General features: G+C 60.3%; 43 protein-coding genes and 5 pseudogenes. 24 read left to right on the plus strand and 24 right to left on the minus strand.

The annotated features are described in order from the left end of the window. Nucleotides 1–392: pseudogene (locus AC1DD5_RS22620) on the minus strand (hypothetical protein); the annotation flags it as partial. 599 nt (nucleotides 393–991) lie between these two features. On the opposite strand from AC1DD5_RS22620, the gene AC1DD5_RS22625 reads away from it, so the two are divergent. Continuing rightward, nucleotides 992–2,437: an APC family permease gene (locus tag AC1DD5_RS22625; RefSeq protein WP_477516035.1), complete on the plus strand. Its 1,446-nt coding sequence runs from the start codon at nucleotides 992–994 to the stop codon at nucleotides 2,435–2,437. 910 nt (nucleotides 2,438–3,347) lie between these two features. Here AC1DD5_RS22625 and AC1DD5_RS22630 read toward each other — a convergent pair. From AC1DD5_RS22630 to AC1DD5_RS22650, 5 genes are all read right to left on the minus strand, one after another. Further along, the gene (locus tag AC1DD5_RS22630; RefSeq protein ID WP_477516036.1) at nucleotides 3,348–4,139 is read right to left on the minus strand and encodes an SDR family NAD(P)-dependent oxidoreductase; all 792 of its coding nucleotides are present in this window, start codon (nucleotides 4,137–4,139) and stop codon (nucleotides 3,348–3,350) included. 107 nt (nucleotides 4,140–4,246) lie between these two features. Beyond that, nucleotides 4,247–5,059: a sugar phosphate isomerase/epimerase family protein gene (locus tag AC1DD5_RS22635; protein ID WP_477516116.1), complete on the minus strand. Its 813-nt coding sequence runs from the start codon at nucleotides 5,057–5,059 to the stop codon at nucleotides 4,247–4,249. A 114-nt stretch (nucleotides 5,060–5,173) separates the two neighbouring features. Further along, entirely contained in the window at nucleotides 5,174–6,592 is a 1,419-nt protein-coding gene (locus tag AC1DD5_RS22640; protein WP_477516037.1) for an MFS transporter, read from the minus strand. Between the two features lie 312 nt (nucleotides 6,593–6,904). Continuing rightward, nucleotides 6,905–7,447, minus strand: a complete 543-nt coding sequence (locus tag AC1DD5_RS22645) for a P-loop nucleotide/nucleoside kinase family protein (protein ID WP_477516038.1) — start codon at nucleotides 7,445–7,447, stop codon at nucleotides 6,905–6,907. After that, nucleotides 7,447–8,094 carry a bifunctional 4-hydroxy-2-oxoglutarate aldolase/2-dehydro-3-deoxy-phosphogluconate aldolase gene (locus AC1DD5_RS22650; protein ID WP_477516039.1) on the minus strand — a complete coding sequence of 216 codons (648 nt, stop codon included), beginning with the start codon at nucleotides 8,092–8,094 and terminating at the stop codon, nucleotides 7,447–7,449. Before AC1DD5_RS22650 ends, AC1DD5_RS22645 begins: the two co-directional genes overlap by 1 nt. Nucleotides 8,095–8,234: 140 nt before the next feature. Here AC1DD5_RS22650 and AC1DD5_RS22655 point away from each other — a divergent pair, with 140 nt between their 5' ends. The 9 genes from AC1DD5_RS22655 to AC1DD5_RS22695 all read left to right on the plus strand — a co-directional run bounded on the left by AC1DD5_RS22655 (nucleotide 8,235) and on the right by AC1DD5_RS22695 (nucleotide 16,589). Further along, nucleotides 8,235–9,221, plus strand: a complete 987-nt coding sequence (locus AC1DD5_RS22655) for a Gfo/Idh/MocA family protein (protein WP_477516040.1) — start codon at nucleotides 8,235–8,237, stop codon at nucleotides 9,219–9,221. After that, the gene (locus AC1DD5_RS22660) at nucleotides 9,214–10,209 is read left to right on the plus strand and encodes a LacI family DNA-binding transcriptional regulator (protein WP_477516041.1); all 996 of its coding nucleotides are present in this window, start codon (nucleotides 9,214–9,216) and stop codon (nucleotides 10,207–10,209) included. The genes AC1DD5_RS22655 and AC1DD5_RS22660 overlap by 8 nt, the downstream gene beginning before the upstream one ends. Beyond that, complete coding sequence (locus tag AC1DD5_RS22665) at nucleotides 10,206–10,835, plus strand: VOC family protein (protein WP_477516042.1); 630 nt, start codon at nucleotides 10,206–10,208, stop codon at nucleotides 10,833–10,835. The genes AC1DD5_RS22660 and AC1DD5_RS22665 overlap by 4 nt, the downstream gene beginning before the upstream one ends. Continuing rightward, a complete protein-coding gene (locus AC1DD5_RS22670) occupies nucleotides 10,777–11,676 on the plus strand; it encodes a sugar phosphate isomerase/epimerase family protein (RefSeq protein ID WP_477516043.1) in 900 nt (299 codons plus the stop codon). The genes AC1DD5_RS22665 and AC1DD5_RS22670 overlap by 59 nt, the downstream gene beginning before the upstream one ends. Beyond that, nucleotides 11,676–12,668, plus strand: a complete 993-nt coding sequence (locus tag AC1DD5_RS22675) for a Gfo/Idh/MocA family protein (protein WP_477516044.1) — start codon at nucleotides 11,676–11,678, stop codon at nucleotides 12,666–12,668. Before AC1DD5_RS22670 ends, AC1DD5_RS22675 begins: the two co-directional genes overlap by 1 nt. 28 nt (nucleotides 12,669–12,696) lie before the next feature. Beyond that, nucleotides 12,697–13,983, plus strand: a complete 1,287-nt coding sequence (locus AC1DD5_RS22680) for an MFS transporter (RefSeq protein ID WP_477516045.1) — start codon at nucleotides 12,697–12,699, stop codon at nucleotides 13,981–13,983. Nucleotides 13,984–14,118: 135 nt separating this feature from the next. After that, nucleotides 14,119–15,105 carry a Gfo/Idh/MocA family protein gene (locus tag AC1DD5_RS22685; protein WP_477522816.1) on the plus strand — a complete coding sequence of 329 codons (987 nt, stop codon included), beginning with the start codon at nucleotides 14,119–14,121 and terminating at the stop codon, nucleotides 15,103–15,105. 136 nt (nucleotides 15,106–15,241) lie between these two features. Further along, on the plus strand, nucleotides 15,242–15,991 hold the full coding sequence (locus AC1DD5_RS22690) for an SDR family NAD(P)-dependent oxidoreductase (RefSeq protein WP_477516047.1): 750 nt from the start codon (nucleotides 15,242–15,244) through the stop codon (nucleotides 15,989–15,991). Nucleotides 15,992–16,136: 145 nt separating this feature from the next. After that, nucleotides 16,137–16,589: a VOC family protein gene (locus AC1DD5_RS22695; RefSeq protein ID WP_477516048.1), complete on the plus strand. Its 453-nt coding sequence runs from the start codon at nucleotides 16,137–16,139 to the stop codon at nucleotides 16,587–16,589. 836 nt (nucleotides 16,590–17,425) lie between these two features. Here AC1DD5_RS22695 and AC1DD5_RS22700 read toward each other — a convergent pair. The 6 genes from AC1DD5_RS22700 to AC1DD5_RS22725 form a co-directional block, all read right to left on the minus strand. Beyond that, entirely contained in the window at nucleotides 17,426–18,286 is an 861-nt protein-coding gene (locus AC1DD5_RS22700) for a carbohydrate ABC transporter permease (protein WP_477516049.1), read from the minus strand. Beyond that, nucleotides 18,283–19,125: a carbohydrate ABC transporter permease gene (locus AC1DD5_RS22705; protein WP_477516050.1), complete on the minus strand. Its 843-nt coding sequence runs from the start codon at nucleotides 19,123–19,125 to the stop codon at nucleotides 18,283–18,285. Before AC1DD5_RS22705 ends, AC1DD5_RS22700 begins: the two co-directional genes overlap by 4 nt. Before the next feature lie 145 nt (nucleotides 19,126–19,270). After that, nucleotides 19,271–20,527, minus strand: a complete 1,257-nt coding sequence (locus AC1DD5_RS22710) for an ABC transporter substrate-binding protein (RefSeq protein WP_477516051.1) — start codon at nucleotides 20,525–20,527, stop codon at nucleotides 19,271–19,273. 434 nt (nucleotides 20,528–20,961) lie between these two features. Next, nucleotides 20,962–21,993: a DUF4192 domain-containing protein gene (locus AC1DD5_RS22715; protein ID WP_477516052.1), complete on the minus strand. Its 1,032-nt coding sequence runs from the start codon at nucleotides 21,991–21,993 to the stop codon at nucleotides 20,962–20,964. 1,038 nt (nucleotides 21,994–23,031) lie between these two features. Further along, entirely contained in the window at nucleotides 23,032–23,631 is a 600-nt protein-coding gene (locus AC1DD5_RS22720; RefSeq protein WP_477516053.1) for a recombinase family protein, read from the minus strand. 106 nt (nucleotides 23,632–23,737) lie between these two features. Continuing rightward, entirely contained in the window at nucleotides 23,738–24,736 is a 999-nt protein-coding gene (locus tag AC1DD5_RS22725; RefSeq protein ID WP_477516054.1) for a helix-turn-helix transcriptional regulator, read from the minus strand. 688 nt (nucleotides 24,737–25,424) lie between these two features. On the opposite strand from AC1DD5_RS22725, the gene AC1DD5_RS22730 reads away from it, so the two are divergent. From AC1DD5_RS22730 to AC1DD5_RS22750, 5 genes are all read left to right on the plus strand, one after another. After that, nucleotides 25,425–26,234, plus strand: coding sequence for a N,N-dimethylformamidase beta subunit family domain-containing protein (locus AC1DD5_RS22730; RefSeq protein ID WP_477516055.1), 810 nt, complete (start codon nucleotides 25,425–25,427; stop codon nucleotides 26,232–26,234). Nucleotides 26,235–26,359: 125 nt separating this feature from the next. Continuing rightward, nucleotides 26,360–27,766 carry an APC family permease gene (locus tag AC1DD5_RS22735; RefSeq protein WP_477516056.1) on the plus strand — a complete coding sequence of 469 codons (1,407 nt, stop codon included), beginning with the start codon at nucleotides 26,360–26,362 and terminating at the stop codon, nucleotides 27,764–27,766. Between the two features lie 282 nt (nucleotides 27,767–28,048). After that, nucleotides 28,049–28,477 carry a N,N-dimethylformamidase alpha subunit family protein gene (locus AC1DD5_RS22740; RefSeq protein ID WP_477516057.1) on the plus strand — a complete coding sequence of 143 codons (429 nt, stop codon included), beginning with the start codon at nucleotides 28,049–28,051 and terminating at the stop codon, nucleotides 28,475–28,477. 3 nt (nucleotides 28,478–28,480) lie between these two features. Further along, nucleotides 28,481–30,841 carry a N,N-dimethylformamidase beta subunit family domain-containing protein gene (locus tag AC1DD5_RS22745; RefSeq protein WP_477516058.1) on the plus strand — a complete coding sequence of 787 codons (2,361 nt, stop codon included), beginning with the start codon at nucleotides 28,481–28,483 and terminating at the stop codon, nucleotides 30,839–30,841. Between the two features lie 205 nt (nucleotides 30,842–31,046). Next, the gene (locus tag AC1DD5_RS22750; RefSeq protein WP_477516059.1) at nucleotides 31,047–31,301 is read left to right on the plus strand and encodes a hypothetical protein; all 255 of its coding nucleotides are present in this window, start codon (nucleotides 31,047–31,049) and stop codon (nucleotides 31,299–31,301) included. Between the two features lie 239 nt (nucleotides 31,302–31,540). Here AC1DD5_RS22750 and AC1DD5_RS22755 read toward each other — a convergent pair whose 3' ends face one another. Beyond that, complete coding sequence (locus AC1DD5_RS22755; RefSeq protein ID WP_416416320.1) at nucleotides 31,541–31,828, minus strand: hypothetical protein; 288 nt, start codon at nucleotides 31,826–31,828, stop codon at nucleotides 31,541–31,543. Here AC1DD5_RS22755 and AC1DD5_RS22760 point away from each other — a divergent pair. Then, the gene (locus tag AC1DD5_RS22760; protein WP_477516060.1) at nucleotides 31,818–31,973 is read left to right on the plus strand and encodes a hypothetical protein; all 156 of its coding nucleotides are present in this window, start codon (nucleotides 31,818–31,820) and stop codon (nucleotides 31,971–31,973) included. The two genes, AC1DD5_RS22755 and AC1DD5_RS22760, sit on opposite strands and share 11 nt — an antisense overlap. 195 nt (nucleotides 31,974–32,168) lie before the next feature. Continuing rightward, nucleotides 32,169–32,381: pseudogene (locus AC1DD5_RS22765) on the plus strand (integrase core domain-containing protein); the annotation flags it as partial. On the opposite strand, the gene AC1DD5_RS22770 reads toward AC1DD5_RS22765, so the two are convergent. The 5 genes from AC1DD5_RS22770 to AC1DD5_RS22790 form a co-directional block, all read right to left on the minus strand. Next, entirely contained in the window at nucleotides 32,368–32,646 is a 279-nt protein-coding gene (locus AC1DD5_RS22770; RefSeq protein WP_477516061.1) for a LacI family DNA-binding transcriptional regulator, read from the minus strand. The pseudogene AC1DD5_RS22765 and the gene AC1DD5_RS22770 sit on opposite strands and share 14 nt — an antisense overlap. A gap of 120 nt (nucleotides 32,647–32,766) precedes the next feature. Beyond that, a complete protein-coding gene (locus AC1DD5_RS22775) occupies nucleotides 32,767–34,203 on the minus strand; it encodes an ABC transporter substrate-binding protein (RefSeq protein WP_477516062.1) in 1,437 nt (478 codons plus the stop codon). Nucleotides 34,204–34,320: 117 nt separating this feature from the next. Next, nucleotides 34,321–35,190, minus strand: coding sequence for a carbohydrate ABC transporter permease (locus AC1DD5_RS22780; RefSeq protein ID WP_477516063.1), 870 nt, complete (start codon nucleotides 35,188–35,190; stop codon nucleotides 34,321–34,323). Further along, the gene (locus tag AC1DD5_RS22785) at nucleotides 35,187–36,158 is read right to left on the minus strand and encodes a carbohydrate ABC transporter permease (RefSeq protein WP_477516064.1); all 972 of its coding nucleotides are present in this window, start codon (nucleotides 36,156–36,158) and stop codon (nucleotides 35,187–35,189) included. The genes AC1DD5_RS22780 and AC1DD5_RS22785 overlap by 4 nt, the downstream gene beginning before the upstream one ends. A 412-nt stretch (nucleotides 36,159–36,570) precedes the next feature. Next, complete coding sequence (locus tag AC1DD5_RS22790) at nucleotides 36,571–37,821, minus strand: alpha-L-fucosidase (protein ID WP_477516065.1); 1,251 nt, start codon at nucleotides 37,819–37,821, stop codon at nucleotides 36,571–36,573. Between the two features lie 361 nt (nucleotides 37,822–38,182). On the opposite strand from AC1DD5_RS22790, the gene AC1DD5_RS22795 reads away from it, so the two are divergent. The 4 genes from AC1DD5_RS22795 to AC1DD5_RS22810 all read left to right on the plus strand — a co-directional run bounded on the left by AC1DD5_RS22795 (nucleotide 38,183) and on the right by AC1DD5_RS22810 (nucleotide 44,087). Then, nucleotides 38,183–39,025: a LacI family DNA-binding transcriptional regulator gene (locus AC1DD5_RS22795; RefSeq protein WP_477516066.1), complete on the plus strand. Its 843-nt coding sequence runs from the start codon at nucleotides 38,183–38,185 to the stop codon at nucleotides 39,023–39,025. Nucleotides 39,026–40,114: 1,089 nt separating this feature from the next. Further along, a complete protein-coding gene (locus AC1DD5_RS22800; protein ID WP_477516067.1) occupies nucleotides 40,115–42,688 on the plus strand; it encodes a BNR repeat-containing protein in 2,574 nt (857 codons plus the stop codon). Between the two features lie 92 nt (nucleotides 42,689–42,780). Beyond that, the gene (locus AC1DD5_RS22805) at nucleotides 42,781–42,903 is read left to right on the plus strand and encodes a hypothetical protein (protein ID WP_416416312.1); all 123 of its coding nucleotides are present in this window, start codon (nucleotides 42,781–42,783) and stop codon (nucleotides 42,901–42,903) included. Further along, on the plus strand, nucleotides 42,900–44,087 hold the full coding sequence (locus AC1DD5_RS22810; protein ID WP_416416311.1) for a serine hydrolase domain-containing protein: 1,188 nt from the start codon (nucleotides 42,900–42,902) through the stop codon (nucleotides 44,085–44,087). Before AC1DD5_RS22805 ends, AC1DD5_RS22810 begins: the two co-directional genes overlap by 4 nt. A 1,749-nt stretch (nucleotides 44,088–45,836) precedes the next feature. On the opposite strand, the pseudogene AC1DD5_RS22815 reads toward AC1DD5_RS22810, so the two are convergent. After that, nucleotides 45,837–46,145 (minus strand): annotated as a pseudogene (locus tag AC1DD5_RS22815) (2-oxo acid dehydrogenase subunit E2); the annotation flags it as partial. On the opposite strand from AC1DD5_RS22815, the pseudogene AC1DD5_RS22820 reads away from it, so the two are divergent. Beyond that, a pseudogene (locus AC1DD5_RS22820) lies at nucleotides 46,137–46,429 on the plus strand (VOC family protein); the annotation flags it as partial. The pseudogenes AC1DD5_RS22815 and AC1DD5_RS22820 sit on opposite strands and share 9 nt — an antisense overlap. Nucleotides 46,430–46,645: 216 nt before the next feature. On the opposite strand, the gene AC1DD5_RS22825 reads toward AC1DD5_RS22820, so the two are convergent. Beyond that, nucleotides 46,646–46,945 carry a winged helix-turn-helix transcriptional regulator gene (locus tag AC1DD5_RS22825; RefSeq protein WP_477522817.1) on the minus strand — a complete coding sequence of 100 codons (300 nt, stop codon included), beginning with the start codon at nucleotides 46,943–46,945 and terminating at the stop codon, nucleotides 46,646–46,648. 426 nt (nucleotides 46,946–47,371) lie between these two features. Here AC1DD5_RS22825 and AC1DD5_RS22830 point away from each other — a divergent pair, with 426 nt between their 5' ends. Next, nucleotides 47,372–49,522, plus strand: coding sequence for an amylo-alpha-1,6-glucosidase (locus AC1DD5_RS22830; RefSeq protein ID WP_477522818.1), 2,151 nt, complete (start codon nucleotides 47,372–47,374; stop codon nucleotides 49,520–49,522). Nucleotides 49,523–49,681: 159 nt separating this feature from the next. Here the strand turns inward: AC1DD5_RS22830 and AC1DD5_RS22835 are convergent. The 4 genes and pseudogenes from AC1DD5_RS22835 to AC1DD5_RS22850 form a co-directional block, all read right to left on the minus strand. Beyond that, nucleotides 49,682–49,762, minus strand: a pseudogene (locus tag AC1DD5_RS22835) (aspartate 1-decarboxylase); the annotation flags it as partial. A gap of 159 nt (nucleotides 49,763–49,921) precedes the next feature. Continuing rightward, entirely contained in the window at nucleotides 49,922–51,058 is a 1,137-nt protein-coding gene (locus AC1DD5_RS22840; protein ID WP_477522819.1) for a bifunctional 2-methylcitrate synthase/citrate synthase, read from the minus strand. Between the two features lie 505 nt (nucleotides 51,059–51,563). Beyond that, complete coding sequence (gene pntB / locus AC1DD5_RS22845) at nucleotides 51,564–53,039, minus strand: Re/Si-specific NAD(P)(+) transhydrogenase subunit beta (RefSeq protein ID WP_477522820.1); 1,476 nt, start codon at nucleotides 53,037–53,039, stop codon at nucleotides 51,564–51,566. Then, nucleotides 53,036–54,589, minus strand: coding sequence for a Re/Si-specific NAD(P)(+) transhydrogenase subunit alpha (locus AC1DD5_RS22850; protein WP_477522821.1), 1,554 nt, complete (start codon nucleotides 54,587–54,589; stop codon nucleotides 53,036–53,038). Before AC1DD5_RS22850 ends, pntB begins: the two co-directional genes overlap by 4 nt. Nucleotides 54,590–54,850: 261 nt before the next feature. Between AC1DD5_RS22850 and AC1DD5_RS22855 the strand changes: the two genes are divergently transcribed. After that, nucleotides 54,851–55,059: hypothetical protein (locus tag AC1DD5_RS22855; RefSeq protein WP_477522822.1), on the plus strand; the 209-nt coding region annotated here is incomplete at its 3' end.

Consider the following 55,059-nt stretch of genomic DNA (forward strand, 5'->3'; position numbering starts at 1 on the left):
TCGCCCGTGTGCACGAGGTTGTCCAGGACTGTGGTGGCACGAACCTTCTCTCCGGTGTACTCCAGGCCGTCCAGGCAGATCATCAGGTTGACCGATTCGGCTTCCTCGGCGCCGTGGGGCAGGTACAGGTAGACACTGCTGGTGACGCCCGGGTAGACGGTGTGGCTGGTCCACCTGAAGTGGTAGTACTTCCCGGCAGGAACGCCCTCCTGCGGCACCGACCCGGATGTCAGACGGTACTCCGACACCGTGTCGTTTTCTGATGACTCGACGGTGGCAAGGTCCTTGCCCGGGATCCGACCCTCATCAAGGAGGTTTGCTTCAGACCACATACCCAAATGATCAAGCTCGACGAGCTCGAACTCGGTCGTGGCTGTTCGCGATTGGTTCAAGGTGAAACACCCTTCCTTCTTCTCAAGGTGGTCAAGACGTTGTCTTGAGGTCGTGTCGACACTAAGGGACCGCTCTTTAGTTGGGGAGCCTGCCGTCTCCACCGTGTGAAACCCAGCACCTTCACGACAGTCGTAGGAATTGACTTTTTCCCACGTGAAACGCTTCGGATAGTGGTGTTATAACAAATCGACCTAGCAGGAGTTGGGGGTATTCCAGCGCCTGCATCGGCGGCGGCGACGGCAAAGCCTTCAACCGGCGGTACCGACAATCGCAGCACCATCGACAACGTCGCCATCAATGAGCATGCCAAGTCATGCACCTGATCAGCGTGATATCGGGGGTGGGTATTGGTGATTGGGAGGAAGCCAAAGTCCTGACGGCTCGTTGGTAAAACAACTAGTGACGAGCAGATGACCAAGCAGCGAACATCATATTCAGACCATCGGCGTGTGATGCATGTCCCAACAACTGAACAGGCCTTGGTGACTTTCGCGATGCGCCGAAGGAGCAGCCGCTCATGTTGGACCGCGCTGAAGACGCGGCCCTGTCTCGGGGAAGACTAATATTTCCAGGAAGGTACTGATCGAATATGGACGTAATGAGTTCAGTGGATGTTAAGGCGCCGCCACAGAGCCAGCCACACCTCAAGGGCAACATGGGGTTCCTCTCGCTGTTCTTCAGCGTGGTGGCGTACAACGCCCCCCTGGTGGTCGTCGTCGGCGCCATCCCCATCATGGTGAGCAGCGGGGCAGGCCTGGGCACGCCAGTGTCGTTCATCATTGCAGGGGCCATCCTGGGCGCCTTTGCCGTCGGCTTCACGCGAATGTCCAAAATCATGCCGAAGCCCGGCGGTTTCTACTCGATGATCACCGCCGGACTCGGTCGGGAAGTCGGCCTTGGCTCTGGTCTAGTAGCACTTCTGGGTTACTTCTGCGCCTATGCCGGAAGCGTCGTGTTCGGAGGTGTCGTCATGGGAGAGTTGGTCCATGGCACGCTCAACGGGCCCAACCTTCCCTGGTACGTCTGGGCTAGCATCTTCTGGGCTGCCAGCTCAATCCTCGGCTATTTCAAGGTCGAACTGTCAGCAAAGGTGCTGACTATATTCCTGTTCCTTGAGGTCGTCATCGTGGTCGCTTACGACGTCCTGGTCTTCGTCAATGGGGGAGCAAGCCATGAGGGCATCTCCATTGCACCGCTGAGCCCGATGCACTGGTTCGATGGGTCCTTCCCTCTGGGTTTGCTCTTCGCTCTCGGGATGTTTGCAGGTTTCGAGGTGACCGTTCTGTTCCGTGAGGAGGTCCGGGATCCCAGCCGAACGATTCCTCGCGTCACCTATGCCGTAATCGCCTTGGGGACGGTCGTCTACGGACTTTCCGCACTGTTGTTCCTCAACTCGATCGGTCTCGACCAGGTAGTTGAAGCCGCCACCGAGGACCCAACCGGTTCAATGACTCACAGCCTCCAGGCTTTCGGCGGGAAAGTCCTCGCGGACGCCGCGACCGTCCTCGTCAATACGAGTACCTTTGCGGTGATCCTCGCAGCGCATAATATTTCGGCCAGATATTCCTTCAATTTGAGTGCCGACGGCATCCTTCCGCGGAAATTGAGTATGGTGCACCCCCGCCACGGCTCTCCGCACATCTCGTCCATGGCCATTAGCGGTGCAGGCCTGGTTGTAAGCCTTGTAGTGATCTTCACGGGTATCGGGGCCATTGACTTCTATACGGCTCTGCTCGGCATCACCAGTTTCGTGATCCTCGGCGTGATCTTCGTGACAGGCGTCGCAGTTCCGGTCTACCTGCGTCTCCATGGCCGGCAGCATTCTGTGTGGAGCAGGGTCGTCTTACCGGCCGTGTCACTTATCGGTCTGGGAGCCGGACTGATCCTCGCGGGGGTCAATTTTCCCCTCCTGGTCGGCGGCTCCTTCGTCCTGGCAACCATTCTGATGGCATTGATCCTCGGCCTATTCGTGCTCGGCATCGCTCTCGCGGTGGTTTACCGGCGGACCAAGCCGGCCACCTATGCCCACATCGGGCGTCAATAAGGTCGGACTTCAGTCGGATAAGAGAAAGGTGACTGCTTCCCGTGGACTGGACCAAACTCAGTCAAGTTCGCGGGGAGCAGTTAGTGCCAGGTCAGCGGTTTGCTTGTCACGTCGGAGGCAAAACCCGACGTGGAACCGAGGGCTGCTGTGTTAAACGGGACGTCCCAGCGGAACGAGGGGTTTGAGGCCCCGTCCGACGAAAAGGTTTGTCGGTTGCCCTGGCCAGCTGCCGGGAAGAAATAGGCCGAACGCGTAATCACGGCCTAGCGGTCCCTTGCCAGCGGGAACGGCGGAACCGGGTCGCGTCGGTTAAGGCATGATCTGCAGTTCCACTCGGTGCTGTCGCGTTCGCGCTGTGAATCGATGAGGCGCGAAAGAGCCCCACGTCCCTTTGACGTGGGGCTTGCCTTCCGCCAAGAGCAGAGCCAGTACATGTGTTGTTCGAGCAGTCGCGGGTCAGGCTCCGGCGACGGGCGCTCCTGAATCCCTAACTATGGTGCCCTGGTGCCGCCAGGTATTGGAAGGCGCTCCAGGACGACGCAACCAACCGGCAGCCCCGCTCGTGGCGGGCAGCGAACGACGGGCGAGCTTTTGCCCTGCTCGAAATACTGCGGGGCCGTCACAGGACAAGCATGTCAGCTCCTGCCGGGCCGCTCTCCGCTTTTCGGGTTGGAGGTTCGCAAACTCTTTGGCCGTCCATTCTGATCCGTCCAAACCGCTCTTTGCCATATACAAGGCGCCTCCTCGTGTTCTGATTTGCGGAGATGAGTGGCCTCCGTTCTGTTCTTGCGATTGCCATCGGTAGCCTTGGCCGCCGACAACGCCATCGTCACGCCCGGCGGCCCTCATTCCTAAATGCCTAGGAGGCGGCTGGAGTCGCGTTGGTGGGGGCGCCGTCGTTACAGGCAGGTCAGGATTTGGAGCTGGGGCGACCAGGAATGTGGCTCAGTATGGACTTTGAGAAGCCACCATCAACGCAGATGTCTTGACCGGTGACATAGCCCGATAGAGGGCTAACTAGAAATTCGATCACGTTGGCGATGTCCATCGGATCTCCAATTCTCCCCAAGGGGATAATGTCCTCCCGCGCCTTCTTGATTTTGGGATCTTCATACATTTTTTCAGTCATCCGGGTGTGGGTCATGCCTGGGGAGACCACATTTACGCGGATGCCCTCGGGTGCCCATTCCAAAGCGAGTGTCTGGGCCAACATTGTCAAAGCAGCTTTGCTGGGGCTGTAGGCGCCCGATCCCGCGTGTGGTTGTTGGCCGGACATGGAGGAGGTGAAACAGGCAGCCCCATGGCTGTCCTTCAGGTGCGGGTAGCTCGCCTTGGCAAGAAGCCATGAGCCCCGGAGGTTGACGGAGAACATTCCGTCCCAGTCCTCGATGGACAGGTCACATATGGTTCCGGGGTTGGCGATTCCGGCGTTGGCTATCAGCGCGTCCAGGCCACCGAATTCTGCTACAGCAGCTTTGACCAGCTGGCTTGGCACATCGGGATCCCCGAGATCACCTGCCAAGGCGATGGCGGTGCCTCCAATTGCCTGGATTGAACGAACAACCTCATCTTGGCTGGTGTTCGATTCGTGTCCACATACGGCAATCATCGGGTGCACCCCACGTTCCAGAGCCGCCTCCGCGAGTCTTAGGGATGTCGCTGCGCCGATTCCGCTGCTTCCGCCACTGACCAAAGCCCTCATTACGCAAACTCCTCTTTAAGGTTGATACGCATTGAAAAGTGTCTCTCAACAATGCAAGTTTCTGTGGTTGGAAAATTCTTCGTGGAGCCGGATTTCCGGCGTGGGAGTTAACCCTCCAGCTCCCATCCGCGGTTCTTGAGGTCCTGCATGGCCTTCGCAAATTCATTGACCGGGTTCTGCTCACGGATGATCTCCAGAACGACGTTCTTGACGCCGCACGTGTCCTTGACGGCTTCGCCCAACCCATTCCAGTCGATGACTCCCGTGCCGATGGGGTCGTGCCCCCAGCTGTCCACGCCGGTATCGGAAATGTGCACGAGTCCGATGGACTTGTGATGCTCACGCAGACTTGCTACGGGATCCTCACCGATGTAGGCAGCGTTGGCGACGTCGTAAACGATCTTGACTGAATCGTCGTTGATCGTGCTGACGACACCTGCCAAGTCCCGGATCGTGGGAGTGAAGCAGTAGGGGGTGTTTTCGAAGAGCAGTCGTGTGCCAGCCCCCTTGGCCAGCGGGATGAGATTTTCTAGACTTTCATACATCCATCCGTGGACGCTTTCGAGTGAGGGTGAGATCATAGGACGTCGCGTGCCGGGGGAGATCACAACCTCGGGTACGTCCCAGGCGGCAGCCAGGTCAATCACTGACTTGATATGGTCAATGCTTTTGCGGCGCATGTTGGCGCCGGGGCTGGCAAGGTTGATGTCATATCCGCCAGCGTTCAACGACCGTATCTTGGCACCATACTGGCTGAGCCTGGCTTGGAGGGCCGTGCGTTCGGAGCCCGACAGCTCATCCGGCCAGCAGTGCGGAGAGCTGACTGGCACTTCGAACGTTTTGTAGCCGTTGTCGACAAGTTCGGCTATGGCATCGATCGCCGTCGCTGACCATAGATATGAAAACGTGTTGATAATCATGCTGTTCACGTAGGAGGAGTCCTCTCAGTTCCGCGCCATTAGAAGAAGGCTTCTTTCATAGCGCACATTGAATTTTGAGCTGCAGCCGAGCCAGGACAGCTCGGTGCCGAGCGTCTATTTGGAGTGCCTGGATACGTCGACCATCGACGTCGTGCCCGAAATCAACTGTTCGCCTTCGAGTACCTCAGGGTCAGCGAGTGCCACGGTGGAACGGCCCCCACGGTTGCCGGTCTCGGGAAGCGTGAAGTACACCACGAGGCAGAGGGCGACGACGACGATCATGTAGACGGCGACGAGCATCGGCTGCCCGGCCCCGACGAAAGCGGCAGCAACCAGCGGTGCGGTACCACCGAAGACGGCAATCACGATCTGATGCGCGAAGCCGATGCCTGATACCCGGACGGATGCCGGGAAGAGTTCGGCCTGGATGGTCGGATAGACCGACTGCCAGATACCGAGAACAACCCACCCGGAGGCCGATACCAGGACGTATACCCAGAAGCCAGGCTGGTTCAGGAGCAGGAGCAGGGGGTAGAAGAGAACGATCATGCCGATGGCGCCGACGATAGGGAAGATTTTGCGCCGGCCGAGTCGATCAGAGAGTGCGCCGCAGGTCGGCACGATAATCACCAGCAGGGCCAGCCCGATGACGCTTCCGGCCAGTGTGGACGCGAGGTCCCGGCCGGTGGTCAGTTTGGCGTAGGTGGGAAGGAATGTGGCCCAAGTGTAGTAGGCCACGGCCGGCGCGGAAAGCGCAGCTGCCTGCAGCAGCGCCTTCGGATGTTCGCGAAGCAGGTCCATCAGGCGGGCTGCGGCAGACTTCTGGTCCACAAGGGCTTCTGCCTCGAACTCGGGGGTTTCTTCAGCCCGGGCCCTTAGGATTAGGCCGACGATGCCGAGGAAGCCTCCCACAACGAAGGGGATGCGCCAGCCCCATGCGGCGAGGTCGGCGGTGGAGAACGATGACGTCACCATTGCGGCTGCGCCCGTAGCTGCCAGGGTTGCAAGGCCACTTGCCATATTGGTGAAGGAACCGAACAGGCCTCGCCTGTTCGTTGGAGCATGTTCGACCATGAATGCAATCGCACTCTGTCCCTCACTGCCCGCTGAGATGCCCTGGAGGATGCGCGCAACCAGAAAGAGAACCGGCGCTGCGTAGCCGATGGTCCCAAATGATGGCGTAAGGCCGATGATGAGCGAGCCGAGGGCCATCCCGGAAATGGACAGGGTGAGAATGACTCGCCGGCCGAAACGATCGGCCAGCGGCGAAATGATGATGCCACTAAGCGGCCGTACAACAAACCCAACGGCATAGGTGAGCAATGCGGCGATCAGGGATGCGAACGCGGAGTCGCTGGGGAATATCTGCGACGAGAATACCGCCGCAAGCAGTCCATAAATATACCAGTCGTACCACTCAACGAAGTGGCCGATCGTGCCTGCAACCATGTTCAGGGTGCGGCGCGGATGCTTGGACGTTTCGGGACGCCCCGAAGTGTCGGAACTGCCGACGGCTTCTTTTGAGGTCTTCATTGAACTCTCCATGTTTTCACGTTTAGCGCTGTCGTTACAGTGCTGGGTCTGGGTACCTGGTGTGCCGGGCCGGGCCGCCTGTAAATGCGTCCGACCGGACAACGAATGCCAGGGGCGGCGGTCGGTGCGGGGCAGGCGGCGCTGCTTGCGCTTATGCGAAGAAAGCTTTCACAATCCTCCAGGTCTCCGAATGAGATCGGTTGCTGAGATCGGTTGCATTCAACGATACGGATGGGATGTGATCTTTGTCAATGTGCCGTAGGGCCGCTTCGTCCCGAGCCGGCGCCACTGATAGCCCACCGCGAGGCTGCATCAATCGACGGAAAGCGGAGCCTCGTTGTTGAAGTCCAGAAACCGCACACCGGACCAGGCGCATTCCAGGCTGCCATAGATGGCCCAGTAGTCGTCCCAGTGAGCTAGTTTCCACTGGTCGCGGTCCAAGGCACGGCGGGTGAGCCGCGAACGCAGAACGTCTTGAGGCACCCGAACCCGTATCACAGTGATCTCGGGGGAGGGCCAGTGGAAGTCATTGGCCGCCCGGGTCAGGTAGTCCGGATCGCCAAAATAGGCTCCGAAAGGGGCGTCGAGAACTACGGAGCGGCCCAGGCGCAGGTTTACGCCTGCCACATCCATGAGAGTCTCGTACTCAAGGGGCAGCAGATTGGCCCGGTAGTAATCATTGGACTCGCGGTCGGTCGGGTCATGCCCAGTGGCAGTTAGCGCGAATTCCACGAAGCGGCCGCTCACCCGGTCCTTGTCCAGATATGCCGCTTGCTGCTTCTCAGCCGTTTGTTGGGCAACGGTTGTCTTCCCTGAGCCTGCCGGTCCAATGACGATGAAGACTTGGGGGGACATTATCGGCGGGCCTCTGCTACTGCGGCGAGGAAGGACCGGGCCGCTTCGGTAACGCGGGCGAAGTCGCCGTCAGGCTGCCATGCCTTGGTCACGTAGCTGCCCACGCCGACGCCTGCCACACCTGCGGCGAACCATTCGCCCACATTTTCCAGGGTTACGCCACCTGCAGGCATGATCGGCAGGTGTGCCAGAGGTGCCAGCACTGCCTTCGCATAGGCCACCCCGCCGGCCTCGGTGGGGAAGAGCTTGAGGATGTCAGCGCCTGCCTCTGCGGACTCAACGAATTCCGTCGGTGTGTAGGCTCCGCTGATGGTTGGCACCTGATACCTGTTTGCTGTACGGATCATCGCGGGGTTCAACTGGGGGCTGACCAGGAACTCGGCGCCGGCGCGAATGCACTCGTACGCGGAGTGCTCATCGAGCACAGTCCCCGCCCCGACGGCCACGCCGCTGGGTCCGTACTTTGCTGCCAGGCGCCGGATGACGTCTACGGCACCGGGAATCGAAAGGGTGATCTCCAGTGCCCGGAAGCCTCCATCGATGGCGGCCTCCGCGACCTTCTCGGCGACTTTTGCGCTCTCAAGCCGCACGATGAGGACAGCCCCGGACTCGTCGATGGTCTGCAGGGTGCGAAGTTTTTTTAACATGGTGGCCTCTCTCTGGCGGGCTGGCATCGTTGTATCGAGCCACCCGGCTCTATTGATGTTTCGTTGACAAACTCTCCCACCATCCATAGTGTTATTGCAACCGATCTCAGCAACCGATCTCATACAAGGGGGTATTGCGGTTGACTTATGTACGAACAATCATTCTTGGCGCTTCCCATTGGCATGTTCCGCTCTGCGCACAGGCCATGGCCGAAGAGCACGACATGATCGCAGTAGGCGACCATGATGTATCCCGTATGCAGGTGCAGAAACTGGCCGACGGCTGGGGAGCGCCGGTTGAAGCTGACTGGCGGAAACTGGTGGATTTGCCCGACGTGGGACTCGCATATGTGTTTGGTCCCCACGAGGGGATGGCAGAAAAGTGCATTGCCCTGATCGAGCGGGGTATTCCGTTCGTGGTGGAAAAGCCATTGGGCACTTCCCTTGGCGAGCTTTCCACCGTGCGCCAAGCTGCCGAAGCAGCTGGTGTACCGGCCACTGTGCCCCTGGTCCAGCGCGGCGGCCCCACAGAGAAGTGGTTGGCCAAGGCCGGCAGGCCCACCTACCAGCGAGCCTCATTCATTGCTGGCCCTCCGGCGCGGTATCTCGACAATGCCAATCCGTGGATGCTCGACCCGGTCAAGGCCGGGGGAGGATGCCTCGCAAACCTGGGCCCGCATTTTGTTGACCTGTTCCTCCGAGGATGCGAGGAGCCCGCAGCGCAGGTGGATTCCCGACTCTCATCGGTTCTTCACGGCCAAGCTATCGAGGACCATGCCAGCTTGATCATCACGACACCGGAAGGACGCGAAGCGATTGTCGAGGTCGGCTACGCATTCCCTGGCTCGCCGCTGAAGCGCTACTGCAGCTTTACCTCCGCTGGAGAGTCAGGATTCGCCTCTGTTGATTCGGACGGCACAGCTACTTTCACCGCGCTGGACGGCACCACAGAGATCGACAAGATCAATGTCGACAGCGACCCTCTTTATGATCCGTTCGTGCGGAACGTGGCACGGACACTGGAAGATGGATTCCGAGGCCTGCCCACGCTGGCCCAGCTCGAAGATGTCATGCGCCCCATTTGGCGGGCCTATGACGACCAGCACGGAGGAAACGAACATGCCTGACTTGAGTATCGACGTCGTTGCAAAAGCTGCCGGTGTCCATCGGTCAACGGTCTCCCGCGCGTTCTCACGCCCTGAGGCGGTGAAGAGTGAAACACGCGAGCACATCCTCCGGGTTGCCGAGGGACTTGGCTACACCATGAGTCCGCTGGCACAGGCGCTCCGTCGAAAGACCAGCACCATCATCCCTCTGATCGTCCCTGACATTACGAACCCGTTCTTCGCAGAACTTGCCAAGACGATGACGCAGGCAGCGGACGAGCGCGGCTACCAACTCATGCTCTGCGTCACCAACGGGGACCCAGCCAAATCCGATGGTTACTTTACTGCCATGCAGGCGATGTATGCACCGTTCGGGATTGTCGCACCCTCCACAAAGGTGGACACCGAGGCACTCAAGCGATTCGCCTTCGGCCACAAGGTGGTGGTGATTGACCGCGTGGAAGGCGACGACTCCGTTCCTACGGTCACGGTCGACAGCCGCAAAGGAATCATGCTGGCGTTGGATCATCTGCATTCCTTGGGACACACCTCGATCGGCTACGTATCCGGTATCGCCGGGACACATACGGCCCAGGACCGGATGGACGCCTATCTGGAGCTCACTGCCCAAAGCGGCAGCACACCTATAGTGCTCGACAGCGGGTCAGACCTTGATGCGGGCACGCGCGGCGCAGAGCATTTTCTGGAAATGGACAATCCGCCCACAGCGATCATTGCGGCCAATGACATGGTGGCTTTCGCAGTGATTTCGGCGCTCGGCCGAAGTGGCCTACGGGTACCGGACGACGTGTCGGTCATCGGGTTCGATGGGCTTGCTCTCGGTGCGCGCTTCAACCCTCCCCTGACAACGGTGCGGCAGCCGATCGCAGACATGGGACATATCGCAATCGAACTGGCTGAAAAGCAAAATGTTGACGGTTCGGTGGACCATATCGTCCTCGAACCCGAGCTTCTGGTCCGTGGTTCCACCTCGGAGCGCCGCAAATGAGCGGGGCACAGGAGCAGAGGCTCCGGCGTCTGCCGGGACTCCACCACACAGACCACGTCGGGTTGACGGTTCCAAACCTTGACGAGGGCGTTCGGTTCTTCGTCGAAGTGCTCGGAGCTGAAGAGTTATATCGCTCCGAACGCGGGCCAGACGAAGAATTCATGCCCACGAACTTCGAAGTCCCTGCAGATGCCAAGCTCACGCTTGCCATGCTCCGCCTGCCACCGAATCTCAACATCGAGCTTTTCGAGTGGAGCAGTGCTGAGCGGCGAGAGACGCCACCGCGTCATTGCGACGCCGGCGGGCACCACCTGTGCTTCGTCGTGGACGACGTCGATGAAGCTATCGAAGTGCTGCAGGAAACACCAGGGGTACGCGTGCTCGGTGAGCGCAAGGAAGTCGCAGGTGACAGCCCTCGTGTAGCCGGCAACCGCTGGACCTATTTCATTACCCCATGGGGCCTGCTGATGGAAATCGTGGATCGATCCCGCGTCCCGGCCCCTCCCCGGCTGGTCGGTCCCGCGGACTGGACAGCAGCTCCAAACACTTCAGAAAGGACATATAACAATGCGGCTAGCGGGTCACACACTAGGCACCCCGAACCACACGGTTCCCCAAGCACTTAGTCTCTTCCGGGCCGCAGGGCTCGATGCGGCCGAAGTCATCTACCAGGATGACTACAAGTCCGGTTTGCCCTTGGGGGATCGGCACTCCGCGATGGAGGCACTCAAAGCGGCCGAAGGCGAAGGTATACCCATCGTGGGACTGACGCCCTATACCACCGCCATCAACTCACTGGACGATACCGAATGGCACATCGCCGTCGACGAATTCCGTGGAGCCATAGATACCGCACAACTGCTCGGTGCTGACCGGGTCCGTGTCTACGCCGGCTCCTGGCACCCAGGAGACACCGACCACGCGGCACGGTGGGGGCAGCTGCGTAAGGCCTTGGAGACACTTGCACCCGAAGCCCAGCAGGCTGGCGTCCGCCTTTGCGTCGAGAACCACTTCGGCACCATGACGCAGACCGCGGCAGACACAGCGGCCCTGGTCCGGGAAATTGCCCAGCCGTCCATCCGCGTGCTCTATGACCAGGCCAACCTGACCTTCACGCACGACGAAAACTATGAAGAAGCCTTCGCTGTCCAAGGTGACCTGATCGGCCACGTCCACGTGAAAGACCTCGTCTTCACAAATCCCAACGCGGCCTTCCGCGCCTCGGAAACCGCCCGGGTCAACGCCTCCGAACGCGCAGTCCGTTCACGCGTCGTGGGAAGCGGCGTTGTTCCATGGTCTCCAATCCTCGCCGCACTGCTGCAGCACGGCTACGACGACGTACTGAGCATCGAGCTTGAATACCGTTGGCACCCGCAAGATCTCCCCGCGCCCGAGGACGGATTCCGGGAATCCGTCGCCGTCCTGCGCTCAATGCTCACTGATCTAGCTGAAGTAAGGAACGCCTGATGAACACCAACCGCCTCCGCGTCGGAGTTATCGGCGCCGGCAACATCGCGACGATTGCGCAGCTGCCCACCCTCGTACAGCGGGACGACGTCGAGTTGGCTGCCCTGGTTTCCCGGCGCGAAGATCCGACCAGCCTGGTCCGGCGCTGGGGCTTCAACGCCGCCTACAAGACAGTGGAGGAGATGCTGGCCGCGAAGGAACTGGACGCGGTCTTCATACTGACCCCGCGTTCCGAGCACGCCCACGCCGTCGAACTTTGCCTCAACCGCGACGTGGACGTGTTCTGCGAGAAGCCGCTTGCCCCAGCGACACAGGAGGCAGCGCATCTGGCAGACCTCGCCGATGAGCGGGGACGGATACTCATGGTTGACTTCAACCGCCGCTATGCGCCCGTCTACACGGCCGGCCGGGAAGCCTTTGGCGACAAAGGTGCTACCTTCTGCGTCGCCCAGAAAAACCGCCCCGGATCTGAATACCGTGCAACGTTCGAGAACGCCATCCACATGGTCGATCTCCTCCGCTGGTACTGCGGAGGCGAACCGGAACACGTCGCCGCCCACGCCGCTGGTGAGGATCCCTGGGAAGAAGACGGACTCGCAGCGACCATCCGCTTCAGCACCGGGAACACCGGCGTCCTGATGGCAGCCCGCACAGCAGGAGCATGGAACGAGAAACTGGACGCCTACGGTGACGGAAAGACCGTCGAAGTCAGGGCACCCGAAACCGTTTCCACCACCATTAACGGCGTCACGACATCACGGGAACTGAGCGCCGAAGCATACGGATGGGCTACTGCGACAGACACCCTCGGATTCTCGGCCGCCGTTCACCACTTCCTGGACCGGGTCGCCGACAGGGCGCAGCCGCTTACCTCGGGCCGCGAAGCTGTACGCACCCAGCGCCTGCTGGACCAGATCCTCGCCGCAGCCGGCCTGCCCACAGAAGAGCAAACCGGGCGCGAATGGGCGAGCCACGCAGTCAACGCAACCTGAATCTCCACGGATATAGGGAGGTGCCAACTTGGCTCGACGTCGTGTGCGTAAGGGTGGACTAAAAGCCAGAGGGGCGGGGAAGCGGCCGCTTCGTGGGCGTTTCATCGCGCTTGCAGGCATCCTGCTGGTTGCCTTCAGCGCGCGAGAAGCGGTCTCGGCGGCGTCCCCGCTCCTTGGTCAAATAGGCACGGACCTTCCCCTTGACGCCGTGACCACAGGGATCCTTGGCATGCTCCCGACCGCCAGCTTCGCAGTGATGGGCTTCCTGGCGCTGCCGCTCCTGCGGCGCATCCAGCTGGAACACCTCCTACTGGTTGCGATCCTGCTGACAACATTGGGGCAGTTCGGCCGCGCAGTGGGATCGGACGTCCTGGCATTTTTGGTGTTCACCTGTATCGCCATGCTCGGGATTGGTCTGGTCAATGTCGTGGCGCCGCCTCTCTTGATGAAGTACTTTCCCGACAGAATCGGGATTCTCGCAGCGCTCCATGTCACTCTCCTGGGTGTCAGCACGGCTGTGGCCGCCCAATTTGCCATTCCCCTGGGCACTCTTTATGGCTGGCGGTTCTCCATCGGTATCTGGGCTGCCCTCAGCGCGGTCGCTGCGTTGCCGTGGCTGACGCTCCTTGCCGTCAAACGAGCTGTTGCCCGCTCCAGCAGTCCACCAGCCAAGGACGCGCCGCCGCCCCGGGCGAACGCTGTCAAGCCCTGGAAATCATCAATCGGTTGGGGCACGGCATTGATCTTTGCCGGTGGCTCCAGCAATACTTTTACGGCGCTCAGTTGGCTTCCGACTGTTCTCGTCGACCGAGGGATAGGCCAGGAAGCTGCTGGATCTATGCTGGCGCTCTATTCAATTCTCGCGTTGCCGGTGGCCTTGATTACGCCTGTGGTTGCCGTGAGAATGCCCCGCCCGCTACCTATAGCAATCGTCTTTGTGGTCGCATTCGCAATAGGTTACGGAGGCATCATCTTCGCTCCACCAGCCTCTGCAGCGGTCTGGGTTGTCATTGCCGGGCTGGGCCAAGGCGCTTATTCCTTCGCGTTCACAATGATTAATAAGCGCACACGAACGCAATCCGGTTCAGGAAGCTTGTCCGCGTTTGCCCAGGGAACCGGCTACGCCCTAGCAAGCGTCGGTCCTTTCCTGTTCGCGCTCCTGCACCGTGCAGGAGACGGCTGGCTGCCCTCGTTCGGCATGCTCGGTGTCTGGCTCTTGGTGCTAGTGACGGGGGCCATCATGGTCAACAAGCCACGCATGCTTGAAGAACACTCACCGATTCCGAAACAGGCACTGAAAATACAGGGTCCTTGACACCCTTTCTAGAGACACCGATGGTTGGAAACCCCGGATATCTGCAACCGTTCTCATTGGTTTCGACGGACCTCAAAGGAGAGATTTCATGAGTAACTCTTTCACCCTCGGCTTGGCGTTCGCGGGGCCCGCATCATGACGACGGCGGCACAGGCGCCGCGCGTCGCTGTGGTGGGAGCGGCCGGCTGGGCCGGATCCCGTCATGCCAGAGCATTCGCCAAGGTGGGTGCCGATGTTACTCATCTAGTGGAGAAGGACGAGCGCGCGTTCGCACTTGCCCAGGAGTTGGGCGCGCAGTTGCTGCCCAGCGTCCAGGAGCTCCGTTCTGCTCAACTGGACCTGGTCGTCGTCGCGTTGCCCACCACTCTGCAACCGGCCATCTGTGCGGATCTGCTGAACAGGGGATTTTGGGTGCTGACGGAAAAGCCGGTGGCGGCAGATGCCGAAGGTGCTGCCATCATGGCCGCCGCTTCAGGAGTGAACCAACGACTCATGGTGGGATACACGCTTCACCAGCATCCGGCCGTCCCACTAATCACCCAGTGGGTCCGAGACAACGACGTGATCGCTGTTAGTGTTCGATCGGTCGCCTATAAGGAGAACGTCGAATCATGGCGTGCTGATCCGAAAGAGGGCGGCGTTGCGGTAGTGAACGGCATTCATGCCATTGAACTGGTCTCTTCCTGGTTCGAGGGTGACCCAAAAGTCCTGGCCACCAGCGCGAGCAGGAGCCTGTACGGTTCTCCAGTACCAGAACACGTTCTTTCCACCCTCGAATTCTCCTCTGGAGCCGTGTTCACCGTGCAGAGCTACTGGTCTCCCTGGCCGGAACCCCAAGGGCTCAACGAGGGGGATTGGAGCCTCACCATCGATGTTCTGGCCACTAGCGGCCGGATGTTGTGGTCAAACGATTCCCTTCACGTGTGGGACCGTGACGGCGGACAACACGCAAAGAACTTCGAGCCCTCCGACTTCTTCCTCCGCCAGGCAGAAGCCGGCCTGAGGTTCTGCGCGGGTGAAACGCCTGCCGTTACATTCGCCCAGGCGCTTCGCGCCACGGAAATCGCCGACGCAGTCCGGACAGCGGCGGCCTCCGGCGCCCGGGAGGTGCCAGCCCCCTAAGCATCACCGAAAGCCGAACAAAGGACGACCTGCCGAACCGAGCAATATCGAGTAAGGAAACTAACATGAAGCAAGCACGTCACGCTCCGACCACAGGAGCACTGCAGTCAAGCTGCGCCCAGAGCGGAGAGAACCGATGAGCCTCAAAGACCAGGTCGTTCTGGTAACCGGATCAAGCGGAGGAATTGGCGACGCTGCAGTCAGCGCATTCACAGCCGCAGGAGCCATGGTCATCGGCGCCGACCGTTCCCCCAAAGAGGACCAGTCCCTGGAGGCGTTTCACCGCTTTGACATCACCTCGGAACAACAATGCGCAACGGTCATACAGGACATCCAAGCCAAATACGGCCGTATCGACGTCCTCGTGCACGCGGCCGGAGTGCTTGGCCCCACCCCGGACATCATGGAAACAACCACCGAAGAGTTCGACTCCATCCTGAGGATCAACGCCACCGCGACCTTCACCATGGTCCGGGAGACCGCAAAATCCATGCTTGAGACCGGCACAGCCGGTGCCATCGTGGTCCTGTCCTCAGTTGCGGCCAAAGAAGCACGCCTCAACTACCTGCCCTACAACGCGAGCAAGCTCGCCGTCCTCCACATCATGTGGTCCTTTGCCGAGCTGCTCGGACCCAACGGCATCTCCGTGAACGCGATCGCACCAGGACCGGTGAACACACCCATGTGGGCTCAATTTGCCCGGGACTCCGGCCCGGACGCAGCAGCCAACCGAGCGAAGAGGGCAGCACAACTGCCGATGCGCCGGTTTGCCGAACCCGATGAAGTTGCCCGGGCCATCCTGTTCCTTTCTGACCCTGACAACCGCTACATCACGGGAGTGTCTCTCGATGTGGCCGGTGGAGCACATCTGGGAATCGGAACTTAAACACCCGACAGGGCCTCTCATTGGCCGCCCGTGCCGCTGTGCCCATGACTCACTCAACCCAACATCAACGCTTTTGGGCTGCTCTCATCCTGAATGGCAATTCAGCAATCAGAGACGAGTCCCTGATCTACCAAGGAGACACTTAATGCGACATCATCACACTGCCCTGCACGTTACGGATATGGAGCGGAGCGAGCGATTTTATGTGGATGGCCTCGGACTAGCGCGTTTGGATGCGTGGACGTCGGGACCATACATCGGCGAACTCTACGGCCGTCCCGACGTTAAGGTCAGAGCCATGCTTCTCGCTACCAGTGATGGATCCTTTCGACTGGAACTCGCCCATGCCGAGCCGCTACTGCCGGCCGTCAATCCATCAGAGGCACAACCGGGCACGGCTCACCTTGCCTTTACAGGTATTGACGTGCGAAAGGTTTACGCCAGGATGACAGCGCTTGGTTACAGCGCGGTATCCGAACCCGTTGCCCCGACCTCAGGCCCCATTGCAGGCGGATGGCTGGTTTACCTTCTCGATCCTGACGGAAATCGCGTAGAGCTGATTCAGTCGCCAGACTGGCGCTCGAGCGAGGATTCATAAGTGGCTCGCTCGCTGAATGACGCACTCAGCCAGCCAACGCGACAGAGTTCGTTTCGGGACAGGGTACGGGGCGCGTACGGCTTAAGCTGGGCCGGCAGTCAACTATGAGTTGAGCTTGAGTACATCGATAGGCTGTGGGTGGGCAGGTTGCATCCTGCCCACCCACACTGCATATGTTGCTCCAACACCCAGCATGACTGAAGGTCCCAGAGCTGTTTGGCCCGCCCGCCAAGATTCTTACGCTCCAGGGCGGACTCGGTGGCCATGAGACCCTCACCGATCAGGCCAGCTCCGACAAATTGAGTGATCGCACGCTGGCTGACCATCTGCGGCAAATATGGCGACCGTCCGATAAACGTTTTCTTCCATACCGGCGGTCAAGTTGCCCAGGCGGGGCGGGCCGACACTTTTGTCTAAGGGGCTTGCCTGCAGGCCGTAAGGCATAAATAACCGTGAGAGATTCCGTTATCCCGTTTTTGGCTTGAACCCGACGGCGGTATGGCAACCCGGCAGTGGCCGAGCCGTCCGGCGCCTAACTGAAGCGGCGGGAGAACCCTTAGCCCAGAAGTGAACGGACCGCCGGAACCATTGTGCTGGAAAATAGCGGTCTCACGCATCCGATCGGGTGACTATGCTGCAGTGGGCCACAAGCCCGGTCTCCAGCAGTTCATCCGGCCGCACAGCGAAGGTAATGCGCGCCCTCCGCTCCTGTTGGAGGGGACACTCAGGGAGTAGGACGTCCGTGGTGCCCACGGGGAGGCCCCGTGAACCGTCGGAAGCGGTCACGGGGCCTGCTTTGTGCGTTGTCGAAGACTGCGGCTGGACGGTTGCTCCAGCTACCCCTTGACGCCACCGGAGGTCATGCCGGCCACAAACCAGCGCTGGAATGCCAGGAAGATTGAGAGGACAGGGATGAAGGCAACGACGATGAATGCGGCGAAGAGTCCCCAGAAGCTACCGAAGCCGGTAGTTATGTATCGCACTATGCCGTTCTGCACGGTCTTCATGTCTTCTGTGGTGGCGAGGACGGTGCCCACAAGGAAGTCGTTCCAAACGAATACGAAGATGAAGATGGCCACGGCAGCGATACCAGGTCGGATGAGCGGAAGGATGATGCCCCACAAGATTTGCATGCGGGAGCAGCCATCAATTGCTGCCGCTTCCTCGATTTCGACGGGTATGTTCTCGATGAAATTGCGCAGAAACAGGATGGTTTGTCCACAGATGATTGCCGTGTAAACGATGATCATCATGGGGTAAGTGTTGATCAATGCGGTTTTGACAAACATAGAGTACAGCGCGATAAAGACCACGATCGCCGGCACCATGGACAGGACCAGAATCCCTGTCATCAAAGTTTCCATGCGGCGGCTCCGATACCTCGTGGCCACATACGCTGCGGGGATGCAAATTAGCAGGGCAAGAACGATAGAACCGCAAGCATAGATAAGAGAGTTCGCGAAAAAGCGGAAGTTGGTCGAGGTCAGGAGACCAACATAGCCTTCGGAAGAGAATGGGGTTGGTATCCACCTTGGCGGGAATTCCAGGGTGCCCGAACCGGTCTTAAGCGACGTGGACACGATCCATGCGATCGGCGGAAGTACGACCGCGGCGGAGAGGATGATGTACGCCCAGGCCGGGATTGCCCGAACGAAACTGCCCAAGCGTCGCTGGCGGCGGGGGGTTGTGGTGCTCACAGGCTTTCCTTTCGTCGGAAGCGAATAGCCACGAGGGTGAGGACGATGTTGACGGCGAAAAGCAGGATCGCCGTTGCCGAGGCTCCGGAGAGATCGAACTTGTCGAACATCTGGTTGTAGACCCGCATAGACAACGTCTCTGTAGACCCGATGGGGCCTCCTCTTGTGGTGACCAGGATGATGGTGACCATCTGCACGTAGAGCATGAGAAGGACCACCACGACGGAGACTATGGTGTTGCGCAAATAGGGCAGCGTGATGTTCACAAACTGGTGCCAGATGCCGCCCCCGTCCATTTTGAGGCTTTCGCGGAGCTCCTCAGGAATCGTTTGAAGGGCGCCCAGGAAAAGGAGCATGGCTTGCGGGTAGGACCACCAGGCCGTCATCAGAGTTACTGCAACAAGGGCACTGGTCGGCGACGAGAACACATCGGTAGGACCGAATCCGAGGGATTTAGTGATAGCAGAAGCAGGACCGTAATTTGGATTGAGGAACCAAAGCCAGATTGTTCCTGCAGTTGCCTGGGACATCAGCCAAGGCAGCAGGAAGAGGCTTCGGACGGAACGCTTGAAGCGGTGAAGGTTGTTGAGGACGATCGCAGACAGAAGTCCCGCCGGCAGTGCGATAACCAAGGCGCCGAGCGAGAACACCAAGGTTGTCCATATGCGGCTCGGCAGGTCTGAATCTGAGAACAGTCGTGCAAAGGAATTCAGACCGGAGAATTTGCCGATCTGGTAATAGGACGTCTCGTGAAGGGCCGTCCACGCCGTGTAGATGAGCGGTCCGACAAAGACAAAGAGGAAGACGGCGCTGACGGGGACGACGTAGAGCCATACCATTCGATCTCTACGGACACGGCGAAAAGCTTGAGTGCCTGCGGGGGGCATTGCGGTCTTGCGCTGGCTGCGGGTGGGGCTTTCTGTTGACATCATCTGTTCTTTCCGAGGGGAGCCCGATTTCTCAGGCTCCCCTGATATCGAGCGACTACTTCTTGTTGGCCGCATCCTGCGCGGAACGGATAAAGTCGTTGCCTGATGAACCGTTGAGGGTCAGCTTCTGCCCGGATTGGGAGAGGCCAGTGGCAAGCGCGGTCCATGTGTTGGAATACGTGCGTGGTTCGCTGTTTGTCTTGACGTAGGCGGCGATGTCGTTGACGGTCTTCGCCTCCGGAGTGGAGAAGAAGGGTTGCTGGTATGTGACTGCACGGGTGGGTACCTCACCGCCGGTTGCCATCAGAGCACCGGCTTCCGGCCCGGTCATGTACTCGATAAACTTCCACGCGGCCTCGGTGTTCTTGCTGCCATTGCCTATGCCCAAAGTCCACCCAATGGTGGTACCTGTTGTATCACCGGTACTCGCTTTAGGCAGGGCCGTCCATTTGAGGTCCTTGTTCTGCGAGCCAAAGGAAACCGCTCGTTCCGTGCCCAAAACTGCCATGGCGACCGTGCCGCTCGCCATGCCGTCCGCCACGGTACCGTACGTGTCAGAAACGACGTTGCTACCTAGAGCCTTTGCGTCCCTGAGCTTGGCCAGGAAGTCACCAAACTCGTTGCCCTTCGCAGTCGCGAAATCCGCCTGCCCATCTTTGTTCCAGATTTCTTGGTCAACCTGCGTCATGAAGCAGTTGAAGAAAGTGCTGATGATGGCCGAGTTGTCCGTGTCTGAGAAGCCGGTCCCAAAGCCGGTATAGCCAGCGGCAGCAGCCTTCTTAGCAACTTCAACGACCTCGTTGTAGGTGGTGGGAACGCTCGCGCCGATCTGGCTGAGGATCTTTTGGTTGTAGTAAAGGGCACAGGTTCGGTATTCGTATGGCACGGCCACCGGTTTGCCGTCAGGTCCCGCTAGGGTGTCGGTCGGACGCAGCCAGTCAGTCACCTTCGATGCAGCGTCAGGCAGCGGGGAGTAAACGCCGGCCGACGCCATCTGGGGAACTACGGGCGTGAACATCTTGAAGACATCAGGGGCCTGACCTGCTGCCGCGGCCTGAGGCAGCCTGTTCAGCATATCGCCAAGGGAAACAACGGAGAGGTTGATCTTGATGTCCGGGTTGGCCGCCTCAAACTTGGCAATGTTTTCCTTTAGGGCCTTTGAACGCGGATTAGCCTGACTGGGATCGAGGAAGTCCCAGTAGTTCAGCGTCACGGGCCCTTTGGGTTCCGACGCTGAAGGCGAGCAACCACTGAGGGCAAGGCCAGCTACGACGGCTGTTACGAGCGCCAAGCCCCATCGCTTTTTGATCATGAATTTCTCCTGTGAACGGGTTTGCTGATGCGGGAGCATGCCGTGCTCAAGCGTGGCGTGCTATATGCGGGACGCCGACGGGCGGGAGAAGCCGATTTGATCATCGAGTCTCTCCTTTGAGATCGGTTGCATTTTTCGAAATTAGCAGTGAGATCGGTTGCTGAGATCGGTTGCACTAAATTTAGAGCCCAAGCATCGGTCTGTCAAGGAAGATTTGGGTATGGATGTCAAAGCTTCCGAGTTTCGCGACGACGACAGAGGGCGCTACGCCACTATCAGTGGCCTGCCCGGATCTGACAGGCTCTCATTGGCTCATACACGCCCACGCTCGTCGCGATGAGTCTTCAGATGTGACCGCCACTCACAGGTCCGGTCATCAGACACGGCCGTCTCCTCTGGATCAGGCCAGATCCCACGCCGCTATCTAAAAGTCCCTAGGGCATATCGAGGTTGGTTTTGTAGGCCGTGTCCTTGTTGGTGTTCCAGCAGGCGATGATGCCGGCTCCGAGCATTTGGTCGCTGAGGCGTGCCAAGCGGTAGCCGGGGTCGGTGTCGAGGGCAAGTTGCATGTATTGGTGTGCTTTGGATCCTCGGCCCTGCCACCAATTGATGTAACCGATGGTGGTGAGGATGGGCGCTGCGTGTTGTGGACTGGTTCTGGTGTAGGCGTGGAGGAGGAGTTGTTGGGCCCATTCGATGCGCGACCATTGTGGTGCGGCATTGGTTTGGGCGAAGAGGATGTGTTGGGGTGGTTCGTCGATTCCGGGGATGTCCGTCATGAGCCGGTCGCGTATGTGGGGGAACTGGAAGCTGGCGATCAGGCTGAGGCAGTCCTCGTCACTGGGGAAGTCCTTTGATTCGAGCATCCTTATCCAGAGCCTGCTCGCTTCTCGTGCGGCTTCGTCAGGGGGTTGTGTTCGGACGGATTGCATGCGTTCCTCGACGGCGGTGGCGTGGTCTGCTGCTTGGATAGGGGCTGGGAGCACGATTTTGTTGGTGGGTTCGATTGTGCTGCCACGGTAGATGAATTCGGCATTGACTCGGCTGTATTCAGTGGTGCTGATCGGCAGGCTGATGTCCTGGCCAGGTTCGGCGTCGTAGGGGGAGTAGGTGTCGTCGCTGACGAAGATCCCGTCGCGGATCATGACGCCATTCTCTGCGAGGACTCCGGTGAGCGCGGCGATGGTTGCTGCGTGCGGTTTGGGCTGTCCTGGCTCCGATTGGGTTGAGGTGTAGAGGGCGAAGACGATGCTAGTCGCGGTGGTGTCGCTGGTCAGGTAGCTGCTGACGGTGCGGGCGTAGGCGAGTTCGTTTCCTGGTTGGCGGGGGAGGTCGATGCGGAGGGTCGCGCCGACTTTGTTCTTGTCCAGGGTGATGCAGACGAGGCTCTCCGTCGGCCAGAAACCCAGGGTATGGCCGATAAAGCTGAGTAGGTCTGCTGGGTCTTTGATGGTGAGCTCATTCATTGTCCTGTTCCTTGCCCTTGTGTCTTCATTTGAGGTCGTTGGTCCTGTGGGCCGTTCTGATAGGGGACCTGTGCGCTGGGGTAGGGGCTGGAGTGCAACTTGGGGGACCGGGGCAGGGACGGAAAGTTCGGGAGGATGGGAGCGACGCAGGAGCGCCGAGCGAAGTTTCCGGGTCGGGTCCGGCGCGTAGCGCCCTGGTTGCGCGGAGAGCCTGCCCAGCGATGATCGGAATATCAGAATGACAAACAGCGGTGTTGCTTCTGGTCCTTTATGGGCGGACGTGCCCTCCACGCCATGACCCAGCCTCCCCAATTCGTCGCGCGGATCTATGGCATGGTCTGGGATAGCCGTCTGCGCGACTGCCCACGACAACGATCCATGAGGTGATGCATCAGCCTTTGCCTGGGCAATTAGCATCGTCGAGCGGGCAAAGTGCCTTTAGGACAGCAGAGCGATCAAGAAATGCGGGTTGCATGGCGCGTCTAGAGGACAACATATGCGCCGTTATCGGCGCCGGGCTCTTCGCTAAGGGCACTTCTCGACGGGCTTGGGTCTCCATCACGGGAGCATGGCCCTACGGTCAACAACAAGAACATCGATGAACCGACTAGGACTGCTACGACCGCGGGTTTGGCGCCTTGCCCACTCGGGGCGCCTCTGTATGCCCGGGTTCCGCTTGCTTCTCGGCAGCCGTGTTTCAACTGACGACCTTTGCGTGGCATTGGACGATGTGACAAGGAGTGCATTGTCTGCGACATCGAGGCCTAACGTTCATCCCGCTTTCACCGGAAGATTCATCGCCATTCCTAGCCTCATGGGGCGTGGTGCCTGGAGATCTGGCACTCGTGCTTCGAGGCCTAGCCGATGTTCAGGATCAACGGCATGTGACCGCTGTGTCGCAACCATTCTTCGGGCCCACCCACGGCGATGTTTGCTTCAACAGTGGGTCACCCATGCCGCGAACGGGTATGGGACGGTCCCAGATGTCCTTTTTCGAAACTTCTTGAAGGATTACAACGTCCGGAAGCAAATCCTCAATCAGATGGCGCTTCTTGTGAAGGCCATCGAGCAATTCCAGGAGACAATCCGCATTGGCCTTGCCGCTGCCCTGGCATGCGAAGCCCGTTCTGCCGCGTAGGTTCGGTCCATTTCGGCGAAGAGCGCGAGCATGACCACACCCAGTTGGGCCATCGAGCTGTCAGGGTCCGAGGTGTCGATGTGCAGTGGATCGGCCAGAGTCCGCACACCTATCCCACGCTCTTTGAGTTCGGGCATGAGGTTTAGTGTGTCGCGGACCGTTCGTCCCAACCTGTCCAAGGTATGGACCACGATCACCTCGCGTTCTCTCGCGTGATCCAGCACACCCCGAAGGCCGGGCCGGTCCCTGGTCGCTCCGGACTTCTTGTCGGCAAAGACTTTGGTGATGGCGGTAGCCGCGAAGGCGTCCAGCTGCCGGCCTAGGTCTTGCTTGGCCGTGGAGACCCTCGCATATCCAATATCCAGGCTGGAAGCGTACCGAAAGTTATCTCTGTGACGGTCGATTGGTGCGTATGTTTTGGAATAACAAACGGGACTTGAAGCGAGATGGATTCTCGATCCCTGAGCAGCTGGGGGAGTGTCCTGCGTTAGTGTCCCCACTTTCTAAGGAAGTGGGACATGCACCCACAGCCCTTCACTGGAGCTGAGTGTCTGCTTCACGGCTCGGATTCCGTGCATACGCTGATCTGCGGCGGTCAGATGATCCTCACGGGTGGGTAATGTGTGAGTCGAGTCTTCGAAGGCCGGCGCTAATGGCTACTGCAGCAACACCGGATCGAGATTCCTGGGCCATCTTCACGAGGATGTTCTCGACGTGGGTAGTGACGGTGCGGATGGAAATGCCGAGTTCCGATGCGATCTGTTGGTTTGATCGCCCCCATGCAATGCGATCGGTGACCTCGGCTTCACGTGCTGTCAGTCCGTAGGGAAGGTCCATTGGAGTCTCAACGATCAAGGCGACGTCACCCTTGCCTGATGCCACCCCGGCGGTGCGGGTGATCTCCAGGGCTACTGTCCCCTTTTCGGAGGTCCAAAGCCCGGACACTGTGGCTGCCGGCCCGGTCAGGAAGCGAGAGACGAAGTCCTTGAAGTGGGGGTCAAATACGACGGGGCTCATCTCCCTGGAAATTACAGGTCTGGGCGCATCTTGGCCATCAAAGAGCGCTGCTCTACAGTCTTCGCGAAGTCGCAGAATTGGGTAGCCGGACGATTGCCTTCGGCACAGCTCTGCGACGATCGGGGACAGCGCGCCAATAAGGTCGCGGGCATCATCGTCGAAGTTGTGGAAGTGAGAGGCGGAAAGGTGGAGCATTCCCGCGTATTGGCCGTCGCCGGAGATAAGACAGGCACTCATGCCATCCGCGAAACCTGCGGGCGCCAGCGCGGTCTGGTACAGCTGCGTTTCACGGTAGTTGTACTTCAGATCATCGATGCGTAGCGGTTGGTGCAGCTTAAGCAGCTTCCGATGGGCTTTGGTTGACGCGTAAGGATCACCCAGTGCGGTGAGGGTTTCTGGCTTGTAGCCATCGTTGGCCAGCACGTCGTGTTTGGACAGTGCACGGTTCCAGAAAATCAGGGCTGCGGCGTCATGTCTGGTTCCGTCGGCAAGAATATGCAGGATCTCGTCGGCGCCGTCGCGCTGGTATTGGGCTGCGCCAGCAGCGAAAGCTGCCTTAAGCAAAATTTGGGACTTTCCGCTGACCATGAAGGCCTCCAAGACGGGAGGATCCTGTCCTCCGGGTATGCGCTAATTATACGGCCGTCTCCTTTACAGCTGACCTGACGGGCATCTGTTGGGGGCCAACGCCGCTAGGCTTTGTCACCGCGTACGTACAAATACCGATGTTGCTGGGATCTCTGTATTCCTAGGCTTGATTGTACGGAGTGATGAGCGTCACCCTCAGTCGTGAAAGAGTACAAAGTGACAGGCAATGAACCAAAACGTCCTGAACCCCACACCAGGTGCGGGCAGAGTTGCCCGCTTGGCCGAGCAATGCCGTCGGGCCGCTGCAACGGCAAAAACGGGGCGCGCGACGCCACCAGCCCGGAGAGGTCCACCAATGTCCGCCCTTGAAATCCATGGGCAGGCGGACCGCTTCAAAGTCAGGCCGCTGGAGGACATCTGCTTCACTATCGTGTGCCGAGGAACATCCAGCTTTCGGACTCAGTTACTGCGTGTTGAAAGGTACAGCGGGGAGGCGGCGATTCCTTTGCTGGAAACCACGCCAGTGACGAGCACTATCGACATGACCACTGAGCGGGGGGTCCACGCAACGTGTCTCCGTCCGTTTCTGGAGGTTCCAGACAGCGAAGGTGCGCTGACCGGAGCGCCTGGTGTCACCTTGGGAGCACTAATACGACCAGACGAGCCCGGGGCTTCCTTGCAAGGTGTTGTGACCGCCTGGGATGCAAGCAGTAACAGCGGCATTGGGCTCTTCCTGCAGAAGCGCAGGCTGACGCTTCTGGTCGGGGACGGTCAGGCCACGTTTGAACTCAGCCTTCCTGAAGAACTGCACGCTGGCCGCTGGTACGAAGTCGCCGCATCGTATGACCTCACGTCTGGTCTCGGCGCTATCCTCCTGAGGGCCTGCACCTCGTCAGCCCATGAGGAGCCTGGCGGCAGCCAAACAACAACCGGTCATTGCAGGCTCGAGCAACTGCCAGCCGTTCCGATAATGCTTGGCACCAGTGCCAAGTACGTCTCAGGGTGGACGGCCGCGGAAGAGTCCTTCAAGGGAACGATCGAATCACCCTACGTGAGTGCAAAATCTACGCATGCAACTGATCTGTGGGGACTACACGCCCGACGACTAAACGCCCCGGACCTCGTGGCAGCATGGGATTTCTCTCAAGAGCTTTCCGCGGATGGACTCCACACAGACCAGATCCCGGATATCGTCGGCTCCTTCCACGCCCACTGCGTTAACGCCCCAATCAGAGCCGTTCCTGGCCACCGCGGCAGCCAAGCCGGCGACCCCGGAACAACACCGGAGAGCTACGGTGCCATCCACCTGCTCGAAAGACGGTCAGATCCAGCGAGATGGAAATCGCGGATCGTTCTCCCCGTCCCGCAAACACTGCAGGCAGGGTTCTACGCCGTCCGCCTAAAGGCCTCAAACGTCGAGGAATTCGTTCCCTTTGTCGTCTCACCCGCAACGGAACCAGGTGACCCCCTCCAACAAACTCAGCCCGGGTCCCACTGACCTCCGCCCACGAGGCCGCATCACAGCACAGAGCGCCCATCGATCGCTCATCCCAACGATCCACCTACAGAATCCGCTGAGCCGAATTCACGGCTAGGATTTCTTCCGAGAGGCACAGATAGCCCATGAAAACTGACAGTCACGCCAACCCGGCCACCGACGCCGGGATCAACGACGTCGAACAGCAAAAACTAGGTGCTCTTGGCTACAAGCAAGAGCTCAATCGCACCATGACCCTGACGGACGTTGTCGTCTACGGGCTCATCTTCATGGTGCCGCTGGCCCCCGTGGCCGTTTTCGGCACCATCTTCAACTTCTCCCACGGCATGGCCGCATTGGTTTACCTGGTTGCCGGTATCGCCATGTTTTTCAGCGCCGTCAGCTATAAGGAGATGGCCAAGGAGTACCCCGTCGCAGGGTCCGTCTACTCCTACGTCCGCCTGGGCACCAGCAAATTCGTTGGCTTCCTTTCTGGATGGGCAATCCTCCTTGACTACCTCCTCCTGCCGGCGCTGCTGTGTATCCTCGCGGCATCCGCCATGGGAGCACTCATGCCTGAAGTTCCAGGCTGGGTCTGGGTCATTGGCTTTATCGCCGCAGTGGCCTTCATCAATCTCCGCGGAATCGTCGTTACAGCACGGATGAACATGATCTTTTTGATCATTCAAGGTGCAGCGCTCGTCGTGTTCGTTGGCGGAGCCTTGATAGCGATCACCCAGGGGCGGGCGCAGTTCACCCTCGCACCCTTCTATCAGCCTGAATTCTTCTCCTGGGAGCTCGTGTTCACGGCCATCCCGGTCGCTGCCCTTAGCTATATCGGCTTTGATGCGATCTCGACGCTCAACGAAGAAGCCAAAGGCGGCGGAAAAGCGGTCTCGAAAGCGACCATGATCGTGCTCTGGCTAGTCATCGCAATGTTTGTCGCGCAGGTGTATTTCGCGGCTCTCTTCGTTCCGAACAACGAACCTTTCGCCGACGGTGATGCTGTGAACAACGCCTTCTACTACATCAGCGAAACTGTGGTGGCGCCCTGGTTCAAGATCGTCTTCACTTTGATTACGGCCCTTATAGCGCTTTTTGCCAATGTGCTGGTTTCCCATGCCACGACCTCGAAGATGATCTTCGCCATGGCCCGTGACGGGCAGCTACCCCGACGTCTGGCAGTGGTCACCCAGAAACACAAAGTTCCCGCCGCTGCAATGATCGTCGTGACGATTCTCACCGCCGTCATCGGTGTGCTGGCCGTCGGTCAAATCGAACTCATCGTGACGATGGTGACCTTCGGAGCCCTCACGGCCTACATCCTGCTGCACATCAGCGTGATCATCCACTTTGGCATTCGGCAGTCCAGCAAGAAGTACTTCATGCACTGGATCTCACCCATCCTTGGCATTGCCGTGCTCGGATACGCCCTCTACAGCACCAACATCCTGGCCAAAATTATTGGCATCTCCTGGCTGATCATAGGAACGATCGTCGCCCTCATTCTGAAGCGCACCGGCCGCACCCTCGAAACAGAGGACGGTCTCTAGACCGCCACACGACACTTGCCGTACACCGACCGGGCGAAAACACCGGACCTGCCGCCTTGGCAGCGCCCGGTGCCTTCGAGGCATGTCAGGAAGCTTCTTGCCCCAAGGTCCCCGACGGGAGAGGGCTCCACCCTCCAATAGGAGGCCTCGTACGCAAAACTACCGATATTTTTCCCGTCGCCCCGGTCATACCGTTGAAGTTACCTACAAGACACAACGCTTCAGCGCAGGTGACGGGGGAGTTCCCGGAACCAGCCCGCTCCACAGCAATCCCATCTCAGAATGAAAGCGAGAACCTCTCTTGAATCCGCGGACCAGTCCACCAAGTGGCCAAGCAAATTGTTGCCGGAGGGGAGCGAACTGATGCGTACCAGCGCGGACCGCTCATCCGAACTCATGAGCATTTTTGAACAACGGTTCTCCTCCCGGCTTCGCCGCGACTTCACGGATGAAGTCTCCGCTGCGTACGACCGCTTCCCGCTGGGACCTCACGACGACAAGACCGCACGCGTCGTGCGGGCCCTGGGCAACTCCTCAGTCAACGGCAAAGAAATCATCTTGAACCTCGGTCCCAACGGTCCGTGGGGAATCGGCAGGATCACTGTGGGAGCACCCGGAAACCTGGTCCTCCTGCCCTCAACCTTCCACACCTATGAAAACGCGTTGCGCGCAGTGTTCGCGCTGCGTCGCAAGAACTTTTTGGAGAGCTGAACCATGACTGCCGAAACCGCACCCGCATCCGAGACCCGCGTCGAACCGAAAATCTTCGGGTACACCGACCGTTTTGCCGCCCGCCCAGGTGAAAGCATATCCTTCCACGTCAGCTGCGAGGGCCCCTCCGCGTACCAAGCCTCACTTGTCCGTCTGCGGCACGGTTTCACCGGCGAGGCAGGACCTGGATTCCTGGAAACTCCCATTTCCTCGGAATTCGATGGTGAAAAGCAGGGCACGCAGTACGCCTGCCAGCCCGGATCCTACGTCGAGGTGCCAGACCCATCCTCGCTGATGACAGACCCGAACGGATTGGTCATCAAGGCGAAGGTGTACCCCACGTTGCCCCTAAGCTCTCGCTCCGGTAACTACGGCGCTTACCACGTCACTCAGAACTCATTCGGAGGAGGAAGTGACCGGCAGGTCATTCTGGGTAACTGGGACGACGAGTCCTCGAGGGGCTACGCGCTTGTTCTGGACGCTGGCCGGCCCACCTTCCTCTGGAGCGAACAGGGCACCATGAAGTCACTGGCTCTCGAGAGGCCCTTGGAAGGCCACCATTGGTTCAGCCTTCGGGTCGAGGTGGACACGGCGGCAGGCCAGATCCATCTGACTCAGGCACCGTTGTCCAACATCATGAACCGGTACACCGACCAGGCACTGGCCTTGGAAGCCGAAGACAAGGTCGCAGACGCCACCCCGGCAGCCACCGCACCTGCGGTCCCGTTCCGAATCGGCGCTGGAGCGAGGCTGGACGGCGAACGATTCCTCGCTGCAAACGGCTTCAATGGCAAGATCGGCGACGTCTCCATTCAACGAAGCACGCCCACCCGAACCGAGACCATTGCTGACTGGCACTTTGGACGCAGCCGCCGGGACGACCGACTGCTCCTGTGGGACGTCATCGACGAATCACCAAACCAACTCCACGGAACGTGCCACAACGCACCAACCCGAGCCGTCGCAGGAAACTCCTTCACGGGACTGGTGGACGACTTCAGACTTGCCCCCGATGAATACGACGCAATTCACTTCCACGACGACGACATCACCGACGCCGACTGGCCGACAGCTTTCACACTCGACGTGCCTCACACCCTGCCAAGCGGCGTATACGCAGCCAAACTCACCGCCGAGGGCGCAGAGCAGTACCTTCCCTTTTTCGTGCGGGCAGGGGAAAAGAAGAACGATGTCGCCGTGCTGTTCTCCACAGCGACATACCTGGCCTACGCCAACGACCGGATTGCCTTCGAGGCCGACGGCGCAGAGATCATCGTCAGCCGAACTCCCATCCTGGACCGCGAAGACCTCACCCTCCAGGATCACCCTGAATTCGGCCGCTCCTGCTATGAAATCCACAACGATGGATCCGGAGTTGTCTTCGGCAGCGTCCGCAAACCCATCCTGACCCTCCAGCCCAAACACCGGGCGTGGTTCCAAGCCGAAGGTGTATGGGGGCTGCCCGCAGACCTGTGCATCGTCCACTGGCTCGAAACCGAGAACTGCGCCTATGACGCAATCACTGATGAAGACCTCGATCGCGAAGGCTACAGCCTTCTCAGCGACTACCGGGTAGTCATCACCGGCAGCCACCCCGAGTACGTCACACGCAACGAACTGACCGCCTTGGAGGAATTCACCTCCAACGGCGGAAGACTGATGTATCTGGGCGGCAACGGCTTCTACGCCACCGTCTCCTTCGACCCCGACCAGCCACACCTGATGGAACTCCGACGCTCCGACGGTGGCACACGCCCCCACCAGTCCCCGTACGGAGACAAACGCCACGCGACTTCGGGTGAACTCGCTGGCATTTGGAGGAACAAAGGCCTGCCGCCTCAGAAACTCGCCGGAGTGGGATTCGCCGCGCAGGGCTTTGACCGCTGCACCTACTACGAACGACTCGAAGACAGCCACAACCCAGCAGCAGCATTCATTTTCGACGGAATCGGTGAAGACGAGCGCATAGGCGAGTTCGGCATCATGGGAGGCGGCGCTGCCGGCGCCGAAGTCGACTGCTACCAGCCCGGCCTCGGCTCGCCCCCCGGAACACTGGTCCTTGCAACATCAGGTCCACTGTCGGACGCTTACCTGCTGGCCGCAGAAGAAGTGTACGAATCCATTCCCGGCATCGGCGCTACCGAGCAACCAGGCGTCCGATCGGACATCGTCTACTGCCCGTTGGAAGGAGGCGGAGGTTTCTTCTCAGTCGGTTCGATCGCCTACACGGCGTCTCTCTCCCATAACAACTACGACAACAACATCGCCAAGATGACAGGAAACGTCCTAAGGCGGTTCCGTCAAGCCCAGCCACTTGAGGTAACTCTCAATGAAACACAAACAGTTCAAGTAGTCGGCAGCTGAATCGCTAATCAGAAAGAAACCAGCTGCCCCGAGAGGCCAATATAGCGAAGCCAGAGGGCGGTCCATTCTTCGAGTGGGCCGCCCTCAGGTGGGCATGACACCGTCCATCTTTCTTTCCCGACTGAGCTTGCCAGCCATCCCACAGTGAGGCGGACCTCCGGCATCAACGTCAGAGGCGACTACCAAATGGACACCGGGGAGTTCAATGATCACCACAATAGAAGCCGACCGCTATTTCCACATCACGGGGCTTACCACCACAGAAATCGACGATGGCATCAGCATCGCCGTCAGATTGGCCCACACCCACTCAAGAAGGGACGGCTGGGAAGGCGTACTCGTGACCCGCCATGAACCTGGGCTGTACACCGTGAACCTAAGCAGCGAAATCCCTTCTGGCATCACCATGGCACGAGACCTCGACAGCAGAACCAAGCGCTCCCAGAAAGTGCAGAAGTAGGCGACCGGTCGTTCCGCGCGAGGTCTGTGCCGCCGCCAGACTGGGCCGGATTTCCTGTGTCTTCGCGGGTTCCCGGTGTTTGCAGGGGCCGGGATGCGGTTCGAGTCCACCTCAGACACAGGGTTTCGGCAGGTCAGAAGCCATTTGGGCCTCTGACTGTGTACAGAACACCCAAACGTGTGGACGCGTGGCCAGCATTCCGAAGCGCCACATTTGAGGTGGTGACCACCCCAAATCTTTCATTTGGCTTGATTCTTGCTGCACAAGGAGTAGCCGTCCTCTTGCATCAACAGGAGGCGGCCGCGCCCGTCGTCGAACCTCACCCATGCACCGGAACCATCGGGCAGGCTCGCTTCCACGATCCCGCCACCGACTTGCCGATCCTTGCCGCCCAACGCGTTGACGCAGACGCACTCGCCCGCGACGCCGAACAACGAGGCTGGATCGCCGAAGCCGAACGACACAAACAACTCATCACACGACTCGACAAACTGATCAACGAGGCCACACCGCAGGATGACGAACACGAGCACCCTCGACAGCGTCGAGCGCGCCTGCGCCGAGCTCCTCCGGAATGGACAGGCAGTGACATTCACCGCCGTTGCCGCCCAAACCGGCCTGGGCCGCACCACCATCTACTGGGACCCGGTAATCCGGGCCGTCATCGAGTAGAACCGTCACCGCGCCGCCGCCGTCAGCGGCACGCTCACCGTCCTCACCGACGAGATCGCCACCCTCCACGCCGCACTCGACACCCTCGCCACAACCGTGCGGCGACACGAAGAACAACTCCGGAAGCTAACCACCCGAAAAAGCTGAAACCCTTAACCGGCCAATCCCCGGCATCCCGGATCATTAGCCGGATAATGTGCGGACAACGCCGCGATGGAGTCGTTCTTTTCGCTGCTGCAGAAGAACGTCCTGGACCGCCAGCGCTGGCTCACCGGGCAAGAACTCAGGCTGGCCATCACGACCTGGATTGAGCGGACTTACCACCGCCGGCGACGGCAACGACGGCTGGGAAAACTCACGCCCATCGAATATGAAACAATCAACCGGACCGCGCTCAAAGCGGCCTAAGACCCCGAGTCAACAAGAGCGGGGGCAGTCCCCATCCTTTTCCTATTGAGTGAGCCCGGCGTCTTTCACGCCGAGCAACGGGGCCGAGCTCGGACGCTACCTCGCTACTCCCAGCGGCCTCGTTCCGGAGGTAACCGAGGTCGTTTATCGCCTTCTCGATGCGCTTCTGTGTCTCCGGAGCAACGCGGTGCGGCGCATTCATGTAGTTCGAGACCGTACCTATAGGTACATCGGCATGCTGCGCGACATCGCGGATACTCACCACCAGATATCCTCGCAATCCGGGTCGAGAGAGTAGAGCTGTCCCAAGACCCGGAGGACGGGCGACTTTCGCGGTGGTACGCGATCGTCGCCCGCCTTCCAGAGCCTGCAGGGCAGATCGGGGCTAGCCCACGTCTGTCCATTTGTTGTTGGTGACCTGCTCGTGTGCCCAGGTGACGTTCGACGCCTGCTGCGCGGCCAGGTACTCATCGAGCGTCTTAGAACCGATCAGGTAGCCAGTAAGCAAGTTCTGCCCCGTTTGGGCCGCTGGCGTCAGCAGCGCGCCGTTACTCATCTTTGCCGGTGCGGACCACTCTTTGGACGTGAGTGCCTCGATTGTCGTCGGAGCCTTGGCGCTGGTGATAGCCGGGATGCTTCCAGTCTCCGCGAGCCAGTTCTCAATCTTCGGGCTCGACACGTACTGGAGGAACTTGATCGCCGCATCCAGCTTCGCACCCTTGATGTACGCGGGAATCATGTACGAGGTGCCACCTGCTCCCGTTCCAAACGATGCCGGCGCGCCAGAAGCGTACTTCGAGTCCTTAGTCGAGATGGTCGGGAATGGCACGGTGCTCCAGGCGAACTTCACCGTGGAGAGCCCGGCGGCCGAGAAGTTGGTGCCCCACGCCATGGCGGCCTTGCCACCGGGGAAGGCCGTGCTGCCGGTGAAGGCGCCGGCCGCGGGGATGCCCGACCAGTTCGGCGTCGCGCAGGCGTCGTACCACTTCTTGATGATCTTGACCGAGTCGGCAACGGCCGGGTCGGTGCTCACGTCGAGCGAGCCGTCTAGGATTCCCTTCGCGAGGCTCTTCGTGGCCAGAGGATTCGCGGTACCCGCGTTGCCGTCGCCTCCGAAGACGTTGATCTTGTCCGCCAGCGGGTCGAGCATGGTCGACTGGATCGCGGTGGTCGCCCACATGGAGGCCAGCGTGCCCTTGTCGGTGGCCAGCGGGTCGATGCCCGCCTCCTTCAGCGTGGTGCACGCCTTAGTGAATCCGTCGAAGGTAGACAGCTGCGAGGGGGAGATGCCCACCTTCTTCAGGATGTCGTTGTTGTAGAAGATGCCGACGGTAACGAGGTTGAACGGCACCCAGGTGTGGTGCCCGGTTCCATCGCGCTGAGCGTCACCGAAGTAGTTCTTGTCGAACCCGTCGAGCCAGGTCTTCGAGTTCGGGTCGAACGGGTTCTTCTCGGCGAGGTACTTGTCGAGGTTCATCACTTGGTCCGGCTTGGGCGCCGGCTGGTTGAAGATCAGCTCGGGCGCGGTGCCCGCGGTGAGCTGCGTGCTCAGCGTGGTGCCGAACGACGAGAGTGGCAGCACGTTGGTCTTGATGGTGATGTTCGGGTTGTCCTTCTCGAACTGCGTGATCAGCTTGTCCCAGGCCGGACCGAAGGTGTTGGTCTGGTCGGTGAACTGGTTCGGGCCGGAGAGGGTGATGGTGACCTTGTCGTCGGAGCTGGATCCGGCCGAGCATCCGGTCAGTACGAGCGCTGCTGCTGCGATTGTGCCGACCGCGGCGACGAGCGCCTTGGGTCGCACGAGGCGTTTGGACTGTGACATTGCAATCTTCCTTGATTGGGTTGGGGGGTGGAGCGGGTGAGCGGGTGGGGCGTTGTCGTGCGATTCAGTGCTTTCGGAAGGAGACAGAGTTCGTCTCGGAAATTCGGGGTCGGCGCCCTAGTGCGCGCCGGGGAGGCCGCCCTGTACCCCCGCGAGGAAGTATTTGGACAGGAAGGTGAACAGGATGACGAGCGGCAGGCTGGCGAGGAAATATCCGGCCATCAGTGGTCCGTATTCGATGGCGTTCTGGCCCTGGAAGAACTGCAACCCCACCGACATAGTGCGCAGGCTGTCGTCGGTGATCACGAGAAGTGGCCAGAAGAAGTCGTTCCACACCGTGCTGAGCGTGATCAGCGCGATCGAGCCGAGCACGGGCAGCGACAGCGGAAGGGTGATCGAGCGGTACAGGCGGAAGTTCGACGCCCCGTCGATGCGGGCAGCGTCATAGATCGACTGCGGGATCGACTCGATGAAGTTGCGCATGATGACCGTGCCGAGGATGACACCGCCCGCGACGTAGGGCACGACGAGCACCACGTAGGTGTTCAGGATGCCGAAGTCCTTCATCATGATGAACAGCGGGATCAGGTTGACGATGCCGGGCACCGCCATGAGCGCGAGCACGAGCGCGTACACCACACCGCGTCCACGGAATCGGAATCGCGAGAGCACGAACCCGGCCACGGAGCCGATGGCCGCGATCAGGATGATCGAGGCGATGGCCACGTAGAAGGTGTTGCCGAGGTACGGCGCGATCTGGTTCCACGCCACGGCGTAGTTCTCGAAGTGGAACGGGAAGACCGGCGCCCAGAAGCTGTCCGCGAACTGCTGGTTCGTCTTGCCCGACGTGATGACCATAAAGACGTAGGGCGCGAGGCTGACCACGACCAGCAGGATCAGTACCGCCTTGATGCCTACCTGCAGGTGGGACCGGTTGCGGATCTTCCCTGGCTGCTGCTGAGCGAGCCGTGTGGTAACGGTGCTCACATTTCACCTCCGTCGTTTGCGCCCGCGCTGCGTCGCCCGATGAAGAGCGAGAACAGGCTGAGGGCGAGGGTGATCGCGAACAGCGTGGTGGAGAGAGTGGCCGCGTAGCCCCAGTCCCCGGCGCTGAACGCCTGGTTGATGATGTAGAGCACCGGGACCATGGTCGCGTTGTCGGGCCCTCCCGAGGTGAGCACGAAGGCGACGAAGCCGTACTGCAGCGTAGCCACGACGACCAGGAAGAATAGGATACGGATCTGGCTCACCATGAGCGGCAGGTCGATCCGCCAGAGTCGTGCCCAGCGGCCGACGCCGTCGAGCTGGGCGGCCTCGAGCACCTCTTTCGGGATGTTCTGCAGGCTCTGGTAGAAGATGAGGAACGGCAGCCCGGCGATGAACGGGAAGCCGACGAGGAGGAGCGCGACGAGCGCCGTGCTGGGCGAGCCCGTCCAGTTCTGTTCGAACGCCTTCAGGCCGATCGCACGAAGGAACTGGTTGAACAGCCCGGCGTTCGGGTCGTAGAAGAAGCCCCAGATGAGCGCGGTCACGACGCCGGGGAAGGCCATCGGGATGATGAGCAGCGTGCGGATCACGTACTGCCATCGGTCGCTCTTGAGGGTGACGAGCAGCTCTGCGGCAAGCAGCGGTAGGATCCACGACGCGAGGTTAAACACGAAGATGATGCCGAGGTTGCCGAACGAGCGCCACCAGGTGTCGTCGCTCATCATGCGTGCATAGTTGGCGCCCCCGAGGAAGGTGGAGACGCCAGCGGGCACCCAGTTGAAGAATGACCAGAAGATGGAGGAGAGGGCCGGGAAGTAAGCGAATGCTCCCAATACGGCGATCAGCGGGAGCAGCGCCAGCCACACGGTGATGCGGAATTGAGGACGCGTGGTCCGCCGCGGGCTCGGGGGCCGACCTGCGACGGAGGCACGTTCGGCTGCTAGGGGTCTTTCCTTCGTCAACGCCATGAAGCGCCTCTCTTCTTCGAGATATGCGGCGGCCGAGTCATCTCCGCCGTGAAATCGCTCGGCAGGGAACTGTGATTCACACTTCACTCCTTTGTGGTGCTCGGGCTGTTGCAAATTCTATAGCGAATCGTTTCGTGTGACAAGTATGACGGCCCCATCCTCGGGCTTCCCGTCCGGACGCCGAAGGTGCGGGTGAGATGGTGCAGCCGGCGAGGGAGAGCGCAGTCACGCCTATGAAGGCACTGATTGAGGGGGGCGTGCGTGCCCCCCGCTGAACCTGGTTCTGGTGCATTTTCACTCCCTTGTGATTGCTGTGCGACATCGGTGATTCTGTAGGATGAATCGTTTCGCTCCGTCGGGGTAAAAACCTCCGGAGTTGAATGTCTCGATTCTTGCTAGATTTCGTTCTCCCTCACCGGTCCGCGGGTGAGAAACGCTTTGCTTTCGGGTTCAATGCTGCATCCTCAGCCGCTGGCAGCCCGACGATGACCGCGTTGAGGCCCTCATCCGTGCGAACAATGGAGAGGGGGTTGTCCGCCACCACGACGATGGAGTCGCGGTGGCGCCACGCAACCCACCAGTCGCTGCCGGTGATGGTTACAGTGCCGGGCTCAATCGGTGACCTGTCGAGCGTGTAGGGCTTCAGATTCTGACTCCATTCGCCGAACCCTTCGAGGGTCCGGCGCTGGACGTCGGGAATCCGCCCACTGGCCTCGGGCCCGATGTTCAGCAGGAGACGGCCGCCGCGCGAAACTACGTCGGCGTACAGACGCGCAAGCTCGCGTACAGAGAGCGTCAAGGATTCATCCTCTGTGCGGTTGTAACCGAACGAAAACCCGAGCCCGCGGTTATGCTCCCAGCCGACCCCGCGCTCGTTCTGGGTATCGTGCGAGTACTCGCTGGTTCGGTAGTCCCACACTGGTGCGCCCCATCGGTCATTGACGATGCCATCAGGCACCACACTCTTGTAGTACTCCAGCAGTTGCACGAGAGAGCCGTCAGCCTTACCCGCGTCCGGCCATTCGATGTCGTTCCAGATCACTGCAGGTTTGTAGCGGTCAATCAGGTCACGGACGTGTGCGGTTGCGTATTCGGCGTACTCCGCGCCGTTGGGGCGGTACTCAGTGACATCGGACATCGATTCAATAGGAGGGAAGTCCGTGAAGGCCCAGTCAAGCCCGCCCGAGTAGTAGACCCCGAATCGCATTCCCTCATTGCGCACTGCTTGAGCGAGGGGTTCGAGGAGATCGAGCTTGGGTCCCCGAGCGACCGTGGACAGTCTGCCGGCGCCGGGGGCGTCCCACAGGGTCACCCCGTCGTGATGCTTCGTGACGGGGATGACGTAGTCCGCGCCGGCTAGATGAAACAGCCGGGCCCATTCGGACGGATCGAACTGGTTGGGGTTCCATTGATCAAGGAAGGCGTCGTACGTGTTGTCTCCGTACTCAGCGGCGTGGTGTAGCGCCGCCGGCGATCCCGCGATCCGGGATGTGTTCGCGTACCACTCGGCGTACGCGTTGTGGGAGAACCATTTCTCTTCGGGTACAGCGCCCCATGCGCCAGTCGGCTCGGCCCATGCAGGAACCGAGTACGGCCCCCAGTGGATGAAAATGCCCAGGGTGGACTGTCTGGCCCATTCGGGCAGGGTGGGACTATTGGTCATTACTCTCTCCTTGGCGTGGTTTGGCGAGACGCTGCTTGGCGACTGCCTGGTAAGTGGTCATAGTTCTGCGACAGGGCGAAACGACTAAAGGTTCGCGGATCATGGGTAGACTCGGGATAGCATCGTTATGAGCGCGAACGGTGCCCATAACTCGCGATATGAAGGATTGAAATTGTCGACAAGCAGCAGATCTCCCGCAACTTACAAGGACATCCAGCGACTGACCGGTTTGTCGTTGGCGACGATTTCGAAGTACTACAACGGGCGAAACGTTCTTTCCTCGAACCGAGAAGTGATTGAGTCGGCGGCCGCGGAACTGAACTATCGACCTAACGCGTTCGCCAGCAGCCTGAGACGCGGCGTGACTCGAACCGTCGGCGTGTTGCTGCCCTCTTTCCAGGTTCCCTTCCACCTCGAGATCGTCGTCGGAATCGAAAAGTACCTGCGCAGTCAGGGCATCGGAGTGCTCCTGACCTCCAACGAGCAGGACGGAACTCCGTCCAGCGTCAATGCAGTCGAGCTGCTTCTCAGCAGAAGGGTTGACGGCATCATCGGCGTTCCCGCGTTGGCGGACTCCTCGGCGCTCGAGACCGCGGTCTCGATTGGCATCCCTGTCGTCACCGTGGACTGGTGCCCAAGCGGCCTTGACGCGGACTCCGTCACCCTTGACAACGTGCAGGCGGGGAAGGTTGCAACGCAGCACCTGATTGACCACGGCCACCGAACCCTCGGCGCCCTGGTGGGCGAAGAAGGAATGTGGAGCCTGCAGGGCCGGCTTGACGGCTTCCTGGCAGCGGCTCGCGCTGCCGGCATTACAATCGCCGAGGACCATATCCAACGCGCCCCTCTCAACGTGGACTCCGGATATGCGGCGATGATGCGATTGCTCGCGGCAGACCAGCGCCCGACTGCGGTGTTCGCAGGGAACTACGACCTGACGGTCGGCGCCGTGACCGCCCTGAACGACTCCGGGCTCCGCCTCGGGCGCGATATCTCCCTCGTTGGTTTCGACTCCGTGGAGCTCGCCCAGGTAACGCGCCCGAAACTGACGGTCTACGTGCAGCCCGTCGAACAGATCGCAACCGAGGCCGCTCGCATAATGAATGCCCGGCTGGACAATCCGGACGCGTCGAGGAGCCGCGTAGTTCTGGAGCTTCCGGGGCACCTGCAGATCGGTGCGTCGGTTAGGCGGCTGACCGACTGAACCCCTGGCCCAATCTTTATGAACAGACATGAGACTCCTTGAGTGAACTGTAAGGCGAAACGTTTCACTTAGAGTAGAGCGCTACGCAGCGCAAATCAACTGCGTGGGGATCCCGCCTGATCCATCACTTGGTGCGAATCCGCGTCTTCGTAGAGCGCAAAGGCTTAGCTCCGCAAAGGAGGAACTATCTTCACGCTTCGTAAGGCATGTCATAACGTTTTGTCCTATGGCGGGTCTGCCCAGCTTGGAGTCGCTCGGGGGAGGTACGTCGTCTGCGCCATAAATCGATGGTGCGGAAGTCGATCGTGGGTGACCTCAACAGTGAACATGACAGATCGCTGGAATGACTCGACAGGTGGGGGCTACACCCTGCCGGCATCGTCACCCATGGCTTCCCACCCACCTAGGGACGCCGCAGAGGCATGTCGACTTGCCGACTCAGCTGTCTCCGGGAAGATCGGCACCGCCTGGCAGGACTGACGATGCCCTGGCGCTGCCGCCCGGGTCCGTGCCGGTACTTCGGGCCCTTCAAATAGAGCGACCCACTCGTCGATCCAGCGGGACCAATCGACACGCTGAGACGGGCCCACTCTGTTGATCGATGCTGAAACGATTCGCCTTCTACGCGCACTTGTCGCTCATCAGGGTCATTTCCGTGGCAAACAAAGGGTTGACCTGCGAATGATGTGAGCGTAACGTTTCGCAGTGGTGATTCCGGGGCAACTCTAGCTCCTCGTCGATAGGACATGCAACGGTGCATTCGGCCAGCGAAGACGATCCTGTTGTCGAGCTTCGGTTGTCATCATGACCCCTCGCGGCGGTCAGCGATTTGGAAAACGTCCGGATCAAACTGGTCGGGCGCGAACCGATTTTTGCGGCCCCAGCACTTTTCCGACCATGTTCGACGTTCGGAAACAGCTACCTGCAGCGCATACTCGCGCTTCCCAATGACCAACCAAGCGAGGCTTCACTTCCCTAGTCGATTGGAAGCGCGGTGTGGTCAGAACCCAACGAAAGGAAGAGACAATGATGTACTCACCCTCAAGACCGAAAAGAGCTGTCGCAAGACTCCTCGTTCCGGCGTTGATCATGACTGCTCTCGCGCTAGCGAGTCCATTCAGTGCAGCAGCAGCGACTAACCCGGGGACGGACGACTTCGAACGCGCCGACGGAGCCCTCGGGAGCTCGTGGACGTCGGACCGCGGCACCTGGAGCATCGCAAGCGGTGCCGCCCTGGCAACCAGCGCGACGAGCAACGCCGTAACCACCTACAACCCCCTGCCCATCGCCGTCGACTACGCCGTCTCCGCGCGGATCAACATCGTGACAACGGGAACCCCAACGGGATCGGAGTGGGCAGGTGTTGCCGGCAACGTTCAAGGCGCCACTGCCTCGAACCTGAACTACTACCTGCTGCGGGTGACGACTGGTTCTGGAACCGGCACAAACGGGCGCTGGCAGTTGCTGAAAATGACCAACAGCACTAGCACCGGCCTGCTCGCCAGCGGCACCATCGTCGCCGCGTACGGCACGCAACTTGACCTGACCCTGACTCGCACGGGCAACTCCTTGCGGTCGCAAGTACTCAACGCAGGGTCGGGAGCCACCCTCGCTGATCAGACGTACACCACGGCTGATCCGAATGTCACCGGAGGCCGTGCTGGGCTGTATTCCAACAGCGGAAACCTGAGAGCACAGACTTGGGGTCTGTCGACGACGGTCCCCGCGGCGGACGACTTTGAGCGCGTTGACGGAGCCCTCGGGAGTTCGTGGACATCAGATCGCGGCGCCTGGAGTATCGCGAGCGGTGCCGCATTGGCAAGCAGCTCGACCAGCAACGCTGTCGCCACCTACAACCCCCTCGCCCTCGGCGATGACTACACTGTCTCTGCGCGGACCAATATCGTCACGACAGGAACCCCGGGAGGATCCGAGTGGGTGGGCGTCGTGGGAAACCTTCAGGGCACGAGTGCCACCAGCCTGAACTACTACGTGCTCCGGGTCACGACCGGTTCTGGAACGGGCACGAACGGGCGCTGGCAGTTGCTGAAGATGTCCAACAGCTCGACGGCCAGCGTGCTCGCCAGCGGCACAATCGTTGCCTCGTACGGCACGCAACTTGATCTCACGCTGACACGCACAGGTAACTCATTTCGGTCCCAGGTAGTCAATGTGGCATCGGGAGTCACACTTGCGGACCAGACCTACACCGCCGCTGTCGTTGACCCGAATGTCACGGGGGGCCGTGCGGGGTTGTATTCCAACAGTGGAAACCTGCGAGCGCAGACCTTTAGCCTTTCGACGACGAGCCCGGCTGCTTCGCCCCCCGGAGCACTCAACTGCGCACCCGGTGGAGAAAGCTATACCTACCCCGATCCCAACCTGACTGTCGTTTCGACAAGCACGGTTGGATCGACCTGGGCCGGAATGCAAGTGACGCAGCGAGTTCTCACCAACGGAAACGACCAGTACGTCGCCTACTACGACGTGAACCGCGGCATGACTGTCGCAAAGCACACGAGTGGCGGCGCATGGGTCTACAAGACACTCCCGTCGACGCTCGGGTGGGATAGCCACAACTACGTCTCGATGGGACTCGACCGCAGTGGAAACCTTCATGTGTCCGGCAACATGCACAACGTTCCGTTGGTCTACTTCCGCACCACGACCCCCGGCGACATCAGCACGTTGGTGAAAGTCAACAACATGGTGAGCGCCGCCGCGGAGGATTCGGTTACCTATCCCGAGTTCGTCAACCGGTCCGACGGAAGCCTTGTCTTTGACTACCGCGACGGTGGGTCCGGCGATGGCGTGACGTACTTCAATGTGTATAACGAGTCGACCAGCTCGTGGTCGCACATCGTCTCTGAGCCGATTTTCGACGGCAATGGGTCGGCGAGCAACCCTTCAGGAACGTGGAGTTCGTACTTCCAAGGTCCGACGAAGGGACCCGACGGCTGGTTCCACATGATCTGGGTGTGGCGTGACAGTGGTGACGCGGCGACGAACAGCATGCTGACGTACGCGAAGAGCCAGGACCTCGTGAACTGGGTCACGAACGACGGAACGCCCTTGACGACGCCGCTCAAGTATGGCCAAGGTGACGTGATCGATCCGGTCCCCGACCATGGTGGACTGCTGAACGGAAACGCGCGGATCGGCTTCGACGCCGACGGCAAGGTTCTTATCTCGTACCACAAGTACGATGCTCAGGGCCGGTCGCAGGTGTACGCCGCGCGTCCGACTGCCTCCGGCACGTGGCAGATCAACCAGATCACCAACTGGACCGGACGATGGAGCTTCGGGGGTGGCGGGAGTCTCAACTTCCAGGTCTCGATGCAGGGTTCCCGTGTCCTGTCCAACGGCGACATCAGCGTTGACTTCTTCTGCAACGGCACCAGCGGCCGGCAGTCCATCATCATCGACTCGTCGCTCAATCGGATTGCCCAAGTACCCTCACAGCCCCTGCCCGCCTCTGTAACGTCCGTGAGTGGGACGTTCCCGGGGCTAGAGGTCAAACTCGAGAGTGACCTCGCCGGCGCAACAGCGGGAGGGCAGTACATACTGCGCTGGGAGACGTTGCCAGGCAACGATGACCAGCCACGGGCCGGGGGCACCTACCCGACAGGAGGAAGCACCCTGCAGGTAATCCTGCTCCACTAGCCGTAAATCCCTCGGAGAACGGCCTTTGTCTGGCGGCGAGGCCGTTCTTCGCGCGGCTATTTGACCGCGCACCTATACCTAGGAGAATTACTGTGACCACAATCTCGCGGTTCGATACGCTCGACATCCGCTTCCCCACCTCGGCGGCGCTCGACGGCTCTGATTTGCCCAAAGAACTGGGGACACGTCTGCGAGCAGAGGAGCTCATTCCATGATTCACGGTTACGTTGCTCCAGGCTTCGAGCTAGTCGCCGATGCGTTCCAGCGCGGACATTCAGCGGATCCCGGCGGCGCTCAACTCTGCGTCTATCAAGCGGGGAGCGTGGTTGTCGATCTGTGGGCAGGCTCCGACCCGGAAACGGACATCGCTATAGACGGAGACTCCCTCTTCGTGTTGTGGTCCACGACCAAAGGCATGCTGGCAATCATCGCGGCCTTGCTGTTCGAAGAAGGCCAGCTTGACCCCGATACGCGAGTATCTTCTGTGTGGCCGGAGTTCGGAGTTCGCCGCAAGGATCAGACCACGGTTGCCCACTTCCTCAGTCATGCGGCTGGTCTTCCCTTCTTTCCCTCTGAAGCGAGGATCCAAAGCCGCGACCTGCCGAATTGGGCTCTCTGCATTGAGACGCTCGCCACCGCCGAACCCCTATGGGCACCGGGAACCGCGTCGTGGTACCACCCATTTACATTTGGTTATCTCAACGGCGAGGTAATCCGCCGGGTTACGGGCAAGACAGCGGGCGACCTCTTCGCTGAGCGCATCGCCGGGCCACTAGGAGTCGACTTCTGGATCGGGGGCCTGCCGGCGGACCGTGAGAAAGACGTCACGCATCGCAGCAGATTAAACCATGAGCCACCCGTCAAACCTGGCGAACTGTGGTCACAACACGGAGTGGATCTGTCTGATCCAGTCGTCCGCGAGCTGCTCGAGCAGGTGCAGTCGATTCCCGACATGATGGAGTTCCTCAACACCGCCGAGGGGCACCAGATGGAGTTCGGCGGTGCCGGCGGAATCGCGAGTGCACGGTCGGTCGCAAAAATCTACGCCGCCACCATCGGTGAGATCGACTCCATTCGGCTGCTCTCCCCGACGACGCTTGACTTCATGACGCGACCACGCACCTTAAACTTGGGGCCCGTTCCTCCGCTGGCCGCCGTGCCCAAACAGAAGCTTGCCGAGTTCGGGCTGGGCTTCTGGTTGGGCTCGCAATTCCCGAGCGGCCGATTCGCATCCGGTGGAACTTTCGGGCACCCAGGGGCAGGCGGAGTTATCGCGTTTGCTCATCCCGACTCGAGCATGGCCGTTGCATACACGTGCACCGGAATGTGGTCGGACGACTCGCGACCGGACCCGCGCATGAGCTGGGCTGAGCCGCTCGCCGATTTGGCTCGCGCGTAGGAACATCCGGAATCCATGTCCCCACCATCGACTAGAAGACAGGGCGGGACTGCTGGACGAAAGAATTTTCGCCGTTGAGGTTCATCCGGGCCGTGGCCAGCACGCCGCAGCTGCCGAGGCGTGCGGACTGGAGGGGCAGACAGACAGGGCGGGACGAAGTTCAGGAAGTTAGGCTGCATCCGGATGGTCCACTTCGTCGGGTTGTTCAAGTGGCGGCGGTATTCCTCTGAGGAGAAGATCCCAGCTCGGCACCCTCCCGTTGTTCAACTGGGATGCAAGGCTATTCATGGGACGGGAGTTCTCGCATCCACTTCTACTCCCGTGCTTAGAATGCCGATAACCGATGTTCTGTCGTTGGGCCGGTTGAAAGGTCTTGTCATGATGCTCGTGGTCTTCTCCGCCATGTTAACAATGAAGGAGGTGCTGCCATCGTGTTGGATGGTTCAGCGTTCTGCCGGGCGGAGTGTTGCCGGATTTTGGGTTGTTTGACCGATCGGTGTGTGTCGTGCCCTGGAGGCCGCAGCCTGATCCCGGCAGGAGGCTCTAAGCGGGCTGAAAGGGTGAGATTCAGCCGGACGATCTGCAGATGTGGCAGCTCCTATTTGCTGGCGCCGGTCCGAGCATGCAGAGCAGCGTTGGGTCCCGCTTCTTTGGTGGCGATCGAGCAAAAAAGAAGTGTGAACAATGTCCACACTTTCCGCCCCGGATTGGCCCGTACAGTCATCGGACTGGGCCGTATTCCGCATGTTTCCGCCACTTCCCAGTGTTCCCGAGGCCCGGAATCGCCTTCGAGTCCCACCTCGGGCACGGCATACCCCCTCGGTAGAGGGGGTTTTTGCCTTAACGTGTGTACATTCACGTTGGTCAGGTCCCTCTGACACTGGCCGCGGGGTGTGCCTGGCGCCGCGGGTCGCCTGTTTGATTGTGGGGGAGCGGGTTCAGGGACTTAGCTTGTGGGCCCTCCGCTTGCTCTGAACTGGGGTTATACGTCTCCTTTCTTGGTTGGTCAGGTAGGTCGTGGTTGTCCTACACCCCTTCATGGGTAAGAGGACTGAGCGCAACATGACTTCGAGATCCTTCGTCAATGACGCTGGAGTCGGCTCGTTCCTGAAAGTGCGGAGAGTTGGCTGGCCTGCTTTGTCAGGCCAAAGAGGGTGTGGACATTGTCCACACTTAAATCTCCTTTATTGCCACCAATTGCAGTCATTCGTTGTCCCTTTTTCGCCCTACAACAACTCATCGCATTTTGGGGCCATAACGACATGACGCCGATCCGGAAGCGCATCATCTACAGGGCTGCTCCGACATGGGAGTTTCCGTCGCTTCGGTCCGCCGAGTGTTTTCGGGTTAGGCGCAGCCATGTCGTCGGTGCGGCACTTGGAATCAACAGGGCGAGCGGTCGCAGTGCAGATCACTAGTCGCGGACGGTGCCTCGGGAGCATTGGCAGCTCAAGCGATCAACGGCTGAGCACGTCGAAGCCGGCCATTTGCCGAGATGGGCCCATATGTCGCACTGCCGTATGGGTCACGGGTGTCAGGGTGCGTCTTAAGAGTTCCCTGGACAACTATCATCGAGAGAGGATTCGGATCCTTTTCTAACGAACCTTAGCCACATGCCTGACGTCAGGTTGAGGTGTGCCGTAACTCGACGAATCTCCTCGCCATGCTCCAGGTTCTCAGTTTCGGGGTCCGGGCCCGCTATAAGAGGCCGTTTTCCCTAGAAACGTTCAGCGGCCTGGGACACAAGGGCTAGTCCAGTAGAAGCGTCGGCTCCTCGAGGATGGCGGCGACGTCGACCATAAAGCGGGCCGACAGGTAGCCGTCCACCACGCGGTGGTCGAACGAGCCGCCCAGAGTGGTGATCCAGCGCGGAATCACTTTGCCGTCCAGCACCCAGGGCTTTTGCTTGATAGTTCCAAAGGCCACAATTGCCACTTCACCAGGGTTGAGAATGGGCGTTCCGGTGAGGCTGCCGAGCGCTCCAATATTGGTGATGGTCAGCGTTCCACCCTGCATTTCGGCAGGCTGGGTCTTCCCTGCCCTTGCGGTGAAGCGGAGAAGGTCATGCACGCGATGCTGGTGACACCCACGGTCTGACCTTGACGGCTGCCGACACGCCCAATGGAATGGACTACAACCCCGGCAACAACATCTCGGTCTTGCTCAGCGGTCAGCCCGAGGATGAAGGCGAACTTCGTGGCTACAGGGACAAACTGGACGACGGCGGTGCCGTCACCATGCCACTTGAAAGCGCACCGTGGGGCGACACCTTCGGGATGTGTGTGGACAAGTTCGGCATCGCCTGGCTGGTCAATATTGCAGGAGCACAGCAGGAGCAGTAGCCGGGCTCGCAGGGAATAATCAACGTGCGAATGCCTCGTCCAACTCGCGTTGGACGAGGCATTCGCACGTCCGGGCTCTTACATAATCCGGCGGCCATAGGGATCCAGCCGGACACAGGACGACTGAACGGTCCATGATCTCCACCATGGGCAACTTTTCACCCAGTTGCCGTTCGAGAATGGTCATGTCCTCAAGACGGCGAAGCCAGACCGAGATCACAATCGAATACAGCCCGCCTGTGGTGACGACCAGACGCACTTCTCCGAGACCGACCAACCAGCCCCCCCAACTGCCTCCACTTGCGTGGCTGGTACGCGGAGGAAGTACCAAACGTTTACCGGCCAAGGCGAGAATGTACGGGCGATTTCGAGCCGGACAACGATCCGATCCTGGGCCAGGATGCTTAATGCGGCTTTCGCGCGCGGAGGGCTGATTCCCAGCTTCTGGGATATTTCAGTTATCGAGGCTCGACCATCAGAGCGCAGGATCCAAAAAAGTTGGTTGAGGGCTGACATCTCAAGTTTTTCAGGCTCCGTCGGTGAACCAGCCCATCCCGCTTGCGTGGGTTCGTGGAACGCGCTCCTGGTGGCGGCCTGTTCTAAAGTTTGACGATGTCGAGGACCAAAGATTTGATCACATCATTCGTCACCCCGCCGGTCGTTCGTCGATATGTGCACGGACTATTCAGGGACCTGTCTCCGCCCCGGTTCAGTCAGTGCCCGAACGTGTCCCGGAGGACGCGGGTATGGGCTCACCCCCGCCAGCGAGGCGAACGCCGCGCGACACCGGCGCTTAATGCCACCACCGCGCAGAAAGCCGCTTCTGTCTTGGGGCGCTGGTGCCGATGAGCCGAAGGGCGTAGCGTCTTATCAGATAGGGGGTTCGCAGGGAATCCGCTGTGGTGTGCCGTTTGGTTTTATTTATCCCGTGAAGGGTCCGTGATGGCTGGGTGGAATGTTGACACTGCTGCAGGGCCGTCCGGGCCTGGTTCGGTCACTCTAGTGGAAGGCACCTCGTTCTGTATTTCAGCGGCCAACGGCGATATTCAACCCCAGTTTCCACACGGGGTTTTCGTCGAGGACACCCGAATCCTGTCCGGCTGGCATGTGCTCATCAACGGCGCCCCGCTGGAGCCGCTGGGGGCGAAGACGAAGGAACCCTACCGTGCTTTGTTTATCGGGCGGGTCCCACGCCCAGATGGATACGCGGACAGCCCACTGATCGTCGAACGCCTCCGCGAGGTCGGTGCCGGCATCCTGGAACAGATTATTGTCCGAAACTACTCGCCGTCCAGCGCCGAATGTGTTCTTACCCTTCACATAGAGGCGGACTTCGCGGACCTCTTCGAGGTGAAAGAGGCACGCATCCAGCGGCGCTGGGAAAAGTCGCGTGAAGTAGCGGGTGAGTCGCTAATCATCAGGGCCGTATGGCAGGACGTTCAGAAGGGTGTTGTGGTGGCCGCCGACGGGGCCGACATAACCTCCGAGGAGCTTGTCTACCGATTCAGTGTTCCCCCGCATGGACAGTGGAGTACCGTGTTAAGCGTCACAGCCTTCGCCGGCGGAACCGGCTCCGCCGCACGTTTTATTCGGCCGGATGAAGGCGAAATGTCTCCTCGTGACCGGCGCCGCCAGGAGTGGGTATCCAAGATCCCCGTACTACACATCGGCAACCCGTCAATCGAACGGACACTCAGGCGCAGCTACGACGACTTGGGCGCTCTGCGCATTCAGGATCCTGACCACCCCAACCGGATCGTAGTGGCTGCTGGTGCCCCATGGTTCATGACTTTGTTTGGCCGGGACTCGCTCTGGGCGTCCCTTATGGCACTGCCCGTTGACCCATCCCTGGCCTTCGGCACCATCCAGACATTGGCCGACCGTCAGGGCCACGTGACGGATGAAATGAGCGAGGAGGAGCCGGGCAAAATCCTCCACGAGGTCAGGTTTGGCGTATCCACCGGGCTGGCATTGGGCGGGAAACCCACCTACTTCGGCAGCGTCGATGCGACACCGCTTTTTGTGGCCCTGTTCGGCGAGGTCAGCCGCTGGGGATTCGCATCAGAAACCATTGCCGGCCTTCTGCCACATGTCGACCGGGCGCTGGACTGGATCCGCCACTACGGGGACAAGGACGGCGACGGTTTTGTCGAATATTCACGGCTCAATGATCACGGCCTGATCAATCAGGGATGGAAGGACTCGTGGGACGGCATCAACTTCGCCGATGGCCGCATAGCTCAGCCACCTATCGCTTTATGTGAGGTGCAGGCGTACGTCTATGGCGCCTATCTGGGCCGGTCGTGGATAGCTCACGAAGCCGGAGACTTGGACCTTGCGGCCGAGTACCGGGAGCTCGGGGCGCGGCTGAAGAAGCAGTTCAACGAACAGTTCTGGCTTCCTCACCGCGGTTACTACGCCATCGCCTTGGACCGCGACAAACGGCCGGTTGACGCATGTGCTTCCAACATGGGGCAATGCCTTATGTTTGGGATCGTTGACAACGACAAGGCCGCGCTGGTGGCTGACCGGCTGATGTCCCGCGAAATGTTCAGCGGCTGGGGCGTGCGAACGTTGGCCAGCAACATGGGCGCATATAACCCTGCCAGCTACCACAACGGATCAGTTTGGCCCCACGACAACGCGATCATCGCGGCGGGCCTCCTTCGTTACGGCTTTATCGAGCAGGCGCAGCGGATCGCCACAGCGCTGTTTGAGGCGGCGGAGTACTCCGAGGGGCGGTTGCCCGAATTGTTCTGCGGCTTTGGCCGCGATCAATTCGACGAACCCCTCCCATACCCCACGGCATGCTCCCCGCAGGCATGGGCGGCAACCACGCCAATCCACCTGATCAAGAGTTTGATGGGTTACCACGTCGACGTCTTGCAAGGCGGGGTTTGGTTGGATCCCGTGCTCCCGAAATCGTATGGCGACCTCCATCTCACCAACGCCCCCCTGGCAAATGGCAGGATCACAATTGATATCTCTGATTCGACCACAGCCGTTCAGGGACTGCCCGAGGGCATTATCTTCCACCGCGGAATCCGGCCCCGGGTGACCGACCTGGTGGAGAAGGTCAAACACCAGCGGTGATCTGGCCTCGGCATGTCATGCCTTCCTATAAGCCCCTCGGGTCCTGAATGGTGCCCCCGTTAGGCGGCCGATGACGTCGGCCTTCGCCCAAATGGAATTTAGGGAATAAAAGGGCCGTTTCCGTTGGCTGCCGGAACTTCTGTGAGGTGCTTTCGGCGCTGTGGCTGAACCAACGTAGTGCAGCTCCGCATGCGTGACCGTGCCCCAGTGAATTTTCGACTTGAACATTGTGCGAATCATCAGATCCAAACACATCGCCGCTGGCTAGTTTGAAGACGCCGGCCGCGTCGTGCTGTTTGGCGAACAGACGGTGAGGTGCCGTAAACGTTGCGATTTTGATGATCCGGGTGATCATCCGACACCTCACCGCTGGAATATAGAGGCAATTAGGACTGCCAGCTACACGGCACGCTCCTCGTGCCCGTTGTATTCGCCCAGAGGGCGGATGAGGGAGTTGGACGACTGCTGTTCCATGATGTGGGCCGTCCAGCCGGTGATACGGCTGGCGACAAACAGGGGAGTGAAGGTCGCAGTGTCGAAGCCCATGAGGTGGTACGCGGGGCCGGCGGGGTAGTCCACGTTGGGTTTGATGTTCTTGGCCTCGTCCATGGCCTGTTCCAGGCCGTTGTAGAGGCCCAGGAGTTCGGGCCGGCCGTAGTGGGCGATCATCTTGTCCAGGGCCGCTTTCATGATGGGCACCCGGGAGTCGCCCTGCTTGTAGACACGGTGACCGAAGCCCATGACCTTCGTCTTCCGGGCGAGGGCGTCTTCCATCCAGGCCTTCGCGCGGGCGGCTGCTTCCTCGAGGGATTCCTGGGGGCGGATGCCGATTTCGTCGAAGGTGTACATGACCGCTTCGTTCGCGCCGCCGTGCAGCGGGCCTTTGAGCGCGCCGATGGCTCCGGTGACCGCCGAGTGAAGGTCGGAGAGGGTCGAGGCGATGACGCGGGCGGTGAAGGTGGAGGCGTTGAAGGAGTGTTCGGCGTAGAGGATCATCGAGACGTCAAAGGCCTTCACGACTTCCGGGACCTGTTCTTCGCCGAATGTCATCCAGAGGAAATTGGCAGAGTAGCCAAGGTCGTCACGAGGCTCGATGGCGCCCTGCCCATGGCGGCGGCGCTGGTCATAGGCCACCACGGCAGGCATTGCGGCCCACAGGTCAATCGCCTTCTTCATATTGGCCTCAGGAGATGAATCCTCCGCCAGTTCATGGCGGGCGCCGAGCACCGAGGCCGCGGTGCGGCACACGTCCATCGGGTGGGCGTTCTTGGGCAAGGCGTCGATGATGGCTTGGAGTGTAGGGGCGAGTGCCCGGCCGGCCCGTTCGAGTGCAGTGAACTCCGCCAGTTGCTGCTGGGTGGGCAGCTCACCGTTCCAGAGCAGATAGGCGACCTCTTCGAAGCTGCATTTGGCCGTGAGTTGCTGTACCGGGTACCCGCGGTATAACAGTGAATTCGTTTCAGGGTTGACCTTTGAGACGGCGGTGAAGTCCACCACAACGCCGGCCAGGCCCTTTCTAATCTCGGTGTCAGTCATGCTGAACTCCTTTGCAGTGTTTGTTCTAGTGGATGTCTGGAATCTGTATACATAGGCTCTATTTAAATCCAAAGTAAATGCCGAGCAGCCAAATCGGCATCTATGTAAATCAGGCCGGTTCGGCATTCGTTTCGCAAAATTGAGCGCTACAACTTAAGCCTGGTCCTACGGGTCTAATCTGGGCATCCGTCTCATTCCTTATGTCCTTGCCCGCGGTCCAACAGTTCGTGGCCGTGGTGGGGCGCGAACTCATGTCGGTAGTGAAGGCCAATCCAAGGAGATGCGTTGAATTCATCAATGTTGAACGCTTCTAGCTCAATCCGCGCTCTTGGGTAGTGCACCTCATCAGGCGCCCCTGACCCAAAGATAGGCTGATCAGGGCTATTGAAATTAAATCGACGCCACAGCATGGTCTCTTCCCGTCTTGTTGGGGTCACTGAATTGGATAACCAACGGAACATCATGAATCGTTCGTTCGTCTGGGACCTAAAGGTCCTGATTTCCGCTAGAAGGCACGGAGGATGTCTTCGACGCGTTGTTTGGCGTCGCCGAAGAGCATTTGGGAATTGTCGCGGTAGAACAGGGGGTTCTGGACGCCGGCGTAGCCGGCGGCCATGGAGCGTTTGAAGACCACAACGTTTTCGGCTTCCCAGACACGGAGGACGGGCATGCCGGCTATGGGGCTTCCCGGGTCTTCGGCTGCGGCGGGGTTGACGGTGTCGTTTGCGCCGATGACCAGGACGACGGAGGTGTCGCCGAGGTCGTCGTTGATTTCGTCCATTTCCAGGACGATGTCGTAGGGGACTTTTGCTTCGGCGAGGAGGACGTTCATGTGTCCGGGCAGCCGCCCGGCGACGGGGTGGATGCCGAAGCGGACGTTCACGCCGCGTTCGCGGAGCTGGTGGGCGAGTTCGGCGACCGGGTACTGGGCTTGGGCGACGGCCATGCCGTAGCCGGGGGTGATCACGACGGACGAGGCGCTGGTCAGCATTTCCGCGGTGGCTTCGGCGGTGGTTTCGCGGTGCTCACCCTGCTCGCCGACGTCGGTCTTGGTGGGTGCGGCGATGCCGAACCCGCCGGCGATCACGGAAATGAAGGACCGGTTCATGGCTTTGCACATGATATAGGACAGGTACGCGCCGGAGGAGCCGACCAGGGCTCCGGTGATGATGAGCAGGTCGTTGTTGAGCAGGAACCCTGCGGCGGCGGCGGCCCAGCCTGAGTAGCTGTTGAGCATGGACACGACCACTGGCATGTCGCCGCCGCCGATCGAGGCGACCAGGTGCCAGCCCAGCCCCAGGGCAAGGACAGTGACGACGATGAGCAGCCAGAGTTGGGAGCCGTTGACGTACCAGACCGTCAGGGCGATGAACGCGGCGAGGGCGCCGAGGTTGATCGCGTTCTTGCCCGGCAGCATCAGGGGTGAGGACTTCATCCGGGCGGAGAGTTTCAGGAATGCGACGATCGAGCCGGTGAACGTCACGGCTCCGATGAACACGCCAATGAATACCTCGGCGTGATGGATCGCCATCAGGTTCGGGGACAGGGCCGGGGCTTGGAGGTGGCCGTTCCAGCCGACCAGGACCGCGGCGAGGCCCACGAAGCTGTGCAGCAGGGCGATGAGCTCGGGCATCCCGGTCATTTCCACGACCCGGGCGCGCCAGAGCCCGATCGCGCCTCCGATGATTACCGCAGCCAGGAGCAGGCCCAGGCCTGTCAGTGCCTGCCCGGTACCCCAGGCGTCCTGGACGGTCAGCCAGACGGTCGCGGCCAGGGCGATGACCATACCCGTGATGCCGTAGATAACCCCGGCGCGGGCTTTCTCGTGCTTGCTCAGCCCGGCGAGGCTAAGGATGAACAGCAGGGCCGCGACGATGTAGGCCGCCCCCGCGATGGAGTCGGCGGTCAACGGACCGGAGACGGTGTCAGTCACGGTAGAGCTCCTTGTAAGTGTTGCTGCTGTTACGGCGACGGCGCTCATGAACGTGCCTTCCCGGCCGAGAACATGGCCAGCATGCGCCGGGTGACAGCGAAGCCGCCGAAAATGTTAATGCTGGCCAGCAGAACCGAGACGGCGGCGAGTACCTGCATCACGATGTTCTCCGAGGTGATCTGGAGCAGGGCCCCGACGACGATGATTCCGGAGATCGCGTTCGTCACGGACATCAGGGGAGTGTGCAGGGCGTGGTGGACTTTCCCGATCACATAGAACCCGACCACGATGGAGAGCATCAGCACCGTGAAGTGCTGCGGCAACGGCGCCGGGGCCACCGCGTTGATCCCGAACAACACCGCGATACCCGCAGCAAAAAGACCGGCCTTACCGGCGGCGCTGAGGCCCTGTTTCTTCTTTGGTGCAGGGCTTTCGGCGGCTGGGGCCTGGGTCGTGGCCGCCGGTGCGGCGGATACCTGGACCGGGGGCGGCGGCCACGTCTTTTCACCGTCGCGCACCACCGTCACCGAACGCTGCACCACGTCGTCGAAATCAATCCGAAGCTGACCGTCCTTGTCCGGGGTCAGGAGCTTGAGCAGATTCACCATGTTAGTCCCGTACAGCTGGGAGGCCTGGGCCGGGAGCCGGGCCGGCAGATCCGTGTAACCCAGGATCACCACCCCGTTGTCGGTCACGATCCGCTCCCCGGCGACGGAGCCTTCGACGTTCCCGCCCTGACCGGCGGCCATGTCCACGATCACGCTGCCAGCCTTCATGCTTGCCACGTCCTCGGCGGTAAGTAGCTTCGGTGCGGGCCGGCCCGGGATCAGGGCGGTGGTGATGATGATGTCCACATCTGCTGCCTGCTCGGAGTAAATTTCGGCAGCGCGAGCGTTATATGCCTCTGACGTGGCCTTCGCGTACCCGTCGGAGCTTTCCATCTCTTCGGCGACCTCGACTTTGAGGTACTCCCCGCCAATGGATTTCACCTGATCGGCGACCTCCGGCCGCGGATCCGTCGCCCGCACGATCGCGCCCAGGCTGGATGCCGCACCGATCGCCGCGAGCCCGGCAACACCGGCACCGGCGACCAGGACCTTCGCTGGCGGGACCTTGCCCGCAGCGGTGACCTGACCGGTGAAGAACCGGCCGAACTCGTGCGCTGCTTCAATCACTGCCCGGTAGCCGGCAATATTCGCCATCGAACTCAGCACGTCCATTGACTGTGCCCGGGAGATCCGCGGCACCGCATCCAACGCCAGAGCAGTGATCGGCCGCGCCGCCAACGCCTCCACCAGCTCCGGCCGCAGGCCCGGGCTAAGGGAGCCGATCAGCGTCGCGCCCTCGGTAAGACGGCCGATTTCTTCCTCGGTGGGCGGGTGCACCCGGAGCACGACGTCGGCACCCCACGCCTCATCCGCACCCACAATCAGTGCGCCGGCCTCTTCGTAGGCTTCATTACGGAACGACGCGCGCTCCCCGGCACCCTTCTCGACCACCACCTCGAAGCCCAACCCCAGCAACTGCTTCACGGTGGCGGGCGTTGCCGCCACCCTCGTCTCGTGACCCAACTCGGCCACGATGCCAATACGTGTCACTATTTTCTCTTTCTAAGATTTGATGCCGGTAAATGCTGATGCCTCAGCCGACACTGTCAACGTCCCGGAGGTTTGGCTTGGAATTGAAGCCCGTGCCCCAGGACAGGATCGCCACGTGCGGTGCGGGACGAACGGAGGTAGTTGTCGATGAACGTGGTATCGCATCCAACCTCATGGTATCGTATTCATAAGTTTTTGGGTTGTGTGGCTGTCTTGGTTGTTTCGGGCGCTGCGCACGATGAGTTAAGTCGAGGTGGAGTCTTGTCAGCGAGGACGGAAGAGATGTTGAGCGTGCCTTCGGAGGCGGTGGATGTTCGTGTCGACAAGTGGTCAACACCGGTTTTGAATGATGAGAATCGGTTGAAGTTGGCGACGTTCGCTACCAATATGCGTGGGAGTGTGACGCTTGCCAATGTGGAGGGCAAGGTCCTGGGCAGTTGGGAGGAGAGCCTTCGGTTGGCGCAGCATGC

It is taken from the genome of Paenarthrobacter sp. 10L420 (assembly GCF_056395385.1).

Excerpts from the sequence above, each read along its gene's own strand:
- AC1DD5_RS22665 (WP_477516042.1), top strand. The coding sequence starts at position 10,206 with ATGAGCGGGGCACAGGAGCAGAGGCTCCGGCGTCTGCCGGGACTCCAC.
- pntB (WP_477522820.1), bottom strand. The coding sequence starts at position 53,039 with ATGAGCGCCGTCGCCGTAACAGCAGCAACACTTACAAGGAGCTCTACC.
- AC1DD5_RS22640 (WP_477516037.1), bottom strand. The coding sequence starts at position 6,592 with ATGAAGACCTCAAAAGAAGCCGTCGGCAGTTCCGACACTTCGGGGCGT.
- AC1DD5_RS22650 (WP_477516039.1), bottom strand. The coding sequence starts at position 8,094 with ATGTTAAAAAAACTTCGCACCCTGCAGACCATCGACGAGTCCGGGGCT.
- AC1DD5_RS22710 (WP_477516051.1), bottom strand. The coding sequence starts at position 20,527 with ATGATCAAAAAGCGATGGGGCTTGGCGCTCGTAACAGCCGTCGTAGCT.
- AC1DD5_RS22735 (WP_477516056.1), top strand. The coding sequence starts at position 26,360 with ATGAAAACTGACAGTCACGCCAACCCGGCCACCGACGCCGGGATCAAC.
- AC1DD5_RS22645 (WP_477516038.1), bottom strand. The coding sequence starts at position 7,447 with ATGTCCCCCCAAGTCTTCATCGTCATTGGACCGGCAGGCTCAGGGAAG.
- AC1DD5_RS22715 (WP_477516052.1), bottom strand. The coding sequence starts at position 21,993 with ATGAATGAGCTCACCATCAAAGACCCAGCAGACCTACTCAGCTTTATC.
- AC1DD5_RS22775 (WP_477516062.1), bottom strand. The coding sequence starts at position 34,203 with ATGTCACAGTCCAAACGCCTCGTGCGACCCAAGGCGCTCGTCGCCGCG.
- AC1DD5_RS22630 (WP_477516036.1), bottom strand. The coding sequence starts at position 4,139 with ATGAGGGCTTTGGTCAGTGGCGGAAGCAGCGGAATCGGCGCAGCGACA.
- AC1DD5_RS22745 (WP_477516058.1), top strand. The coding sequence starts at position 28,481 with ATGACTGCCGAAACCGCACCCGCATCCGAGACCCGCGTCGAACCGAAA.
- AC1DD5_RS22670 (WP_477516043.1), top strand. The coding sequence starts at position 10,777 with ATGCGGCTAGCGGGTCACACACTAGGCACCCCGAACCACACGGTTCCC.
- AC1DD5_RS22675 (WP_477516044.1), top strand. The coding sequence starts at position 11,676 with ATGAACACCAACCGCCTCCGCGTCGGAGTTATCGGCGCCGGCAACATC.
- AC1DD5_RS22625 (WP_477516035.1), top strand. The coding sequence starts at position 992 with ATGAGTTCAGTGGATGTTAAGGCGCCGCCACAGAGCCAGCCACACCTC.
- AC1DD5_RS22660 (WP_477516041.1), top strand. The coding sequence starts at position 9,214 with ATGCCTGACTTGAGTATCGACGTCGTTGCAAAAGCTGCCGGTGTCCAT.
- AC1DD5_RS22690 (WP_477516047.1), top strand. The coding sequence starts at position 15,242 with ATGAGCCTCAAAGACCAGGTCGTTCTGGTAACCGGATCAAGCGGAGGA.
- AC1DD5_RS22800 (WP_477516067.1), top strand. The coding sequence starts at position 40,115 with ATGACTGCTCTCGCGCTAGCGAGTCCATTCAGTGCAGCAGCAGCGACT.
- AC1DD5_RS22635 (WP_477516116.1), bottom strand. The coding sequence starts at position 5,059 with ATGATTATCAACACGTTTTCATATCTATGGTCAGCGACGGCGATCGAT.
- AC1DD5_RS22785 (WP_477516064.1), bottom strand. The coding sequence starts at position 36,158 with ATGGCGTTGACGAAGGAAAGACCCCTAGCAGCCGAACGTGCCTCCGTC.
- AC1DD5_RS22740 (WP_477516057.1), top strand. The coding sequence starts at position 28,049 with ATGAAAGCGAGAACCTCTCTTGAATCCGCGGACCAGTCCACCAAGTGG.
- AC1DD5_RS22810 (WP_416416311.1), top strand. The coding sequence starts at position 42,900 with ATGATTCACGGTTACGTTGCTCCAGGCTTCGAGCTAGTCGCCGATGCG.
- AC1DD5_RS22705 (WP_477516050.1), bottom strand. The coding sequence starts at position 19,125 with ATGGTATGGCTCTACGTCGTCCCCGTCAGCGCCGTCTTCCTCTTTGTC.
- AC1DD5_RS22790 (WP_477516065.1), bottom strand. The coding sequence starts at position 37,821 with ATGACCAATAGTCCCACCCTGCCCGAATGGGCCAGACAGTCCACCCTG.
- AC1DD5_RS22685 (WP_477522816.1), top strand. The coding sequence starts at position 14,119 with ATGACGACGGCGGCACAGGCGCCGCGCGTCGCTGTGGTGGGAGCGGCC.
- AC1DD5_RS22830 (WP_477522818.1), top strand. The coding sequence starts at position 47,372 with ATGGCTGGGTGGAATGTTGACACTGCTGCAGGGCCGTCCGGGCCTGGT.
- AC1DD5_RS22695 (WP_477516048.1), top strand. The coding sequence starts at position 16,137 with ATGCGACATCATCACACTGCCCTGCACGTTACGGATATGGAGCGGAGC.
- AC1DD5_RS22760 (WP_477516060.1), top strand. The coding sequence starts at position 31,818 with ATGACGAACACGAGCACCCTCGACAGCGTCGAGCGCGCCTGCGCCGAG.
- AC1DD5_RS22725 (WP_477516054.1), bottom strand. The coding sequence starts at position 24,736 with ATGGTCAGCGGAAAGTCCCAAATTTTGCTTAAGGCAGCTTTCGCTGCT.
- AC1DD5_RS22825 (WP_477522817.1), bottom strand. The coding sequence starts at position 46,945 with ATGTCAGCCCTCAACCAACTTTTTTGGATCCTGCGCTCTGATGGTCGA.
- AC1DD5_RS22750 (WP_477516059.1), top strand. The coding sequence starts at position 31,047 with ATGATCACCACAATAGAAGCCGACCGCTATTTCCACATCACGGGGCTT.
- AC1DD5_RS22840 (WP_477522819.1), bottom strand. The coding sequence starts at position 51,058 with ATGACTGACACCGAGATTAGAAAGGGCCTGGCCGGCGTTGTGGTGGAC.